Origin of the sequence: Cognatiyoonia sp., from assembly GCF_965661665.1 — a bacterium.
Lineage (GTDB): Bacteria > Pseudomonadota > Alphaproteobacteria > Rhodobacterales > Rhodobacteraceae > Cognatiyoonia.
In genome coordinates this window covers 297-56683 of the sequence record NZ_CBFIEO010000007.1, presented here as the reverse complement: position 1 = coordinate 56683, position 56387 = coordinate 297, and the positions used below count along the sequence as shown (strand labels likewise).

At 56.7% G+C, this 56387-nt stretch carries 59 protein-coding genes, 1 tRNA gene and 2 pseudogenes (1 of these 62 only partly in view); 22 read left to right on the top strand and 40 right to left on the bottom strand.

Annotated elements, in window-relative coordinates; all coding sequences use genetic code 11:
* From ACTF5F_RS06175 to ACTF5F_RS06155, 5 genes are all read left to right on the top strand, one after another.
* On the top strand, positions 1-708 hold the 3' portion of the coding sequence (locus tag ACTF5F_RS06175) for an aldo/keto reductase (RefSeq protein WP_438956000.1). 183 nt of this gene lie to the left of the window's left edge; 708 of the gene's 891 nt are visible here — the last part of the coding sequence; its start codon lies off the left edge, out of view; its stop codon occupies positions 706-708.
* Positions 708-1211, top strand: coding sequence for a flavin reductase family protein (locus tag ACTF5F_RS06170; protein ID WP_438955999.1), 504 nt, complete (start codon positions 708-710; stop codon positions 1209-1211). The genes ACTF5F_RS06175 and ACTF5F_RS06170 overlap by 1 nt, the downstream gene beginning before the upstream one ends.
* A 144-nt stretch (positions 1212-1355) precedes the next feature.
* Entirely contained in the window at positions 1356-1976 is a 621-nt protein-coding gene (locus ACTF5F_RS06165) for a TRAP transporter small permease (RefSeq protein WP_438955998.1), read from the top strand.
* Complete coding sequence (locus tag ACTF5F_RS06160; RefSeq protein ID WP_438955997.1) at positions 1976-3511, top strand: TRAP transporter large permease; 1536 nt, start codon at positions 1976-1978, stop codon at positions 3509-3511. Before ACTF5F_RS06165 ends, ACTF5F_RS06160 begins: the two co-directional genes overlap by 1 nt.
* A 22-nt stretch (positions 3512-3533) precedes the next feature.
* A complete protein-coding gene (locus ACTF5F_RS06155) occupies positions 3534-4598 on the top strand; it encodes a TRAP transporter substrate-binding protein (protein WP_438955996.1) in 1065 nt (354 codons plus the stop codon).
* A 334-nt stretch (positions 4599-4932) separates the two neighbouring features.
* Here ACTF5F_RS06155 and ACTF5F_RS06150 read toward each other — a convergent pair whose 3' ends face one another.
* Positions 4933-5367 carry a tetratricopeptide repeat protein gene (locus ACTF5F_RS06150; RefSeq protein ID WP_438956092.1) on the bottom strand — a complete coding sequence of 145 codons (435 nt, stop codon included), beginning with the start codon at positions 5365-5367 and terminating at the stop codon, positions 4933-4935.
* A 93-nt stretch (positions 5368-5460) separates the two neighbouring features.
* Between ACTF5F_RS06150 and ACTF5F_RS06145 the strand changes: the two genes are divergently transcribed.
* Positions 5461-6714 carry a cytochrome-c peroxidase gene (locus tag ACTF5F_RS06145; RefSeq protein ID WP_438955995.1) on the top strand — a complete coding sequence of 418 codons (1254 nt, stop codon included), beginning with the start codon at positions 5461-5463 and terminating at the stop codon, positions 6712-6714.
* On the opposite strand, the gene ACTF5F_RS06140 is transcribed toward ACTF5F_RS06145, so the two are convergent.
* Both ACTF5F_RS06140 and ACTF5F_RS06135 read right to left on the bottom strand, forming a co-directional pair.
* Entirely contained in the window at positions 6711-7910 is a 1200-nt protein-coding gene (locus tag ACTF5F_RS06140; protein WP_438955994.1) for a glycerate kinase type-2 family protein, read from the bottom strand. The genes ACTF5F_RS06145 and ACTF5F_RS06140 overlap by 4 nt on opposite strands.
* Before the next feature lie 65 nt (positions 7911-7975).
* The gene (locus ACTF5F_RS06135) at positions 7976-9487 is read right to left on the bottom strand and encodes a trimethylamine methyltransferase family protein (protein WP_438955993.1); all 1512 of its coding nucleotides are present in this window, start codon (positions 9485-9487) and stop codon (positions 7976-7978) included.
* A gap of 166 nt (positions 9488-9653) precedes the next feature.
* On the opposite strand from ACTF5F_RS06135, the gene ACTF5F_RS06130 reads away from it, so the two are divergent.
* From ACTF5F_RS06130 to ACTF5F_RS06115, 4 genes are all read left to right on the top strand, one after another.
* Complete coding sequence (locus ACTF5F_RS06130; protein ID WP_438955992.1) at positions 9654-12071, top strand: GcvT family protein; 2418 nt, start codon at positions 9654-9656, stop codon at positions 12069-12071.
* Positions 12072-12365: 294 nt separating this feature from the next.
* Entirely contained in the window at positions 12366-13343 is a 978-nt protein-coding gene (locus ACTF5F_RS06125) for a DctP family TRAP transporter solute-binding subunit (RefSeq protein WP_438956091.1), read from the top strand.
* Positions 13344-13415: 72 nt separating this feature from the next.
* On the top strand, positions 13416-14087 hold the full coding sequence (locus tag ACTF5F_RS06120) for a TRAP transporter small permease (protein WP_438955991.1): 672 nt from the start codon (positions 13416-13418) through the stop codon (positions 14085-14087).
* A complete protein-coding gene (locus ACTF5F_RS06115) occupies positions 14087-15466 on the top strand; it encodes a TRAP transporter large permease (protein WP_438955990.1) in 1380 nt (459 codons plus the stop codon). The genes ACTF5F_RS06120 and ACTF5F_RS06115 overlap by 1 nt, the downstream gene beginning before the upstream one ends.
* Positions 15467-15522: 56 nt before the next feature.
* Here ACTF5F_RS06115 and katG read toward each other — a convergent pair whose 3' ends face one another.
* Entirely contained in the window at positions 15523-17703 is a 2181-nt protein-coding gene (gene katG, locus ACTF5F_RS06110) for a catalase/peroxidase HPI (RefSeq protein ID WP_438955989.1), read from the bottom strand.
* A gap of 102 nt (positions 17704-17805) precedes the next feature.
* On the opposite strand from katG, the gene ACTF5F_RS06105 reads away from it, so the two are divergent.
* Entirely contained in the window at positions 17806-18702 is an 897-nt protein-coding gene (locus ACTF5F_RS06105; protein WP_438955988.1) for a LysR substrate-binding domain-containing protein, read from the top strand.
* A 272-nt stretch (positions 18703-18974) separates the two neighbouring features.
* Here ACTF5F_RS06105 and ACTF5F_RS06100 read toward each other — a convergent pair.
* The 4 genes from ACTF5F_RS06100 to ACTF5F_RS06085 form a co-directional block, all read right to left on the bottom strand.
* Positions 18975-19051, bottom strand: a tRNA-Arg gene (locus ACTF5F_RS06100).
* A 58-nt stretch (positions 19052-19109) separates the two neighbouring features.
* Positions 19110-20504, bottom strand: a complete 1395-nt coding sequence (locus ACTF5F_RS06095) for a sensor histidine kinase (protein WP_438955987.1) — start codon at positions 20502-20504, stop codon at positions 19110-19112.
* A gap of 23 nt (positions 20505-20527) precedes the next feature.
* Positions 20528-21946 carry a dihydrolipoyl dehydrogenase family protein gene (locus ACTF5F_RS06090; protein WP_438955986.1) on the bottom strand — a complete coding sequence of 473 codons (1419 nt, stop codon included), beginning with the start codon at positions 21944-21946 and terminating at the stop codon, positions 20528-20530.
* 3 nt (positions 21947-21949) lie between these two features.
* Positions 21950-22681, bottom strand: a complete 732-nt coding sequence (locus ACTF5F_RS06085; protein ID WP_438955985.1) for a TVP38/TMEM64 family protein — start codon at positions 22679-22681, stop codon at positions 21950-21952.
* A 286-nt stretch (positions 22682-22967) separates the two neighbouring features.
* Between ACTF5F_RS06085 and rpmH the strand changes: the two genes are divergently transcribed.
* From rpmH to yidD, 3 genes are read left to right on the top strand one after another with little or no spacing between them, the layout of a single operon-like run.
* Positions 22968-23102 (top strand): 50S ribosomal protein L34, encoded by a 135-nt coding sequence (gene rpmH, locus ACTF5F_RS06080; RefSeq protein ID WP_007204042.1) that lies wholly within the window; start codon positions 22968-22970, stop codon positions 23100-23102.
* Between the two features lie 23 nt (positions 23103-23125).
* Positions 23126-23509, top strand: coding sequence for a ribonuclease P protein component (rnpA, locus tag ACTF5F_RS06075; RefSeq protein WP_438955984.1), 384 nt, complete (start codon positions 23126-23128; stop codon positions 23507-23509).
* The gene (gene yidD / locus ACTF5F_RS06070; RefSeq protein WP_438955983.1) at positions 23506-23727 is read left to right on the top strand and encodes a membrane protein insertion efficiency factor YidD; all 222 of its coding nucleotides are present in this window, start codon (positions 23506-23508) and stop codon (positions 23725-23727) included. The genes rnpA and yidD overlap by 4 nt, the downstream gene beginning before the upstream one ends.
* Before the next feature lies 1 nt (position 23728).
* Here the strand turns inward: yidD and ACTF5F_RS06065 are convergent, their stop codons facing one another.
* The 5 genes and pseudogenes from ACTF5F_RS06065 to ACTF5F_RS06045 form a co-directional block, all read right to left on the bottom strand.
* Positions 23729-24298: a hypothetical protein gene (locus ACTF5F_RS06065; protein ID WP_438955982.1), complete on the bottom strand. Its 570-nt coding sequence runs from the start codon at positions 24296-24298 to the stop codon at positions 23729-23731.
* Positions 24264-24854: an MFS transporter gene (locus tag ACTF5F_RS06060; protein WP_438956090.1), complete on the bottom strand. Its 591-nt coding sequence runs from the start codon at positions 24852-24854 to the stop codon at positions 24264-24266. The genes ACTF5F_RS06065 and ACTF5F_RS06060 overlap by 35 nt, the downstream gene beginning before the upstream one ends.
* A 94-nt stretch (positions 24855-24948) precedes the next feature.
* Positions 24949-25482, bottom strand: coding sequence for a DUF3833 family protein (locus ACTF5F_RS06055; protein WP_438956089.1), 534 nt, complete (start codon positions 25480-25482; stop codon positions 24949-24951).
* 228 nt (positions 25483-25710) lie between these two features.
* Positions 25711-25800, bottom strand: a pseudogene (locus ACTF5F_RS06050) (hypothetical protein); the annotation flags it as partial.
* Positions 25790-26104 (bottom strand): hypothetical protein, encoded by a 315-nt coding sequence (locus tag ACTF5F_RS06045; protein WP_438955981.1) that lies wholly within the window; start codon positions 26102-26104, stop codon positions 25790-25792. The gene ACTF5F_RS06045 and the pseudogene ACTF5F_RS06050, both read right to left, overlap by 11 nt.
* A gap of 45 nt (positions 26105-26149) precedes the next feature.
* On the opposite strand from ACTF5F_RS06045, the gene ttcA reads away from it, so the two are divergent.
* The 7 genes from ttcA to ACTF5F_RS06010 all read left to right on the top strand — a co-directional run bounded on the left by ttcA (position 26150) and on the right by ACTF5F_RS06010 (position 32224).
* Entirely contained in the window at positions 26150-26995 is an 846-nt protein-coding gene (ttcA, locus tag ACTF5F_RS06040; protein WP_438955980.1) for a tRNA 2-thiocytidine(32) synthetase TtcA, read from the top strand.
* Between the two features lie 62 nt (positions 26996-27057).
* Positions 27058-28851, top strand: a complete 1794-nt coding sequence (yidC, locus tag ACTF5F_RS06035) for a membrane protein insertase YidC (RefSeq protein WP_438955979.1) — start codon at positions 27058-27060, stop codon at positions 28849-28851.
* Positions 28851-29606 (top strand): MOSC domain-containing protein, encoded by a 756-nt coding sequence (locus tag ACTF5F_RS06030; protein ID WP_438955978.1) that lies wholly within the window; start codon positions 28851-28853, stop codon positions 29604-29606. The genes yidC and ACTF5F_RS06030 overlap by 1 nt, the downstream gene beginning before the upstream one ends.
* Positions 29606-30256, top strand: a complete 651-nt coding sequence (gene yihA / locus ACTF5F_RS06025; protein WP_438955977.1) for a ribosome biogenesis GTP-binding protein YihA/YsxC — start codon at positions 29606-29608, stop codon at positions 30254-30256. Before ACTF5F_RS06030 ends, yihA begins: the two co-directional genes overlap by 1 nt.
* Positions 30253-31110: an acetylglutamate kinase gene (gene argB, locus ACTF5F_RS06020; RefSeq protein WP_438955976.1), complete on the top strand. Its 858-nt coding sequence runs from the start codon at positions 30253-30255 to the stop codon at positions 31108-31110. The genes yihA and argB overlap by 4 nt, the downstream gene beginning before the upstream one ends.
* A gap of 35 nt (positions 31111-31145) precedes the next feature.
* Entirely contained in the window at positions 31146-31736 is a 591-nt protein-coding gene (locus tag ACTF5F_RS06015) for a ferredoxin (RefSeq protein WP_438955975.1), read from the top strand.
* A complete protein-coding gene (locus ACTF5F_RS06010) occupies positions 31733-32224 on the top strand; it encodes a SixA phosphatase family protein (protein ID WP_438955974.1) in 492 nt (163 codons plus the stop codon). Before ACTF5F_RS06015 ends, ACTF5F_RS06010 begins: the two co-directional genes overlap by 4 nt.
* 265 nt (positions 32225-32489) lie before the next feature.
* On the opposite strand, the gene ACTF5F_RS06005 is transcribed toward ACTF5F_RS06010, so the two are convergent.
* The 23 genes from ACTF5F_RS06005 to ACTF5F_RS05895 all read right to left on the bottom strand — a co-directional run bounded on the left by ACTF5F_RS06005 (position 32490) and on the right by ACTF5F_RS05895 (position 51815).
* On the bottom strand, positions 32490-33707 hold the full coding sequence (locus tag ACTF5F_RS06005) for a cytochrome P450 (protein WP_438955973.1): 1218 nt from the start codon (positions 33705-33707) through the stop codon (positions 32490-32492).
* A 113-nt stretch (positions 33708-33820) separates the two neighbouring features.
* Complete coding sequence (locus tag ACTF5F_RS06000) at positions 33821-34585, bottom strand: amino acid ABC transporter ATP-binding protein (RefSeq protein ID WP_438955972.1); 765 nt, start codon at positions 34583-34585, stop codon at positions 33821-33823.
* A 5-nt stretch (positions 34586-34590) separates the two neighbouring features.
* The gene (locus tag ACTF5F_RS05995) at positions 34591-35877 is read right to left on the bottom strand and encodes an amino acid ABC transporter permease (protein WP_438955971.1); all 1287 of its coding nucleotides are present in this window, start codon (positions 35875-35877) and stop codon (positions 34591-34593) included.
* 1 nt (position 35878) lies between these two features.
* On the bottom strand, positions 35879-37099 hold the full coding sequence (locus ACTF5F_RS05990) for an amino acid ABC transporter permease (RefSeq protein ID WP_438955970.1): 1221 nt from the start codon (positions 37097-37099) through the stop codon (positions 35879-35881).
* A 119-nt stretch (positions 37100-37218) separates the two neighbouring features.
* A complete protein-coding gene (locus tag ACTF5F_RS05985) occupies positions 37219-38238 on the bottom strand; it encodes an amino acid ABC transporter substrate-binding protein (protein ID WP_438955969.1) in 1020 nt (339 codons plus the stop codon).
* 218 nt (positions 38239-38456) lie between these two features.
* Positions 38457-39170 (bottom strand): ATP12 family chaperone protein, encoded by a 714-nt coding sequence (locus ACTF5F_RS05980; RefSeq protein WP_438955968.1) that lies wholly within the window; start codon positions 39168-39170, stop codon positions 38457-38459.
* Positions 39171-39174: 4 nt separating this feature from the next.
* On the bottom strand, positions 39175-40227 hold the full coding sequence (locus tag ACTF5F_RS05975; RefSeq protein ID WP_438955967.1) for an RluA family pseudouridine synthase: 1053 nt from the start codon (positions 40225-40227) through the stop codon (positions 39175-39177).
* Positions 40224-40601, bottom strand: a complete 378-nt coding sequence (gene crcB, locus ACTF5F_RS05970) for a fluoride efflux transporter CrcB (RefSeq protein WP_438955966.1) — start codon at positions 40599-40601, stop codon at positions 40224-40226. Before crcB ends, ACTF5F_RS05975 begins: the two co-directional genes overlap by 4 nt.
* A 31-nt stretch (positions 40602-40632) precedes the next feature.
* Complete coding sequence (locus ACTF5F_RS05965) at positions 40633-41949, bottom strand: replication-associated recombination protein A (RefSeq protein WP_438955965.1); 1317 nt, start codon at positions 41947-41949, stop codon at positions 40633-40635.
* A gap of 46 nt (positions 41950-41995) precedes the next feature.
* Positions 41996-42211 (bottom strand): hypothetical protein, encoded by a 216-nt coding sequence (locus ACTF5F_RS05960; protein ID WP_438955964.1) that lies wholly within the window; start codon positions 42209-42211, stop codon positions 41996-41998.
* A gap of 81 nt (positions 42212-42292) precedes the next feature.
* The gene (locus ACTF5F_RS05955) at positions 42293-42511 is read right to left on the bottom strand and encodes an acyl-homoserine-lactone synthase (RefSeq protein ID WP_438955963.1); all 219 of its coding nucleotides are present in this window, start codon (positions 42509-42511) and stop codon (positions 42293-42295) included.
* A 124-nt stretch (positions 42512-42635) separates the two neighbouring features.
* The gene (locus tag ACTF5F_RS05950) at positions 42636-43106 is read right to left on the bottom strand and encodes an autoinducer binding domain-containing protein (protein ID WP_438956088.1); all 471 of its coding nucleotides are present in this window, start codon (positions 43104-43106) and stop codon (positions 42636-42638) included.
* Between the two features lie 391 nt (positions 43107-43497).
* Positions 43498-43923, bottom strand: coding sequence for a 50S ribosomal protein L17 (gene rplQ / locus ACTF5F_RS05945; protein WP_438955962.1), 426 nt, complete (start codon positions 43921-43923; stop codon positions 43498-43500).
* Between the two features lie 135 nt (positions 43924-44058).
* The gene (locus tag ACTF5F_RS05940) at positions 44059-45075 is read right to left on the bottom strand and encodes a DNA-directed RNA polymerase subunit alpha (RefSeq protein ID WP_438955961.1); all 1017 of its coding nucleotides are present in this window, start codon (positions 45073-45075) and stop codon (positions 44059-44061) included.
* 109 nt (positions 45076-45184) lie between these two features.
* Positions 45185-45577 carry a 30S ribosomal protein S11 gene (gene rpsK / locus ACTF5F_RS05935; RefSeq protein ID WP_438955960.1) on the bottom strand — a complete coding sequence of 131 codons (393 nt, stop codon included), beginning with the start codon at positions 45575-45577 and terminating at the stop codon, positions 45185-45187.
* A 12-nt stretch (positions 45578-45589) separates the two neighbouring features.
* Positions 45590-45958 carry a 30S ribosomal protein S13 gene (rpsM, locus tag ACTF5F_RS05930; protein WP_438955959.1) on the bottom strand — a complete coding sequence of 123 codons (369 nt, stop codon included), beginning with the start codon at positions 45956-45958 and terminating at the stop codon, positions 45590-45592.
* Positions 45959-46171: 213 nt separating this feature from the next.
* Positions 46172-46318, bottom strand: coding sequence for a hypothetical protein (locus ACTF5F_RS05925; protein WP_438955958.1), 147 nt, complete (start codon positions 46316-46318; stop codon positions 46172-46174).
* A 47-nt stretch (positions 46319-46365) separates the two neighbouring features.
* Positions 46366-46950, bottom strand: coding sequence for an adenylate kinase (locus ACTF5F_RS05920; RefSeq protein WP_438955957.1), 585 nt, complete (start codon positions 46948-46950; stop codon positions 46366-46368).
* Entirely contained in the window at positions 46947-48308 is a 1362-nt protein-coding gene (gene secY / locus ACTF5F_RS05915) for a preprotein translocase subunit SecY (RefSeq protein WP_438955956.1), read from the bottom strand. Before secY ends, ACTF5F_RS05920 begins: the two co-directional genes overlap by 4 nt.
* Before the next feature lie 101 nt (positions 48309-48409).
* Positions 48410-48883, bottom strand: a complete 474-nt coding sequence (gene rplO / locus ACTF5F_RS05910) for a 50S ribosomal protein L15 (protein ID WP_438955955.1) — start codon at positions 48881-48883, stop codon at positions 48410-48412.
* A 131-nt stretch (positions 48884-49014) separates the two neighbouring features.
* On the bottom strand, positions 49015-50229 hold the full coding sequence (locus ACTF5F_RS05905) for a threonine ammonia-lyase (RefSeq protein WP_438955954.1): 1215 nt from the start codon (positions 50227-50229) through the stop codon (positions 49015-49017).
* Between the two features lie 156 nt (positions 50230-50385).
* Entirely contained in the window at positions 50386-51093 is a 708-nt protein-coding gene (locus ACTF5F_RS05900) for an NAD(P)H-binding protein (RefSeq protein WP_438955953.1), read from the bottom strand.
* Positions 51090-51815, bottom strand: a complete 726-nt coding sequence (locus tag ACTF5F_RS05895) for a DUF4386 domain-containing protein (protein WP_438955952.1) — start codon at positions 51813-51815, stop codon at positions 51090-51092. Before ACTF5F_RS05895 ends, ACTF5F_RS05900 begins: the two co-directional genes overlap by 4 nt.
* A 174-nt stretch (positions 51816-51989) precedes the next feature.
* Here ACTF5F_RS05895 and ACTF5F_RS05890 point away from each other — a divergent pair, with 174 nt between their 5' ends.
* Positions 51990-52886 (top strand): LysR family transcriptional regulator, encoded by an 897-nt coding sequence (locus tag ACTF5F_RS05890; RefSeq protein ID WP_438955951.1) that lies wholly within the window; start codon positions 51990-51992, stop codon positions 52884-52886.
* A gap of 17 nt (positions 52887-52903) precedes the next feature.
* Here ACTF5F_RS05890 and ACTF5F_RS05885 read toward each other — a convergent pair whose 3' ends face one another.
* From ACTF5F_RS05885 to ACTF5F_RS05870, 4 genes and pseudogenes are all read right to left on the bottom strand, one after another.
* Positions 52904-54403, bottom strand: a complete 1500-nt coding sequence (locus ACTF5F_RS05885) for a mannitol dehydrogenase family protein (protein WP_438955950.1) — start codon at positions 54401-54403, stop codon at positions 52904-52906.
* The gene (locus ACTF5F_RS05880) at positions 54403-55176 is read right to left on the bottom strand and encodes an L-iditol 2-dehydrogenase (RefSeq protein WP_438955949.1); all 774 of its coding nucleotides are present in this window, start codon (positions 55174-55176) and stop codon (positions 54403-54405) included. The genes ACTF5F_RS05885 and ACTF5F_RS05880 overlap by 1 nt, the downstream gene beginning before the upstream one ends.
* Entirely contained in the window at positions 55176-56177 is a 1002-nt protein-coding gene (locus ACTF5F_RS05875) for an ABC transporter ATP-binding protein (protein WP_438955948.1), read from the bottom strand. Before ACTF5F_RS05875 ends, ACTF5F_RS05880 begins: the two co-directional genes overlap by 1 nt.
* 9 nt (positions 56178-56186) lie before the next feature.
* A pseudogene (locus ACTF5F_RS05870) lies at positions 56187-56387 on the bottom strand (carbohydrate ABC transporter permease); the annotation flags it as partial.

Genomic DNA, 56387 nt, shown 5'->3' with positions numbered 1-56387 from the left:
GTGATGGGCAACGCGCTGAAGGTCGCGCCGCATCTGAAAGATCAAATCGAGGTCGTAACAAAATGCGACATCCTGATCCCCGCGGGCCGCTATGCGGGCGTCAGCGGCAAATTCTACGACACCAGCCGCGCCCATATCGTGGCTTCGGTCGATCATTCCTTGCGCTTGCTGAACATTGACCGGATCGACACGCTTTTGATCCACCGCCCCGATCCTTTCATGGATCACCATGAAACAGGGGACGCTCTGGATGAGGTCGTGGCATCTGGCAAAGTCCGCACAGTCGGCGTGTCCAACTTCAAACTGCGCGATTGGACACTGTTGCAATCGGCGATGAAAAACCAACTGGTCACAAACCAGATCGAATTGTCGCTCTCCGCGCACCAAGGCTTCACCAACGGCGATGTCGCTTACCTGCAGGAACGTGGCGTTCCAATAATGGCATGGTCCCCGCTTGGTGGCGGATCGCTGATGACAGGCAAGGGCCCTGTGCAGGATGCGATGGCCAAAGTCGCGTCCAAAAATGGCGTCGACAATGGGGCCGTGGCCGTGGCATGGCTGCTCGCCCACCCCGCCAACATCATGAGCGTCATGGGCACCAACAACCTCGACCGGATTGGCAAGCTTTCCGACGCGCTCAAGGTCAAGATGGACCGCGAGACGTGGTTCGCGCTCTACACCGCGGCTCTTGGCCAAGAGGTGCCATAATGGACGCAGTAACTATCGCCAGCTTTGATCCAAGCACGGATGCGTCAAGCTTCCGCGGCGCGCTTGGGACATTTGTGACCGGCGTCACACTGGTGACGACCGACAGCCCCGAAGGCCCCGTTGGGATCATCGCCAACAGCTTTGCCAGCGTCTCGCTTGACCCACCGCTTGTCCTCTGGTCGCCAGCCAAAGCCTCCAAACGGTTCGAACATTTTGCAGGTTCGCGCCGCTTTGCAATCCATGTCCTTGCCGCTGATCAACGCGATGTCTGCGCGGCGTTTGCCCGCTCCAAAACAGCGTTTGATGCTGTCACTTGGACCAAATCTCATTGTGGTATGCCCCTCATCGACGGCGCGCTCGCCACATTCGAATGCAACCTCAACACCACCCATGACGCAGGCGACCATGTCATCGTCGTGGGTGAAGTCACAAGATGTACCCACACCGATGGCACACCGCTCGTCTTTCACAGCGGCAAATACGGGGAGTTCAACGAAACCTGACCACCTTTTGCCGGAAATATCCCGGGGGAGGCGCACAAGCGTCGGGGCAGCGCCCCAAATCAAAGAATGGAAAACAGCGCAAGCTGCACCGCATAACAAGAAGGGCAAAAGCCCCGAACACATGAACAAGGGAGGAGCTGACAGATGTCAGTCTTGTTCGGGGCCCTTTGGCCCTTGGAGAGATTAAACAACGTCCTCTTGGGCATCGGCAAAATCATTGCCGTAATTGCCCTTGCGATCATGGTCGGCCTGATCTTGGGGCAAGTCTTCTTCCGTTATGTCCTCAATGACGCCCCCAACTGGACCGAAGAAGGCGCGCGGTTCGGCATGCTCTGGATGACTGGCCTGATGGCCCCGCTCGCCATGCGGATGGGCGGATTTGTGGCCATTGATATGCTCGAACGCGCTTTGCCGCGGCTCTTGGCGGGTCTGCTTACGCTCCTGCTTTTGGGGATCACTCTTTGGGTGCTACTGATCGCCTGGGACAAAGGCTGGAACAATCACGTCAACACCCTCTCCGGCAAAGGCTGTTCCTCCGCTCTGCGCTGGCCTTTTGGGTGGGAGCCACAATCGGTGCTGGGGATCGACAACACCAAATGCGACGAAAAGTTTCAAAAGCGCTTCCAATATGCCTCGCTCTTTGTCGGCGTGAACCTGATGATCCTAGTGTCGATAGAGCTGATCCTCCGCCAACTCATCTTTCTCGGTGGACGGGGTGATGAGCTCACTCAGTTTGGCGATGAAGACGCGGTGAGGGCTGACTAATGCTGATTTGGTTCCTGCCCGTATTCCTTGTCCTCATCATGATCGGCCTGCCGATCGTTTTTGCTTTGCTCGCAGCCCCCGGTGCGCTGTTGATCCTGAACGGGCAAGAACGCGACCTCTCCGTCCTCTACCGCAACCTTTACAACGGCATGGACAGCTTCCCGCTGATGGCCCTGCCCTTCTTTATGCTTGCGGGTGAGATCATGAATCGCGGCGGCATCACCACCCGCCTTGTTGAGTTTTCGCAAGCCTTTATGGGACACCTGCGCGGGGGCTTGGCGCACGTGAATATCTTGAGTTCGATCCTTTTTGCAGGTCTCTCCGGCTCTGCCGTGGCTGACACATCTGCGCTCGGCTCCACCTTGATTCCCGCGATGGAAAAGAACGGCTATAGCCGCAAGTTTGCCGCTGCCGTCACTGCCGCCTCCTCCGTCATCGGGCCGATCATCCCGCCGTCAGGGATCATGATTATATATGCCTATGTCATGGGCGAAAGCGTTGCGGCGCTTTTCCTTGCAGGTATCGTGCCCGGCGTTCTGGTGGGGGTTGGCCTGATGGTCATGGTCCGCCTTTTGGCGGACCGCTACGACCTGCCGAAAGCCGAGCGGATCGTCTCCAAAAACCAAACCATCACGCCGTTGGAAAGCGTGGTGAGCTGGGTGCTTTTGCGGATCAACATCGCGGGGCTGCTTTATGCCTTCTCCGGACTTGTCACGACGTTCCTGCCGACGGCCCCATCAAACTGGATGATCTTCATCATCACACTGCCCATTGCTCATGTCATCGTGAAAGCAATCAAGGCTCGTGTATCCAACGACTTCCGCCTGATCTGCAAAAAAGCCGTCGCGCCACTACAAACGCCGATCATCATCTTGGGTGGCATCCTGATCGGGGTCTTCACTCCTACCGAAGCCTCCGCCATTGCGGTTGCCTATGCGTTGATTATCAGCTTCTTCGTGCTGCGCTCCATGAACATGCGCGACCTGATCGAGGTGCTCACCAAATCCGCCCTCGCCACATCCGCTGTGCTGCTCCTTGTGGGCGCGGCGGTTGCGTTCAAAACTGTGGTGTCTCTGTCCTATGCGCCACAAATCCTGACGGAGATGATCCTCGGCCTCTCTGAAAACCCGCTGATCCTTCTGTTTCTCATCAACATCCTGCTCTTCGTTGTAGGCATGTTCCTCGATGCGGGGCCAGCCATCATTATCCTTGGCCCCATCCTCGGCCCAATTTTTGAGGAACTCGGCGTCCACCCTGTTCACTTCGCCATCATCATGAGCGTCAACCTGACCGTGGGGTTGGCAACGCCCCCGATGGGGCTTGTGCTCTTCGTCGCCTCGACAGTCAGTCGAGAGAAGGTCGAAACTATCGCCAAAGCGATCCTGCCATTTCTTGCTGTGGAGGTCTTCGTGATCTTCCTCATCACCTATGTCCCGGCCATTTCCATGACCGTGCCATATCTGACCGGCTTTTTGGGCTGCGGCCCAGATGTCGGTTTCTCCGAATGTATCAGCCCAACGCCGATACCTAATTAAGCATTTTCCAAGGGAGGTTTATATGCTGAAAACTCTAACCAAAGTGGCGGCAACCGCTGTTCTCTTAGCGACACCGTTCGCTGCATGGGCCGGTGGTCACCAAGAATTCACAATCCGCGCCACAGCCAACTCAAATGAAAATGACGAGGACTATGACGGTCTGGTCGTGTTTAAGAACTACGTCGAATCCGCCTCCAACGGTCGGATCGGTGTTGAACTCTTTATCGGTACGCAGCTTTGCTCAAACGGTGCGGAATGTTTAGAAGGTGTGGCTGAAGGCTCAATCGACGTCTACATTTCCACATCCGGCGGCGCGGCTGGCATCTTCCCATATGTTCAGGTTCTTGACCTGCCATATCTGATGTCTGACGACCGTGTGGCAGAAGCTGTCCTGCAGGGCGACTTCACACGCAAAATGCGCGACATGGCGCTCGAAACATCTGACGGTGCGATCCGCCTGATGACCATCGGCAACACCGGCGGCTGGCGCAACTTTGCCAACACGCAGCGTCGTTTGGCATCTCCTGCGGACTTTGAAGGTCTGAAGATCCGGACTGTTGTGGCTGACCTGCCGCAAATCCTCGTTCAGGAACTGGGCGCATCTGCGACACCAATTCCGTGGCCAGAGCTTTTCACATCGTTCCAGACGGGCGTTGTTGACGGCTCCAAAAACGGCATCACCGACATCATGGGCATGAAGTTCCCAGATGCGGGCCTGCAGTACCTGACACTCGACGGTCACGCCTACATGGGTGCGCTGTGGTGGATGTCGAACGAGAACTTCATGGCAATGCCAGAAGATCTGCGTAGGGTTGTCGTCGATGGCTTCAGCCAGCTGCAGCAGGCAACATTTGCCTCACCAAAGCGGAAATCGATCCAAGCCTATGCGGACTTCGTCGCAGGCGGCGGTGATCTTTATGTGCCAACACCTGAAGAAAAAGCTGTCTTTGCAGAAGCAGCAGCCCCAGTTCAGGAATGGTTCCGCGGCAACGTGGACGGCGGTGACGAAATTCTCGACGCGCTGATCGCAGCAGTTGGTGACGCCGAAACAGCCCTAGCAGAAGACTATGCAAAAGACCTGAACTAATCAGCGTCTGCATCTGAGATTGGGCCGCTCACTGGAGCGGCCCTTTTTCTTTGCACCACGGGTACTTACATTCGACTAAAGCAATTAAAGCCGAAAGATGATCCATGTCTTATCCCAGCGCTCATTACTGCCTTCGGCTCACGCCGGATTTGAGAGCATCGCAAGGCCAAATGCTGCCGCAAGCGATGCGTGGCCCAGTCGTTTGTGCGGTTTCATATCTGACCCCTCCCTGATGCAGCCCGACGCCACACCCTCAGGTCTAGCCCCATTGGCCCAATCGTCAGAATCACATGTGCATCACGTTTCGGTGCCAGATTGACACAAACGCCGCCCCCTATCGGAAAGGATACATCCAGACCCGATAATCATCGATCATCTTTTCGGCCTGCGCCCGTTCCTCTGCCGTCAGCTTTGGTGTCAACTCCTCAAGACTATCAGGCGCGTCAACGTCACCACCTATTGCTGACAAGGCGTACCAAAGATACGCTCTGATCAAGTCCGGCTCCGGCATTCCGCGGCCAACCTCGTAATACCAACCGATCCCAGATTGAGCGCCTGCATGACCTTTCAACGACGCCCTGAGATACCAGTCAAACGCACGGATGTCGTCCTTCTCGACTCCGAGGCCGAGCGCGTACATGACGCCGATCAATTCTTCAGCGTCCGCGTTGCCAGAGCGGGCGTACACCTCGAAAAGCTCTTTCGCCGAGGCAAACTCTCCAGCCTCCATCAGGTCTTTGGCCTCTTCCATCGTAGCTTGCACGGGCATGGCCCAAACGACCAACACAGCAAAGGCACAAAGCCACCCTTGAGACGCTTTCAATCGGCGGTGCATACGCTTGGTTTCCTTTTGATTGCAGGCATGGCTCAGGCCCAGATCACGGCGGAAGATTACATCCCTACCGACCCAGCTCAAGCCCAATTGGGTCAACTTTTGTTCTATGATAAAATCCTCTCCGGCAATCAGAACATCAGCTGCGGCACCTGCCACCACCACGACCACGCAGGCGGCGATGGTCTGAGCCTTGGCATTGGTGAAGGCGGCGTCGGCGTGGGGCCAGACCGGACACCCGGCACGGGGGCGGATCGCATTCGAAAGCGCATCCCGCGCAACGCCCCTGCCCTTTGGAACCTCGGCCACCGTGACATCCGCGTGCTGTTCCATGACGGACGGCTGACAGGGTCCGACCTTTACGGCAACGGCTTTGACAGCCCTGCAGAGGAGTGGCTGCCCAAAGGCCTCGACAACCTGCTTGCCGCGCAATCGCTATTCCCAATGACCGCGCAGTTTGAAATGGCCGGAAACCCGGGGGAGAATGAGGTAACAGGTGCCGTCCACGACCGCATCGACAAAGGCTGGCCGATCATCGCAAAACGGGTGCGGATCATTCCCGAATACGGCCAGATGTTCGTGGACGCCTTCGAACACATCGACACCCCCGAAGACGTAACTATCGTTGAGATTGGCAATACGCTCAGCGCTTTCATCGCCTCCGAATGGCAAAGCTATGACAGCCCTTATGATGCATGGCTGGCGGGCACGCCCCTGCCAGAAGATGCCGAACGCGGGCGGCAGCTTTTCTTTGCGACCGCCCGATGCGCGGGCTGTCATGCGGGCGATTTGTTCACTGATCAATCCTTCCACGCTTTGGGACTGCCCGCCTTTGGCCCTGGCCGCACACGACGCTGGGATCAGGTATCACGCGATGTGGGCCGCATGGCGGAGACCGATCAGTTGGAGGATGCCTACAAATTCCGCACGCCATCGCTTCGCAACGTCGCCCTTACCGGCCCCTATGGTCACAACGGCGCGTTCTCAACACTGGAAGAAATGATCCGCCACCACATGAACCCTGTCCGCTCTTACGCCGATTGGACGCCCGCGCAAGCGGAGCTGCCTGAGGTGCCGTGGCTCGCCAAAGTGGATTTCGCCATCGCGCAAGACAGCCGCGAAATGGCACGGCAAGCCGCCGCGGTGGAGATTGAGCCCTTCCGATTGAGCGATACAGAAGTTGCTGATCTGATCGCGTTCCTCAACGCGCTCACAGGTGCCACGGCAGAGGATCGCCCCTTGGGCCGCCCTGACACTGTGCCCAGCGGCCTGCCTGTCGATTAACGCCGGATCATCACGCCAAGATCGGCAACATTGGTGCCCGTGGCATCAGTGATGAGCAGATCACCGGCCATCTCAAGCGCTTTGTAGCTGTCGTTGTTGGTCAGCAGCGCGTCAATGTCGCCACCCGCAGCCGCGATTCGATCCAAGGTGCCCGCATCCACGATCCCACCTGCCGCATCGGTCGGCCCGTCGCGGCCATCGCTGCCCCCTTGCAGACAGGTCCAATCCGTCCATCCGCGCGCCTTGGCTTCCAGCGCGATGCGCAGGGCCAGTTCCTGATTGCGTCCGCCGCGCCCGTCGCCATTTAGAACTACTGTTGTTTCCCCACCCCAAACGGTGGTCCCATGACCGCAAGCAACGCAAATCGCACGGGCGGCATCGGCAACATCGCCCTCAATCGCGGTGGGAATCGTTGTAATCCCTGCATCCGCCGCTGCCATCGCCGCAACGCTCTGGCCGTTGGAGCCTACCAAGTGGTTAGCGTGCTCCGGCAGCTCTGCAACGACACTGTCCTGCGCCAGATGTGCCTGAACCGGCTCCGGCAACTGGTCCCAAAAACCGTTCTGCTGCAACAACGCCCGCACCTGCGCGGTATCACCCAATGGCGGCGCGGTCGGACCACTGGCGATAGCGGAAATATCATCACCAATCACATCCGACAGGATTAGGGCCGTGACGCGGTGTGGTGCCGCATGGCGCAGCATCCCGCCGCCTTTGATCTGAGACAACTGCTGCCGGACGAGGTTCATCTCCGTGATGTCCATCCCACTTGAGAGCAACAGCTCATTCACAGCCGCCTTTTCCGCCAGCGAGATCCCCTCCACCGGCGCGGGCAACAAAGCCGACCCACCGCCGGAGATAAGTGCCAAAACCGACCCTGTGGAATTGGACAAAGCGGCTATCACCGCTTGCCCCGCGGCGAGGCCGTTTTCATCCGGCACTGGATGCCCGGAAGCCAACACCGTAGCCCCGTCCAACGGCTTCGCGTTCTCATAATTGGTCACGACCAAGGCCGGCACCCCAGGAAATGCGTCAAGCGCTGCCTCTGTCATTTTCAATGCGGCTTTGCCTACGGCGATGATCTGGCTCGGAACCTCTGACAGCACGCCGATCTGCGCGGCCGTCTGCTGATAGGGGTCCGCCGCGGCCACACCACGCTCAAAAATCTCGCGCACAATTTGCCGCTGATCTGCCATGTCTCTCCCCCATCCTTGCGCGGAGGAGTGCCAAAATTCAGCCCATCCTGCAAGCGCCCCGCGTTCTAGAGGATATTGAACGCCGCCCGAATGCGCGCATCTTGGTCTTTCGACAGGTACTCAGGCTGGTGATCGCGCAAAATCTGCTTGGCCTTGGCATTGGCCCGCGCCCAGGCATCTTGCGCCCCACCATCTTCCCAGGTCTTGGGCATATCGCGGTCGGCAAGCTCAGGATAGACATAGTCCCTCTCCATCGCCGCCAAGGTGTGCGCGCCGCCCAAGAAATGCCCGTCGCCAAGCACCGCTTCGCAGATCGCGTCAAAGCCCAGGTTTTCCTCTGTCACCTCGCAACCGCGCAGAATGCGGTAGGTGTTGGCATGCATTTCGTCATCCAACACAAACGCCTCAAAACTCGCGCCCAAGAGCGACGCCGTCATGCCGGAGCTTTCGTAGATCAGGTTCCCGCCCGCCAACGCCGCCGCCAGCGTCGTCATCGCCTTCTCAACACCCAATTGCGCATCAATCGCCTTGGCGTCCGCCATTGATGCCGCGACCCCTGACGGCAATCCAAGCCAATTGGATATTTGCGAGGATGCGGCGTTGAGCAAGGCCGTCTCACCTCCGCCACCGGCAAAAGCACCGGTCCTGAGGTCGATGACAAAAGGCCAGTTGGAAAACACCATCGGATGCCCTGGCTTGATTGTGTTCACCATCAAGAGGCTTGCCAACGTCTCCGCCAGTGATTGCGCCAGAAATCCTGCGAGCGTCGCTGGCGCCGTCGCCCCTGCTTGCGCCGCTGTGATGCAAGAAACAGGGATGTTGTTAGCAATGCATTCGAACGTGACATCGACCGCATCCTCCCCAAATCGCATGGGCGAGATGACAGGGCTAATATGCGCTTTGACGAAGGGACGGTTTGAAAACGCGCCCTCACCACCTGCCACAATATCGAAAAGGTCGACAATCGGCGCAACATTCTCCGCCACTGTAAACGCTGTCGCTACGGGCCGCGTTGTGTTGCGCATCAGGGCATAAGCCGTGTTCACATCCAGATCAAAAATATCCGGCACGTCCGTTGCGATACAGCAGCGAGTGAACCAACTCACGTTATCAAGCGTGTCTTGCAACCGCGTGAAGTCATGCAAGTCCTTCAGGGTCGACGGACGGTACAGCCCAGTCTCCAAATCCAAAGTCTGAACCGCGGCACCCCCTGTCCCGAAATGCACCGCATCACCACCAACCTCAAAAGACCGTTCGGGATCGCGGCCGTGAAAGGTGAAGGTTTTGGGAGCGGCAGCAATCGCATCTTCCACCATCGCACGCGGGAAGAGAACACGTTCCCCACGTTCAACCGCGCCGTTCGCCACGAACAGATCGCACAATCGCGCGGGCACTTCCCCCATGCCCAGTTCCGCCAAGAGACGGAGGGCGGTCTCATAGATGTTTTGGATCTCCGCGTCCGTCAGCGGCTGATACCGCCCACCAAGCGCCCCGGGCGGTGCGGGGTTGGTTGCGGGTTTGGCCGCGCGGCGCGCTTTTCGTGCCTCACGGCCACCGCGGGATCGTCTCGTCGTCATGATCTTAGCAATGCACCTCTCGCCACACCGCGCAAGAGCGGCATGCTACTTTCAAAAATCCCGAATACTCCGTTTCAAAAACCCAAAGGTCAACCAGACGTGTTGACCGGCAAAGGGGAACTGGAAAACTCTTTCTAGACTAGACGAAGACCAAGGACCAAACCGCATGAAGAGTCGCACCAAAGTCGCAATCATCGGCGGGGGCATCGCCGGATGCTCTACCCTCTACCACCTGACCCAAGAGGGATGGACAGATGTGGTGCTCATCGAAAGGGATGAGCTCACCAGCGGGACCACATGGCACTCCGCCGCACAGGTGACGAATTTTGGCATGAACCAAACGATGGTCGGCCTCAAATCACATTCGATCCGCCTCTATCAAGAACTGGCTAACGATCCCGAATATCCCATCAATTACCACCACGGCGACGGCGGTATCCGCCTTGCCAATACCGAAGCGCAGATGGACGGTTATCGCCATTTCTCCTCCATGGCGCGGGGGATGGATGTAACGTTTGAGGTGATTGACGCTGCCGAATGTGCGCGCCGCCACCCATTAATTTCCACCAACAATCTGATCGGCGGACTCTGGGATCCAATGGACGGCGACATTGATCCGGCCCAACTATGCCAAGCGCTCGCCCGCCGCGCGCGCAAAGCCGGGGCGGAGGTTTATCGCCATACGGAAGTGACCGGCCTCACCCAGCATGCGGACGATACATGGACCGTTGAGACGACCAAAGGCTCGATCGATTGCGATATTATAGTCAATGCATGCGGCTACCGCGTGAATGAAGTGGGCGCGATGATGGGCGTGCATCACCCTGTCATGTCGATGGAGCATCAGTATTTCGTCACAGAAGAAATCCCCGCGATCCGTGATGCAGGCCACCGGATGCCCCTGCTCCGCTGCCCGATCAGCGACTATTACTGCCGCCAAGAAAAGAATGGCCTGCTGCTCGGGTTTTATGAGCAAGACTGCAAAACATGGGGCATGGATGGCATCGATCCCAGCTTCACAAACGCGCTTTGTCCAGACGACCTCGACCGTGTCACAGACGTGTTAGAAGGTGCCTTTGAGCGGATGCCTGCGCTGATGGAAGCGGGCATTCACACAGTGGTCAATGGCCCAATCACCTACACTATCGATGGCGCCCCACTCATCGGGCCAATCCCAGGCAAGCGCAACGCCTTTTGCATCATTGGTTTACGGGCCGGATTGGGTGAAGGCGGCGGACATGGCTGGCTCTTGGCGCAACAGATCGTACATGGGGAAGCGTGCTATGACACGTGGTGTCTCGACCCCCGCCGGTTCACCGGTCACGGCAACGTTGAATTGACCGCGCTGAAAGCCATCGAAGATTATCAAAACGAATTTCGGTTCCACTTCCCGCATGAGCACCGCCCTGCCGGTCGCCCGATTAAGACAACGCCCCTCACCCCCATTTTGGCGGCGGAGGGTGCGGTCTTTGACGTTGTTAACGGCTGGGAACGCTTGGCCTATATAAAGCCCACAGATGGCTTTGAAGAGAACCACAGCTTCCGCTTCAACAACACGTTCGACATCGTGCGAAACGATGTCCTCCACATACAATCCGCCGTTGGCCTGACAGAGGTGAACGGCTTCAACCGCTTCGAACTAACTGGCCAAGATGTGCATAGCTTCCTCGACCGCATGGTCTGCGGCGCTGTGCCAAAGACTAAGGGCCGCGTTGGGCTGGGCTACCTGCTCAACCATCAAGGAAAGATCAAATCGGAAGCGACGATTGCCAATCTACCGGATGGACGGGTCTGGTACGGGTCGGCCGCCGCCTCCGAAGGGCACGACATGGATTGGCTGCGTGCGCACCTCCAACCGGGGCAGGATGTGCGAATTGATAGCCGCACCAATACTGACACAATCCTTTTGCTGGCTGGGCCACGGGCGCGCGAGGTGCTCTCCGCCGTCAGTCGCGCGGATTGGTCGAAGGAGGCGTTCCCGTGGCTGTCCGTGCGGGAGTGTTTCGTTGGCATTGCTCCCACCGTCGTCATGGCGGTCAGCTTTTCCGGCGAGTTGGCATACGAAATCCATGTCCCCAACGCGCAGCTCTATGCGGCCTACCTCGCTTTGCGCGCGGCAGGGGAAGCCTTTGATCTGAGGCTTTTCGGATCAAGGGCCGTCGAATCCATGCGGTTGGAGAAAGGTTATCTGCATTGGAAAGCCGATCTGCTGACCGAATTCGACCCTTATGAGACGGGCTTGGACCGTCTTGTGAAGATGGACAAAGGCGATTTCATTGGGCGCGAGGCCTTGCGCGCCAGAGACGCCAATGTCCCAACAAAAACCCTGCGCACCCTCATGCTCGACAACGATCAGGCCGCAGCGCATGCCGGCGCCAGTGTCGAGCTCGACGGGGAGGTTGTGGGAACCGTCACCTCAGGTGACTTTGGACACCGCGTGGACGCCAATATTGCACTGGCCTTTGTTGACGCCGATGTACCCCTTTCCGCAGCAGTTATCGTCGATGTGATTGGGATAAAGGTTTCAGCACGTTTCGCCTCAGTGCCGCTTTATGATCCTGAGGGCAGTCGATTACGCGCGTGACCCGCACGTCGTTCAGGATGTCGGACAATCACGCGCAAATATCGCAACCCGCCTTTGACGCCGATCGTTGGGCGCAAATTCTGGCAAGAATTCCGTGGCCGCAACCCCAGTCACCGCCGTGATCCGCGCAGGGTCTTCCAAAACATCAGCCATTGCGGCCGCGACGTTTTGGGCCCGTTCTTCGGAAATCTGCTGGTTGATCGCAGCGCCCCCAGCTTTATTTATACCTGTATTGGCGTGGAGGAGCGCCCAACTAGGAGAAAAATCATGAACAAATATCTGAAGGCTGCCTGCATGGCGGCAGTCATTGCTGTCCCGTCCGTCGCATCTGCTGCGTGTGACGATGGCGAGATCGTCGTCAAGTTCAGCCACGTGACAAACACAGACAAGCACCCGAAAGGCATCGCGGCAACCCTGCTTGCAGAACGCGTCAACGAAGAGATGAACGGCACAATGTGTATGGAGGTCTTCCCGAACTCCACACTCTATAACGACAACAAAGTGCTCGAAGCAATGTTGCAGGGCGACGTTCAGCTTGCAGCACCATCGCTGTCCAAATTCGAAAAGTTCACCAAGCAATTCCGCATCTTCGACCTGCCGTTTATGTTCAACAACATCAACGCGGTTGAGGCATTCCAAGCATCCGACGCAGGGCAGGCTATGCTCGACAGCATGCAGCGCCGCGGCCTTCAGGGTCTGGCGTACTGGCACAACGGTATGAAGCAGATGTCGGCCAACGTCCCACTCGTCAGCCCATCCGACGCAAATGGTCTCAAGTTCCGCGTACAATCCTCTGACGTGCTTGTCGCGCAGATGGAGGCCATCGGTGGCTCGCCACAGAAGATGGCCTTCTCCGAGGTGTACGGCGCTCTGCAGCAGGGTGTTGTGGACGGTCAGGAAAACACCTGGTCCAACATCTATGGTAAAAAGTTTTTCGAAGTGCAGGACGGCGTCACTCAGACCGACCACGGCATCATCGATTATCTTCTGGTCACCAATATTGACTGGCTCGAAAGTCTGCCAGATGACGTGCGTGAGCAGTTCCTGACGATCGTTGCTGAAGTGACAGAAACACGGAACGCCGAATCCACAGCCGTGAACGAAGAAGCCAAAGAAGCGATCATCGCAGCAGGTGGCGTTGTGCGTCAGCTCACTGCAGAAGAGCGTATGGAATGGGTCGAAGTGATGAAGCCTGTTTGGGCCAAATTCGCTGACGACGTAGGCCAAGAAAACATTGATGCCGCGCAGGCAATCAATGCAATGGTGAACTAGCCACCATTTGGTCAAGACAGGCGGGCGCTGCGATCAGGCGGCGCCCGCAACCTAATACCACCGGGGACAGTCATGGTTGCTCAAACGGGCCCGATCAGCCGCATCGACCAGCTGGAAGAGACGCTTATTGCCATCATCTTGGTAGTGATGACAGGCTTCACATTCGCCAACGTCGTCGCGCGATACGTATTCAACGCAAACATCTTTTACGCGTTAGAACTTACGGTCTTTCTCTTCGCTTGGCTCGTCCTTCTGGGCGCCAGCTACGCGGTGAAGAAAACGCTACACCTCGGCGTCGACGCTGTGGTCAATGCAGCCCCGCCGCCTGCCCAGCGCGTTATGGCGCTGATCGTGGTGGCGGTCTGCCTCACCTACTCTCTGCTGCTGCTCAAAGGGTCGTGGGACTACTGGGCCCCGTACGCCAACCTTTACCCCACCACTGGACGCTGGTTCCCAACGGGCCTTGAAGAGGTCCGCGGCCAAGGCTGGTACGAAACACAAGACATCCCGATCCCTTTATTCATGCGCTGGTTGGAGACCGTATTTAACGAAGGGTTTGAATACGAAAAACTGCCGAAAGTGGTGCCCTATATCGTGATGCCGCTTTCCGCGCTGCTCTTGGTGATCCGCTTTGTTCAAGTTGGCCTGCGCGTTTGGCGCGGCGAACAGCAGATGCTAATCGTCAGCCACGAAGCAGAAGACGACGTCGCTGAGGCGGCCAAGAAATTGGAGGACGCCGCCTAATGGAAGTCATACTTCTCTTTGCGATGGTGATTGGCCTGATGTTGATCGGCGTTCCAATCGCGATTAGCCTTGGCTTTTCGTCCATCGTCTTCCTCTTGGCATTCTCTGACACTTCCTTGGCATCGGTCGCTCAGACCCTTTTTGAAGCGTTTGAAGGGCATTCCACCTTGCTCGCCATCCCGTTCTTCATTCTGGCGTCGAGCTTTATGTCTACGGGCGGCGTCGCCCAACGCATCATCCGCTTCTCTATTGCGCTGGTTGGACACTTGCGCGGTGGTCTGGCGATTGCAGGTGTTCTTGCCTGCATGATTTTCGCGGCCCTCTCCGGGTCCTCCCCCGCGACGGTGGTGGCGATCGGTACGATCGTCATCGCCGCCATGCGGCAGGTTGGTTACACGAAAGAGTTTGCAGCCGGTGTCATTGCCAACGCAGGCACCTTGGGCATCCTGATCCCACCGTCCATCGTGATGGTGGTTTATGCCGCCGCGGTTGAAGTCTCAGTCGGCCGAATGTTCCTTGCCGGCGTTATCCCAGGTCTGATGGCTGGCTTCATGCTGATGATAGGCATCTATGTCATGGCCCGCTTCAAAGACATGCCAAAGGGTGAATTCGCAGGCTGGGGAGAGATCTTTGCCAGCTTCCGCGCTGCTATCTGGGGCTTGCTGCTGATTGTGATCATCATGGTAGGCATCTACGGCATCCCCGGCGTCACAGGCGCAATCTTCACACCTACAGAAGCGGCGGCTGTCGCCTCCGTCTATGCCTATATCGCGGCCTGCTTTATCTACCGTGATGTAGGTCCACTGGCGGGCGGTCAAAGCTTGTTTCGCAAGCCCCACACGCTCATCACCGCCGTCTGGCATCCTGACACGATGGGCACGCTGCGCGATGCAGGCAAGCTGATCATCACTTTGATGTTCGTGATCGCCAATGCGCTTCTGCTCAAGCACGTCATCACGGACGAGCAGATCCCGCAGAAGATCACAGAAGCCATGCTGTCCTTCGGCTTTGGCCCCGTGGCCTTCCTGATCATGGTCAATGTGATCCTGCTGATCGGTGGTCAGTTTATGGAGCCGTCGGGCCTCCTTGTCATCGTGGCACCTTTGGTGTTCCCAATAGCGATTGAGCTTGGCATCGACCCCATTCACCTCGGGATTATCATGGTCGTGAATATGGAGATTGGGATGATTACACCGCCTGTCGGTCTCAACCTTTTCGTGACTGCAGGCGTGGCCAATATGTCGATGATGGGCGTGGTCCGCGCGGCGCTGCCGTTCTTGGGTATCATGTTCATCTTCCTGATCATGGTCACTTACATTCCGGCCATATCAACGACCCTGCCCAACGCGGTCATGGGGCCGGAAATCATAACGCAATAGAAAAGGCCGGGCGGTGGATCACACCGCCCGGCCCTTCCCACGTTTAGGACCTGCGCTTAAGCGACCAGATCAAACCGATCCGCGTTCATCACTTTCGTCCAAGCCGCGACAAAGTCATTCACAAACTTCTCCTGGTTGTCGTCTTGCGCATAAACCTCTGCATAGGCCCGCAGGATGGAGTTTGATCCAAACACCAGATCAGCGCTCGTCGCAGTCCACTTGATGGCGCCAGTGGCACGATCGCGCAGCTCATAGCTGCAATCATCAATCGGATGCCAGCTGTTGGCCATGTCAACAAGGTTCACAAAGAAGTCTGTGGTCAGCGCCCCTTCACGATCGGTAAAAACACCGTCTTTGCCACCGCCGTAGTTCGCACCCACGACCCGCAGACCGCCGATCAAGACAGTCAATTCTGCCGCTGTCAGACCCATCAGCTGTGCCCGATCCAGCATCATCTCTTCTGCGGATACGGCATACTGATCTTTTTGCCAGTTACGGAACCCGTCAGCGACTGGCTCCAAGACGCCAAAGCTATCGGCATCTGTCTGCGCCTCTGTCGCGTCACCGCGACCTGCTGTAAACGGCACCTCCACGGAATGACCACCGGCTTTGATCGCCTGCTCAAGCCCAACATTGCCACCTAGCACAATCACATCTGCAACAGACGCACCTGCTTCAGCCGCAATCGGCTCAAGGACGCCTAACACCTTCGCCAGACGCTTCGGCTCATTGCCAGCCCAGTCCTTTTGCGGCGCCAAACGAATGCGCGCGCCATTGGCACCGCCCCGCTTGTCAGAACCGCGGAAGGTCCGCGCACTGTCCCAAGCGGTCGCAATCAGATCTGCCGATGTCAGGCCGCTGTCCGCGATCTTGGCTTTGACCGCAGCCACGTCATAGCTGGTGCTGCCCGCAGGGATCGGATCCTGCCAGATCAGGTCTTCCGCTGGCACGTCAGGACCGTAGTAGTTCGCCCGTGGGCCCATATCGCGGTGAGTCAGCTTGAACCACGCCCGTGCGAAGGTGTCGGCGAAGTAGGCAGGATCAGCTTTAAAACGCTGGCAGATCTCGTTGTAGATCGGATCAACCTTCATCGCCATGTCCGCATCCGTCATGAGCGGCATCGCGCGACCGGAGGGGTCAGATGGGTCCAAAGGCTTCTCATCCTCTGGCATGTCAACGGCCGTCCACTGGTTTGCCCCAGCAGGCGATTTTGTCAGCTCCCACTCATAGCCAAAGAGGTAATCAAAATACCCCATGTCGAACTTTGTGGGCTCTTTCGTCCACGCGCCTTCGATCCCGCTGGTGAAGGCATTTGACGCTTTGCCAAGATGTCCTGGGTTGGCCCAGCCAAAGCCCTGCGCCTCAACCGCGGCGCCTTCCGGCTCAACACCGATTTCATCGGCATGACCGCCGCCACCGTGCGCCTTTCCCACAGTGTGACCACCACAGGTCAGCGCCGCTGTCTCTTCATCATCCATCGCCATCCGCGCGAATGTCTCACGAACATGCAGCGCAGTCCGCGCTGGGTCAGGATTGCCGTTCACCCCTTCCGGGTTCACGTAGATCAGACCCATATGAACCGCAGACAGTGGGTTTTCGAGGGTGGAGGCATCGCTCAGATCACCATAACGATTTTCAGATGGCGCGAGCCATTCGTTTTCTGATCCCCAATACACATCCGTCTCAGGGCCCCAAATATCCTCGCGACCAAAGCCAAAGCCGAAGGTCTTCAGACCCATCGACTCATAAGCCATGTTGCCCGCCAAAATGATAAGGTCCGCCCATGACAGCGCGTTGCCGTACTTCTTCTTCACAGGCCACAAAAGACGACGCGCTTTATCAAGGCTGGCGTTGTCCGGCCAAGAGTTCAGCGGCGCGAAACGAATGTTGCCCGATCCAGCGCCACCACGACCGTCCTGCATTCGGTAAGACCCAGCAGAATGCCACGCCAAACGGATCATCAAACCGCCATAGTGCCCCCAGTCCGCAGGCCACCAGTCTTGGCTGTCTGTCATCAGGGCTCTGACGTCTGCTTTGACACCCTCGTAATCCAGCTGCTTCACCGCTTCGCGATGATCATAGTCGGCGTCCATAGGATTTGTCCGCGCACCATGCTGATGCAAAATGTCTAGGTTCAGCGCATTCGGCCACCATTTGGTGACGGGCTTGTCCATCGCGGTATTGCCACCGTGATTTACGGGGCAGCCGCCCATACCGCGCATGTTGTCGCCGTCCATATCATGTCTCCTGAAATTGGGGTGTGTACTCGGGTGCAAAACTACGTGAGCCGCACGATAAATTCCAATTGGAAAAAGTTAATGACTTGATAGTTTGAGGTTATGATTAACCTGACCCTCAAACACTTCCGCTATTTCGACGCACTAGCCCGTTTTGGTCACTTTGGCCGCGCGGCAGAAGATTGCGCCATCTCTCAACCCGCCCTCTCCGTTCAGATTAAAGAGCTTGAGACGATGCTCGGGGCGCCCCTCGTCGAACGCACCTCCCGCAAGATCAAACTGACAACCTTGGGGGAGGAATTTTTGACCCGCGCGCGCAAAATCCTGAGCGATGTGGAAGAAATGGCGGCTCTCGCCCGCTCCTCCGAAGGGTCGTTGAAAGGGGCGCTGCGCCTTGGCGTGATCCCCACCATCGCACCCTACCTGCTCCCTTCGATCATCCAGAAACTCGGCGCGACATACCCCGACCTTGACCTGCAACCGCGTGAATCTGTGACAAAATCACTGGTCCAAGACCTGCTTGAGTCCCGCCTCGACTTCATCATCGCCGCGCTCCCGATCTCGGAACCGTCGCTGCAAGAGTTCGCCCTTTTTGATGAAGAGTTCGTCCTTGTCCGCCCCAAACGCGACGCCAATCTGCCTGTCCCAAGCCCAGACAAGCTGCAAAAGATGAAACTTCTGCTTCTCGAAGAAGGTCACTGTTTCCGCGATCAAGCCCTTGAGTTCTGCGATCTGCGTCCATCTGCTTCGAATTTCATCATGGAAGGATCATCACTCTCCACTCTCGTCCAAATGGTCAGGGCCGGATTAGGCCTTACCCTGCTGCCAGAGATGGCAATCCCCCTCGAGCTTCAGCAAGCGGGTCTGTCAATAGCGCAATTTTCCGCTAACCGTCCTCACCGACGCATCGGCATGATCTGGCGCAAAACCAGCCCCTTAGGTCCACAACTTTTGGAATTGGGTGCAATTCTCCGTCGACTCAAACCCCTCAAAGTCTGAACGTCTACACCTGCAGCCGCAACACTTTGCGCCGTCAAAAAAGCCCTAAAGTCGACGATCAATTCTGCAGAACAAAAAACTCGAAGACCACCCAATCAGCCCGCACACGATCTCGAGTCACTTACGCCAAACCTTCACCAAATTGAACGTGAACCGCCGCGTAGCCTTGGCGGAGGCGCTCTCCTCCGAAACCCAAGGCGGCGCACCCTCACGCGCGGCTTTACGACCTAGTCTCACGACCGGTTCGCGCATTCGATTGAATAAAGGGAAAATGGCGGACTGGGGAGGATTCGAACCCCCGACCCCTTGATTCGTAGTCAAGTACTCTATCCAGCTGAGCTACCAATCCGCGTGAGGAGCGATTTAGACCCTGCTTAGGGGTGATGCAAGAGGTAAGACAAAGTTTCTTACCCAATCACTGTTTGCGCGCGCACCTCTTTCGGCAAACGGATGGAAAACACGGTACCGGTCTCATCTGTCCGCTCCAATTCCAAGGTGCCACCATGCCCACGCACCAAATCGGCAGAGATCACCATGCCAAGCCCTGTGCCCCCCTTGCGCACCCCACCTTGAAACGGCTGGAACAGATGATCCTGCGCTTTCTGCGGCAACCCTGGCCCCGTGTCGGAGACGGTGATGAACCATGCGCGATCATCCTCCCACGCTTTCACCGCTATCTCCCCCAGTTGATGTGTCGCCACAATCGCTTGGCGGGCGTTGCGCACAAGGTTGTTGATGACACGGAAAAGCTGCTCAATGTCGCCGCGCAGGGTCAGCTCTGCCGGCACCTCGTTATTGAAAGCGATCTCTTCGGCGCCAACCGCCAGCTGCTCACTGTCCAGCACATCTGACACCACAGGGCGCAAGGTTATCAGGTTCAGCGTTGGTGCAGGCTCCTCCGCCCGCCCAAAGGCCAAGGTCGTCTCGCAAAGGTTCACCGCCCGCGTGATCGAATTCACAAGCTTTGGCGCCATCCGTTTCACCAGCGGATCGTCAGAGGATTCAATGCGGTCGGTGAAAAGCTGGGCAGAGGTCAAGATGTTGCGCAGATCGTGACTCACCTTCGCCACCGCACCGCCAAGCTGGGCCAACCGCTCTTTTTGCTTCAACGCGCCGGTCAACTGCGTCTGCATGGATTGCAACGCCTCTTCCGCGTCCCTCAACTCCCGCACGCCTGCTGACGGTTCAATAATCCGACGAGCATCTTCTGGGGCGGAGGCATAGCGTTGCATATGATCCACCACGCCTTTGATAGGACGCACCAAGAAGAACTGCACTGCCACGAACAGCATCACAGCTGTGATGACTGAGATGACGGCAGAGAGCAACAGAATGTTCTGGCCATAGTCAATCATCGCATCGCGCAGCGGCTTCTGCATCATCGTCACTTCGATGAGCAGCCCGCCATCCCGCACCGGATTGCCGATGACACGGACCACGTGATCCTCTGGGTCCAGCAGCGTCATGATCGCATCGCGGATTAGCGTCATCGCAGGCGGATCGCGCAGGTCATAGCTGTAGTAGATCGGCAGCGGGATCGGGGAGGACAACGCCAAACGGCGGATTTCATCGCGCCTTAGCACGACGTTGAACACCTCAGCATTCTCCAAAAGCTCCGCTTCGAGTGCGGGACTGATCATGTCGTCGGCTTCAAGGGCCAGAGATGCAATCTGCGCCCGTTCCAATCGATCCAGCAGATAGTCTGCCCGAAACCGCGCAACGGAGGGGACAAAGATGAACACCTCGGCCAACATCACGAAGATGATCGTCAAAATCAGGAAACGACCTGAAAGTGAATTCATGCTCGCACTCCCCCGGCGATCTATTACGGAAGCCAGCGTTGGACAAATCCAACGACAAATTTCACACGGTCGCTTTCAAACAGCTTCGGGCTAAAATAGGCGCCCGCCGCGCGTTTGTTAACCTCACTAATGGTCGGATAGGGCAAAACCGTGTTGGCAATGGCTGACATCTTCATCTTGTTGGCAATCGCCATCGCCCACATGCCAATCAATTCACCCGCCAGATGCCCGATGATGGAAGCCCCCACAGGCTTGCCTTTGACAACCATCACTTTAATCATGCCGGTGGTTTTGCGTTCCGCAATCGCGCGGTCGTTGCCGTCGTAATTGAACCGCACAACGTCGAGCGCACCGCCATATTTCTTACGGGCATCCGTTTCCGACAGGCCTACGTGGGCCATCTCAGGCTCAATATACGTCGCCCACGGAATGTGATCAGTACGCTGCTTTCTTGGCAACCCAAACAGCATCGACCGGATCAGCAAGCCCGCATGATAACCCGCGACATGGGTGAAGTGCAGACCACCCGCCGCATCTCCCGCGGCACAGACCTTCTTGTTGGTGACAGACCGCAGGTTATCGCCTACTTTCAGACCTTTGCGGTCATAGACCACACCACCTGCATCCAGATCCAGCTTTTCGATATTCACCTGTCGCCCCACGGCCATCAACAGGTGGGTGCCGGTGACATCTCCATTGGGCGTGTGAACCGTTATACCGGCCTTGCCAGAGGATACCCGCTCTGCCGGTGTCTCTTCCAGGATTTCGATCCCTTCAGCCCGCAAGCTGTCCAGCGCAATCGCCGCCAATTCAGGATCATCGCGGCCCAGCGCTTTCATCCCTTCAATCACGGTGACTTTCGAACCCAACCGGGCATGGGCCTGAGCCATCTCAAGCCCGATTGGGCCCCCGCCTATAACGATCAAATGCTTCGGCTGATCGCGCAGATCAAAGATGTTTTCGTTCGTGTAATAGTTCACATCCTCCAACCCGGGGATGGGCGGGACAAACGGGCGGGAGCCTGTTGCGACCACAAAGCGACGCGCCTCGATGATCGTGTCGCCCGCCTGCACTTCGGTCTTGGAGATGAAGCGCCCGTACTCTTGGATCACATTGACACCCAAACCCTCGAACCGCTCAGGCGAATCGTGCGGCTCAATCGTCGCAATCACATCCGCGACGTGATCTTTGGCCGCGGCATAATCGACCTTCGCCTTTGCATCCGCAACGCCCAGTTCACCACCATGGCTCATTGCGTAGGCTTTCTTGGCGGACGCGATCAGTGCCTTGGATGGAACACAGCCATAGTTCAGGCAGTCGCCTCCCATCTTATGACCTTCCAAAAGGACAACCTTCGCCCCCATCTGTACCGCACCCGCCGCAATCGACAGACCGCCAGAGCCGCCACCAATGATGCAAATATCCGTCTTAATCCGGTTCATAGCTTAAATGCCTTTCTTACCACGCAGGGCTTTGATCAAAATAGGGAGGGTCGCCAAAGCACAGCAGCCAAGGATCGGCAGGAAAATCGCGGGTTCGAAAATGATGCCCAGGTTTGGCGTCTCGCCGCGCTCAAACACTTCGCCCAGTCCCGCACCGACAGAGGTGTAGACAATCGTTCCAGGCATAATGCCAAAGAAGGTTGAGATGACGAAGCGGCGCAGCGGCACCTCCAAAAACGATGGAATAAGGTTCGCCAAGAAAAATGGGATTGCCGGCACAAGGCGGATCAGAAACAGCATCGACCATTGGTATTCATCAATGCCATCCTTGATCTTCTTGACGACCCCTTCGGAGCCTTCCAATCGCGCGCCCAGTTTCTCGCTAAAGCCCCAGCGCGCCGCTAGAAAGATCGCCGTCGCGCCGATGGTCGCTGCCGTCACGTTGAAGAGCGTCCCTGGGAAAGTCGCAAAAAGGAACCCGCCCGTCAGCGTCGCAATCGTCGCCCCTGGGAGAGAGAAGGCCACAATCACGACGTAGGCCAGAGTGAAGACCGCAACGGTCAGGATGAAATTGTTATCACGGAAGGACAGGAGCGCCTCACGATTGTCGCGCAGCGCGTCAAATGTAAAATAATCGCGCAAATAAATCGCACCTAAAATGGTCACCAAGCCAATGATGATCAGGGGCAGTCGGCGGATCCACGGGTTTTGTTTCTGTTCAGTCACCGTTGTCATCTCTTCCGTGCTTGGGAGGCTATCGGGTAGAGCCTAGATGAACCGGAACCGCATTGCTGCATACCCCGCTCACGCTCCGTTGAAGAATGCGTGGGTTCCATTTCAGTTTCATAAGGCGATTGATCACAAACTGTAACATTTCACCGTTGCGGAAACCGGCGTTTGTTGCAATTTTCCGCCTCTGACCGCGTTGACAGGCTCCTATTGCCCCACTAAAGGACAGGTCTGATACGTTGATCGGCTTCGAATCTTTGATAGGTTTGGCCACTAATCCGGAGAGCACGCGATGAAGCGCACGTTCCAACCTTCCAACCGGGTTCGCAAGAACCGCCACGGTTTTCGCGCCCGCATGGCGACAAAAGCTGGCCGCAAGATCCTGAACGCGCGCCGCGCCAAAGGTCGTGCAAAGCTGAGCGCATAAGCACCCAACTGGACCAGAATACAATGAAACCGCCGGCTGCACCCGACAATGGCGCGCCGGCGGTTTCTGTTTTTGTGGAAGTTTTGACAAAACGCAGCGATTTTGTCGCTTGTTCCAAAGCCAAACGACACGGCACCCCCGGCATCCACCTGCAAGCCCGCAAACGCGCGGAGGGGGAGGCAGAGAGCATCCGCGTTGGCTTCACCTGCTCCAAAAAAGTCGGCAACGCTGTCGCCCGCAATCGCGCCAAACGGCGTCTGCGCGAAGTTGCCCGCCTCGTGCTGCCAACGCATGGGCAAGACGGCTGGGATTATGTGCTCGTGGGCCGGAAAGACGCGACAGCGACACTTCCGTTCGAGCAACTCAAATCCGACCTCGCCCGCGCCTTGGGCAAGATTCACGCATGACCCCCCTCGCCTACATCCTATCGCGCCCCGTGGTCGCCTACCGCCTGCTCTTCAGCCCGTGGGTCGGCCACGGCTGCCGCTATCAACCCACCTGTTCAGCCTATTCTCTGGAAGCTTTCGAAAAACACGGCGGGATCAAAGGCACCTACCTCACCCTCCGCCGCATCGCCCGCTGCCACCCATGGGGCGGATCCGGCATCGACAACGTGCCGGATTGATCTAAGCCGACAACCTCCGCGCCACGACAAATGCGCCCACGCCAATCAAACTGATCGCTGTTGCGACCATCATAAGCAGCGCGTATCCCTCCAACGGATTCAATGCGAAAATGGCGGCTGCGGTCAAAGACGCAGCGATGGTTGTCACGTCAACAAGCGACGTCGACAACCCAACCCACCCGGGAATGGCTTCCTGCAAATAGCTGATGTTGATGCTCAAGATCGCGGCAATGGCGATGGCGGCCAAAACTTGCAGGGCCAACAGCTCGACAAACGATCCTGTAAAAACCACGCCTACAAAATACGCCGCAAACACAGCCGAGGAGATGCCGAGGATGCGTTCTTTGCGCCAGCGCAGCGCCAGACACCCCCAACCGATTATCACCGGCACCTCTATCGCCGCTGCGACACCTGACAGGATGCCCACCTGCGTCAATGTCCCGCTCATGTCGCTGACGATCAACAAAGGTAGTACACTAATATTGAGCTGTAACGCCGTTGCCGACAGCGTCACACCTAGAATGCCAAACCATTTGTCACGCGGCACCCTTAGGCCGTTCGGCGGGTGCATTGTCGCCCTTCGGCACCCCAACCTTTGACCGTGGGTCGGTCCACAAAAGCACAATAGCGATGGAGCACCCGACATGCGCCACTGCCGAAATCCCGAATACGGCATAGGCCGACTGCGACGCCGCCAACCACCCCGCCAGCGGCGGCACACCGATCCATGCCAGCGTGAAGCCTGTCCGCAGGAACGACATCATCAACTGCGACCGATCCGGCTCCTCCCGATCATAAAACGCCCGCGACATCGAAAAGCTCTGGGAGAAGAGCGCGTTGCCAAAGGGGATCAGCAGACAGAAGGCAGTGGCATAGCCCACAGGGGTCCGAAGCCCCCAGACCAGCACAAAGCCCAGCGCACCACCGATCGCACAGATAAGCGCAAGGATGCGCCGATCATTGACGTTATCCGACAGCCACCCCAGCAACACCGAAATCAGCAATCCGCCAATCACATTCAGCGCGATGATCAGGCCAAAGGCCGCATTGCTGAGGCCCAGCGTCTCCACACCGACAATGGCGCGGTATGGGGTCATCGCAGCAAAGGACGCCCCCGAGAAAAAGATCGTGGTGGCAAAAAGGGCGATAATGCGGGGGGGCCTTCATATTAAAACAGAAGTCCACTTCACTTGCAGGCGCAACCCTCAAACGGCAGAAGCGCTACTTTTCAAAGGTGATAATGACATCCCCGATATCGAGGCCATAGCGTTTCACATACGCACGGTTCAGCAAACGATCCTCGGACAAGAGCCACATCCAGTCATCAAAAGTCACGCGTATCGTTTCAACCGTGCCATCGGCAGAAGGCACTGGCAGATCAATCTCGTATTTCCAGTTGAACCGGTTGTCCTGCTCTACACCCGTCGCGATGCCGATCACACCGGAGGCGGTGCCATCCCAGCTGTCCGGCCCTGTTTTGACCAACGTCCAAATCCTTTGCTCCGTCGCGCCATCCTCATAGATAAAATCCTCAACCAGCCGCAGCCGCTCCCCATCCCAGTCGCCATCAATCGAGACCACAAAGCTGCGCCGGACGGTGCCCAAGATGTCTTGAAACTGACCATAGGCTGTCAATTCCCCGTCGAAAAACTCTTCTAGGTTCAGCTTCTCATCGCTCAGGGATGATTCGTCAAAAGACGGCTTGCCAGTACAAGCGGCAAGGGTCAGGGCAGCAAGGGCAAGTAATAGACGCATCTTGATTTTCCGTTTTAACTGATACGCGCCAAAGCCGCACCTAGACCATTTGCGCCCACCCGACGATGGGATCGCCGCCAAATGTTCCAACCGTGGGTCGGTTACATCGCCGAAGTTCGCGGCGCCCTCACCGTTTCGCTGATACGTCCACCGCCCACCAACGCGCAGCGCCAAATAAATCGCCAAGCGCCGCCAGGCGGAGACTTTCGCCGCCTTCATCCCCGCATACATCAGATCATCGGCAAACTTGCGATCGCAATCCCGCGGCCCGGGCCCCTCCAACAACTGCCACGCGATGAATAGGTAGTCATGTGTCACCGCCGCCTCCAACCACAGACTGGCACGGCTGACAAACAATCAAAAAATCGGCGGTACGCTGGTCAGATCGGTAATGAAGCCCGCAGGCACAGTAATGTCCTCCGCTTCCCCCCCCTTCGCCTGCCCAAGACACAGTGAACGGCGCACCGACGAGATAGACATCCTCGTCATCCTCCCGATTGATCAGCGCCTCCCGTGTGCGCAGCAACTCTAAGTCGCTCCTTTGGGTGGCGCCCATGACCCGCACCTCATAGTTTGGATAGTGATCGTCGTGGGCGTGGGGCAGGCAAGCAAAACACTTCATCACTTTCCTCTTGGCGTTCGGGGCGTCAAGCGCTAGGCCGATCTCATGCTCGACGATAATACCGACATTCATCCGCTTTTTCACGGGGCTCCAACTACGACGGAGTTTAAAAAGCTGCGTAAACGCATCGTGCGCTATACCCGCGAAGCGATCGAGCACTACGGCATGATTGAACGCGATGCGCGCTGGCTCGTCTGCCTATCGGGTGGCAAAGACAGCTATACCCTGCTCGCCGTACTACATGAGCTCAAATGGCGCGGGCTTCTGCCAGTCGACATTCTGGCCTGCAACCTGGACCAAGGACAGCCGGGGTTCCCAGCAACCGTCCTGCCAGAGTTTCTGGAAAAGATGCAGGTACCGCACCGCATCGAATACCAAGACACCTATTCCATCGTCGTTGATAAAGTGCCCCAAGGCCGCACCTATTGCGCCATGTGCTCCCGCCTGCGGCGCGGCAACCTCTACCGCATCGCGCGGGAGGAAGGCTGCTCCGCCGTCGTCCTAGGCCACCACCGCGACGATATTTTAGAGACGTTCTTTATGAATCTCTTTCACGGCGGGCGTCTGGCCACCATGCCGCCAAAGCTCGTCAATGAAGAAGGCGACCTCTTCGTCTACCGCCCCCTCGCCCATGTGGCGGAAGAAGACTGTGAAAAATTCGCACGTGCAATGAACTATCCCATCATCCCTTGCGATCTCTGCGGCTCGCAAGACGGGCTTCAGCGCCAACAGGTCAAACAAATCCTCGACGGTTGGGAAAAGAACAACCCCGGCCGCCGCCAAGTGATGTTCCGCAGCCTCATGAACGCCCGCCCCAGCCACCTCCTCGACCCGAAACTCTTTGATTTCGTGGGGCTAGAGTTGAACGGCAAAACCCCTGAAAGCCCTTGACCTTTTGGCCCCAGACAGGTTGAACCGACCCCACGAATTCTACAAATCGGGTGGTTCCTTCGATGGACGAGCAGAATAGAAACCTAATCCTCGCTACTGCGTTGAGTTTCTTGGTGATTTTGGTCTGGTTCGCCCTGTTCCCACCGGAGGAGGTTCAGCAACAGCCGGTCGATCAGGCCACAGCGACCGAAGCCGCTGACGCTGGTTTGCCGTCCTCCGGCACCGAAGAAGCCACCACCGAGACCGCTGTCACCGAAGAAATCGTGGAGGCTGGCCGCGTCGATATCCTGACCGATAAGCTTGCCGGCTCCATCAACCTGCTTGGCGGCCGGATCGACGATCTGTCGCTAACCACCTATCGCGAGACGCTGGATGAAGAAGCCCCCACCGTCACGCTCTTAGAGCCGGAGGGCGAAGCAAACGCCTATTTTGCGGCCTTTGGTTGGATCGGCGACGTCGGCGTTGAGGCAACTCCAACGCCGAACACGATCTGGACGCTGGAAGACGGTGAAACCCTCACACCCTCCACCCCGATCACACTGGCGTCGGACAATGGCGCGGGCCAAATCTTCCGTCGCACTATCGCGGTTGATGATGAGTTTATGTTCACCATCACGCAAAGCATTGAGAACAATGGCGGTGAGATCAGCGCCCTGCCCTACGGCCTTTTGCGTCGTCATGGTGAACCCACTGATCTGAAAAACTTCTTTATCCTGCACGAAGGTCTTGTGCGGATGACTGATGGTGAATTGTCAGAGATCCACTATGACGACATCGTGGATTATGAGGCCAACGAAGGCCGTGAGGAAGTCACCCAACAAGGTTGGATCGGCTGGACTGACCACTATTGGATGACCACGCTGATCCCAGATCAATCCACCGCCTTCCGTTCTGTCGTGCGCCACATCGCTGACCGCGACATTTATCAGGCCGAAGCGGTGCAACCTGCGATCAAGGTGGCCGCAGGAGAAACCGCCTCCGTCACCACGCAGCTTTTTGCCGGTGCAAAGGAATGGGAAGCCATCCGCGATTATGAAAACGCGGGCGTCTCCGGCTTCCTCGACAGCATCGACTGGGGTTGGTTTTTCTTTCTGACAAAGCCGATGTATTGGCTCCTGCATCAGCTGAACTCCCTCATCGGCAACATGGGCTGGGCGATCATAGCGCTCACCGTTGTGATCAAGCTTTTGGTGCTGCCGCTGGCCTATAAATCCTACGTCTCCATGGCGAAGATGAAAGAACTTCAGCCAGAGATGGAGGCGCTGAAAGAGCGCGCAGGCGACGACCGCCAAGCGATGCAGCAAGGGATGATGAAGCTCTACAAAGACAACAAGGTCAATCCGGCCTCTGGCTGTCTGCCGATCCTCATTCAGATCCCGATCTTCTTCTCGCTCTATAAGGTGATCTTCGTCACCATCGCCTTGCGCCACGCGCCGTGGTTCGGCTGGTTGAAAGACCTCTCCGCACCGGATCCCTCCTCCATCTTCAACCTCTTCGGGTTGCTGCCGTGGGCGGCACCAGAACCAACATCGCTGATGGCGCTTCTCTTCATCGGCATCTTGCCGCTGCTCTTGGGTATCTCTATGTGGCTTCAGCAAAAGCTGAACCTGCAACCAACGGACCCAACCCAGCGGATGATCTTTGCATGGATGCCGTGGGTTTTCATGTTCATGCTGGGCGGCTTCGCCTCCGGCCTCGTCGTCTACTGGATCGCTAACAACGTGATCACCTTCATCCAGCAGTACGCGATCATGACCAGCCAAGGGGCACGGCCTGACGTCTTCGGCAACATCCGCGAAAGCTTCAAACGCGCCTCCAAGCCAGAGCCGTCAGACACCAAATCCAAGGGCAAGTGATGATCAAGGTCGCCTCCCTTTGGCGCCACCCGATCAAAAGCCACGGTCGCGAGCGCATCGACAGCGTCGTGCTTGAAGCTGGCAAAACCATGCCGTGGGATCGGCACTGGGCCGTGTGTCACAAAGACAGCAAATTCGATGCGGATGCGCCCGAATGGGTGATGTGTCGGAATTTCATGATCGGCGCTCTGACGCCCGGTCTTGCCGGCATCTGGGCCAAACTGGACGAAGGTGCCAAGACACTCACCCTCCACCACGCGCACTTGGGCGAATTGTCATTCTGGCCGGATGAGCCGTCTCACCTTCAAAGGTTCCTAGACTGGATCGCCCCGATCTGCCCCGCAGATCAACGCCAGCCTGTCAGCTTCGCACAGGTGGGCTACCGGGGCATGACCGACACGGACTACCCCACCGTTTCAATAATGACCCACGCCAGCCACCACGCGGTTGAAGGCATGTTCGGCCATCCACTTGAGCAAGACCGCTGGCGTGGCAACATCTGGATCGACGGGCCCACTGCGTGGGACGAACTGGATTGGTGCGGCGAACGCATCAGGATTGGGGAGGCTGTGTTGGAGGTCGTCGAGCCCATCCAACGTTGCAAGCACACGATGGCCAACCCCACCACCGGCCAACGCGACGCCGACACGCTCGCCGCGCTCAACGATGGCTTTGGACATCAAGACTTCGGTGTCTATGCCAAGGTTATCGAAGGTGGCCAGATCAATACCAATGACATGGCTGAGGTGCTTTGATGGACCTACCTTTCCCCCTCGTCGAAGAGCCCGACGCCGACGCCTTGGAAAAAGGCCGCTTGCTTTTTGCAGGCGAGACCGAGTTTCTCAAAGGCGTCGTCGCGATGAACGGCCTGCCCTACCCTGACAGGATGGAGGTTTGCTTTGCCGGACGCTCCAACGTCGGCAAATCCTCCCTCATCAACGCGCTCACGGGGCGCAAGGGGCTGGCTCGCGCGTCCAACACCCCCGGCCGCACGCAAGAAATCAACTTCTTCACCGCAGGAGACATCTATGTCGTTGACCTGCCCGGTTACGGCTTTGCCAACGCCCCTGTCGCAGTCGTTGAGAAATGGCAGCGACTGCTCAAACAATACCTCTCCGGCCGGCAAACCCTGCGCCGCGTCTTCGTGCTGATCGACGCCCGTCACGGGGCCAAAGCGGTGGATGAAGAGATCATGACGCTCCTCGACAAATCCGCCGTGACCTTCCAAGTCGTGATGACCAAAATCGACAAGGTTAAAAAGGGCGCATTGGACGAAGCCCTTGCCAAAACGCGCAAGGCTCTGTCAAAACACCCCGCAGCCTACCCTGAGCTGATCATGACCAGTTCTGAGAAGGGCGAAGGAATACCCACCCTGCGCGCCATCATCGCAGGGATCGACGCATGAGGACGCAAGACATGAACCGGGACTGGGCCGCCACCGCCAAAACCCTCAGCCAAGCACTACCATATATGCAGCGCTACGCTGGCGCGACGGTTGTGATCAAACTGGGCGGTCACGCCATGGGCAGTGATGAGGCGATGGCCGAGTTTGCCCGCGACGTCGTGCTGATGCAGCAAGTGGGCGTGAACCCCGTCATCGTCCACGGCGGCGGTCCGATGATCAACGCGCTGCTCGACAAGCTCGATATCAAATCAGAGTTCGTGAACGGTAAACGGGTCACGGACCAAGCCACAATGGACGTGGTGGAAATGGTCCTTTCCGGTCAGGTCAACAACCGGCTGGTGCAAGCGATCAACAGCGAAGGTGGCAAAGCGGTGGGCCTGTCCGGCAAGGACGCCAACCTCATCACTTGTGAGATTGCCGACCCCGCCCTCGGCCTTGTCGGCACCCCAAGCGCGGTCGACACCACAATCCTGCAAGACCTCTTCAATGCAGGCGCGATCCCTGTCATCGCGCCTTTGGGCGTCGGGCCTTACGGCAAAACCATGAACATCAATGGCGACACCGCCGCTGGTGCCATTGCAGGTGCACTGAAGGCCGACCGTCTGCTGCTGCTCACCGACGTCGAAGGCGTCAAAGACAAAGACGGTGCAGTACTGACAGAGATCAACGCCCTCAAAATCTCCGACCTCATCGCAGATGGCACGATCGCTGGCGGCATGATCCCCAAGACGGAAACGGCCACCAAAGCGATCAAAGAAGGCGTCCGCGCCGTTGTCATCCTCGACGGACGCGCGCCCAACGCCTGCCTCCTCGAACTTTTCACCGATCACGGTGCAGGCTCATTAATCCGCTAACCACGGATATCAACGCCGCCCTCACCCCCTTTGGGTTGAGTGTCAGCGGTGCCGCCCCCCTCGCCCCCGACGACGGCCCGTTTGAGGGTCAATCCGCGCTGCTCATCAGCCCGATGGAGCCTGAGTTTTGGCACATCTTTTCCGCCAGCGCCGAATACAGCGATGGTGCTGCCAACCCGATGGACCGCTGGTCCAAACGCATCTTGGGGGCGGTTGCGGCGGATACAAAGACCACCGCGATCTTCCCGTCAAATGGCCCGCCATTTTCACCTTTCTACACATGGGCGCTGCGGTCGGGCGCGGTTTGGGCCTCCCCCATTTCTTTTCTGGTGCATAAGGACGCGGGGCTGTTCACGTCGTTCCGTGGTGCATTGCTGACCGATCAAAAAGTCGGGCCAGAGACGGCCACAAAACCTTGCCTCACCTGCGACGCACCCTGCCTCACCGCCTGCCCCGTGGATGCCTTTGCCACCGGCTATGACGTGGCCGCATGCAAAACCCACCTCGCCTCAGACGCCGGCACCGATTGCATGAGCGCTGGTTGCCGCGCCCGCCGTGCCTGCCCCGTGGGGGCTGGCAAAAGGCTCCCCGCTCAGGCACAGTTCCATATGGACGCTTTTCTATGACCAAACGCCTTATCCTCATCCGCCACGCCAAATCCGGTTGGGACGATCCCATGATGGACGATCATCAGCGTGTCCTGACGGAGCGGGGTCGCAAAGCCTCCGCCACCATTGGCAACTGGCTGCGCAAGATGGACTACCCGCCCAACCGAATGCTCGTCTCTGACGCTGCCCGCACCCGCGAAACGGCTGAGCTCCTTTTCGGCACTTTGGGCTGCAACGCCTCCGTGGATTTCAAACCCGCGCTCTATCACGCGAGCCCTGACACGATCCTCGATCTGATCCTGCGAGAAAGTGACGACACCATCGGCGTCATTGGCCACAACCCCGGCATCGCGATGCTGGCCCACGGCCTCGTCCAAAACCGCCCTGCCCACCGCCGGTTCAGCGACTACCCCACTTGCGCCACCACCGTCATCGACTTCGATGGCGACGTGCGGATCGGTCAGGGCACCTGCGTAGATTTCATTGTGCCGAAGGATTTGGGGTGACATCGAAAGAACCGACCGGATGAAACCGAAGGATCACAGGTGAGCTGCATTGGAGAGCTCAACCTTCTTCGTGCTCCAACCCTCCGTTAACCTATTCTCCACACTTCACACAGTGCGCACCATTAATACGCAAACCTGTGCACGGCATGTGTACGCTGTGTGTACGCGCAGTGTACGCGGTGTGATTCCCAAAATCACAAGTTTCTAAGGCCGTTAACCAGAATCAGGGCAAATTCCACGTGAACCCACCGAGCGTTGCGCAAATTTACGCTAAATGCAGCCGCAAACCCTGCAACGTCCGATGCCCGGGGCGACGGTGATAGGTCTGCTCTGCCGCCGCCAATCGCAAGTTTGGATAAACTGCGTAGACTGCGCGCAACGCCTCCTGCAACTCCACCCGCGCCAACTGCATCCCAAGGCAAAAATGCGCGCCTGTTGAAAACGATAGATGCGGATTTGGAAACCGGTTAAGGTTCAATTCCGCAGGATTTTCAAACACCTTTGGGTCGTAGTTCGCAGCGATGGGCAAGGCCATGACCTTCTCCCCCCGCTTGACGAGGTAGCCGTCAATCTCTACATCCCGCGCGGCAATCCGTGGCTTCGTGCCAGCCACCGATGAGACATGCCGCAACAGCTCCTCCCCAGCCCGCTCGATCCGTGCGTCGAAATCCTCAAAGAGCCACGCCTTCTGCTCTGGGTTCTGCTCCAACGCCAAAACCGCGCCGGAGATGAGGTTCGTCGTCGTCTCAAAACCGGCAAAGAGCAGCAGGAACACCATCGCCAAAAGCTCCTCTTCCGACAGGCGGTCATTGCCCTCCTCTAAGGCGATCAAATCAGCTATCAAGCCGGGATGAGGGTCATGGCGCATCTGCCTGATAAGAAGGCTTAAATAGCGCCGCAGCCGTGTCATCGACCACATAATTCGTACCAAAGACGAAAAGCCCTCAAGTTCCCCCAAGGCGCCGCCAAATTGCGCGAAAGTATCCCGCTCTTTCTCCGGTATCCCCAACAGCTGCGCGATCACTTCCAACGGCATCCGACGACACAGGCCCGGCACAATGTCGACCTCCCCCGAGCTCAGCAATGTCACGCGCTTCATTGACTCCGCCGCGATCTCCGCCCGCATCTCCCGAATGCCCCGCCGCGCAAAGGCTTGGTCGACAAACTTGCGCAGCCGCCGATGCTCCGGATCATCTTTGCCCAACATGTTGTTTGCAATTGATCGGAACGTCCTGGGCATCCACCACGCCACACTCACGTTGCCCTTTTTCTTTAAACCTGCGCCCGCGCCAGTCAGGAAGAACGTGTCCTTCCCCTTAGCCACTTGCGCCGTCGCAAAATGGGTCGTCGTGACCAGAATCCGGCCCAACACAGGCAGCCTGATCGGCACAAAAGACCCCTCGGCCCGCATCTGTGCCAACATGTGCTGGGGGGCTTTCAAAAACGCTGGATCGCCAAGGTCATATGTGGTTTCGCCAGACATCGCCGTACATCCCAAAGGAATGCTCCCATACTAGATCGAAATGGGTCGCACCAAAAGAAAAAGCGCCAGAAAGATAACCCCCCGGCACTTAATCATTTGGTTTATTTGGCGTTTTAGTGACCCAAGATCTGGCTCAAGAACAGCTGTGTCCGCTCAGATTGCGGGTTGTTGAAAAACTCTTCCGGCTCGTTCTGTTCTACAATCTGACCTTGGTCCATAAAGATAACGCGGTTTGCCACCTGACGGGCAAAGCCCATCTCGTGCGTGACGCAAAGCATGGTCATGCCCTCTTCAGCGAGCTCGATCATGGTGTCGAGCACCTCTTTGATCATCTCAGGGTCAAGCGCCGATGTCGGCTCGTCAAAGAGCATGATCCGCGGCTTCATGCACAAGGACCGCGCAATCGCCACACGCTGCTGCTGACCACCAGACAATTGGCCTGGGTACTTGTTGGCCTGATCCGGAATCTTCACCTTCTCAAGGAAGTGCATCGCCGTTTCTTCCGCCTCTTTCTTTGGCGTCTTACGCACCCAGATGGGCGCCAACGTGCAGTTCTCAAGGATCGTCAGATGCGGGAACAGGTTGAAGTGCTGGAAGCACATGCCAACCTCTGACCGGATCTTGTCGATATTCTTTAGGTCCGACGACAGCTCCGTCCCGTCCACGATGATCTGCCCCGCTTGGTGTTCTTCCAAACGGTTGATGCAGCGGATCAGTGTGGATTTACCAGACCCCGACGGTCCACAGATAACAATCCGCTCACCCCGGTTGACGGTCAGGTCGATGTCCCGCAGCACGTGAAAGGCCCCGTACCACTTGTTCATCTGGTTGATCTGGATGGCGACCTCGTCGCTCACTTGCATTTGTGTTTGTGCCATGAGGATTACCTATGATCTGTTTGCAGTTGGCGTTCGAGCCACTGCGAGTATTGAGAGATGCCGTAGCAGATGACGAAGAAGAGCAGCGCGGCGAACGCGAAGACTTCCCAATAGATGCCTGTCCAGTTGGTGGAGCTGAGGATTGGACCCCGGATCGCGCCAACAAGATCGAACATCGAAATCACCGAGACGAGCGTTGTGTCTTTGAAAAGGCCCACGGCCACGTTCACGATCCCCGGGATGGAGATTTTGAGCGCTTGCGGCAGGATGATCAGACGCATGGATTGCGAATAGTTCAGTCCCATGGAGTCGCCTGCTTCATACTGGCCTTTCGGCAGGGCGGCGAGACCCCCTCGGATCACCTCAGCGATATAGGCGGAGGAGAACATCGTGATCATGATGATCACCCGCAGGATCAAGTCCATCGTCGTGCCGGGTGGTAAGAAGTAGGCCAGAACAACGTTTGCCACGAACAACAGGGTGATCAGTGGCACGCCACGGACAAACTCGATGAAGATGACACAGATACCTTTGATGATCGGCATGGAGGACTGACGCCCCAAGGCCAGTACGATCCCAAGCGGGATCGATAGCGATACACAGATCACGCCGAGGATCATGTTGAGCATGAAGCCCCCCATGTCACGGCTTGCCACCTCTGGCAGGGCAATGATGCCTGACAAGGCGTCCGTGATGAAACCACCAATGTACCATGTGATCGCTGCCGCAACGACACCCCCAACAAGCCCCATGAAGAAGCCAGAGGCCCGCTCCAAACGGCTGAAGGCGTTATAGCCTGCAACCAGACCCATAGCGGCCATGATCGGGATCAGGATAGTCCCACCCCAAATCAGCCAATATGCCAACAGCGGATAGACTGCGGAGATGATCAGGAAGCGACGTGGGATAAACTGCACAAAGAGCGCGGGTGCGAAGCTTGGGAACAGCAGGATAAACGCCAGCGTTGGACGCCAGTATCCATCAGCCGGATAGCTGATCCCGTAAAGCAGTTGCGGCCAGCGATCGACCAGAACAGCAAAGCACGCACCTGTCTTTCCGGCCAACATCTCCCGACATTGGGAAAGGTTCTCTGCGTCCCAGATCCCGTTTGCGAACCAGGGCCAAACGCCAAGGACAATCTGGATGATGAAATAGACCGAAAGCAGCGTCAGTATGGTGTTCACCCAGCCAGAAAACAGGTTCTCGCGCATCCATTTGAATGCGCCGGTTTCCCGTGCGGGTGGCGGCGATTCAGGGATCGTCTCGTGACGTACGAATGAATAGTCCGACATCTTAACGCTCCTGTAACTTCATGCGATTGTTATAGACGTTCATGACTGCGGAGATTGACAAAGACACAATCAGATAGAACAGCATCAACAATAGGATGGCTTCAATCGCGCGGCCCGTTTGGTTGAGTGTGATACCACCCAACGTGCCTGTGATGTCCATGTAGCCCACAGCAATCGCCAAAGATGAGTTCTTAGTGATGTTGAGATACTGGGAGATCAGCGGCGGGATAATAACACGCAGCGCCTGCGGCAGGATCACAAGGTTCATGATCCGACCCGGGCGCAGGCCCAAGGCACCAGCAGCTTCGGTCTGTCCTTTACTGACCGCTTGGATGCCCGCGCGGACGTTCTCCGCGATGAAGGCACCCGTGTAGATCGCCAGCGCGAACCAAAGTGCGATGAGCGACAAGCGCAGGTGGATGCCGCCTTTGAAGTTGAAGCCCGAAAGCTCTGGGTATTCCAACCCGACCGGACGGCCGAGGATGAAGTAGGCCAAGAGGCCCGGAATGATCAGGATGCCAAGGGATGGCAAAGCGGTGGGCAACATGCGGCCCGTCGCATAGAGCACCTTCTTGGCGTAGCTGCGATACCAGAACACACCAACGATGGAGGCTAAGATCACTATCCAGAAGAGCAGTGATCCTGCCCCGTTTGTAAAGGACGGAATATAGATACCCCGGTTGGTAAAGGCGACGGCGTCAAACCACATGCTCGACGTCGCATCCTCACCCCTAAACGCGCGCGGCTGCGGTAGCGCATTCGACATCGCGAGGAAGATGATCAGGATCCAGATCAGAACTGGCACGTTGCGGAAGGCCTCAACGTAAATACTCATCAGCTTGGACACGATCCAGTTGTTGGACAGGCGCAGGACGCCGGCCAAGACCCCTAAAATCGTCGCAGACACACAGGCCAAAACGGCTACGATCAATGTGTTGATTGCCCCAACGATGGACGCGCGGGCGTGTGTCGATTGTGAGGTATATTCGATGGGCCGCTGGTTGATGTCATAGCCGGATGGTTCACCCAAAAAGGCCCATGAGATGTTGAGACCAGCGCGCGCGAGGTTGTCGAGCAGGTTTGAGATCAGATACCCTAGCCCCAATATCAACAAGATCAGCGCAATGAATTGGAATGTGTAGGATCGGTAGCGCGTGTCGTTGAGCAGCATTGCAAGGCGGAAGCTGTCCGGGCGCATATCCGGATCAGTTGTCGAAGACATAATGTTGCCCCCTGTTGGCAACGGCCCAATTGTTTTGCGTTGCCATAACGCTGGGCCAAATTCTTATTGGATACAAAGAAAGAGGGCGCGGGATTGCCGCGCCCTCTTCTATGATACTCTTACCGGAAAGGTGGAGAGTAGATCAGACCACCGTCAGTCCACTGCGCGTTCAAGCCGCGCGCCAGACCGATGTTAGTGCTCTCGCCAATGTTGTTAGCGAAGACTTCGCCGTAGTTACCACCAGCGGACAGTGCGTTCTTCGCCCAGTCAGCAGACAGACCGAGCATCTCGCCCAATGTCCCTTCGGTGCCTAACAGACGGTTGATCTCTGGGTTGTTGCCTGGTGCAGCAGCCAACTCATCGATGTTGTCAGATGTCACGCCCAGCTCTTCAGCTGTGATCATTGCGTTCAGAGTCCAGCGAACGATGTCGCCCCATTCATGGTCGCCGTGGCGTACAAGTGGGCCGAGTGGCTCTTTGGAGATGATCTCTGGCAAAACAACGTAGTCACCTGGGTTCGCGAAGTTTGCACGCTGAGCAGCCAGAGCGGATGCGTCAGTTGTGTAAACGTCACATGAACCAGCTGTGAACAGCTGAACAGCTTCGGAACCGGTTTCGATTGGCACAGGCTCGTAAGAAATGTTGTTTACGCGGAAGAAGTCCGCCAAGTTAAGCTCTGTTGTTGTGCCAGTCTGGATGCAGACTGTCGCGCCGTCGAGTTCTTTAGCAGAGCTAACACCCAGTGCTTTTGGAACCATGAAGCCCTGACCGTCGTAGTAGTTCACACCAGTGAATTCGAACTTCAGGTCAACGTCGCGGGAGAATGTCCATGTTGTGTTACGTGCCAACATGTCGATCTCGCCTGCTGCAAGTGCAGTAAAGCGTGTCTTACCAGTTGTTGGTACGAACTCAACAGCCATTGGGTCGCCAAGAACAGCCGCCGCAACAGCGCGACATACAGCAACGTCAAAGCCCTGCCATACACCGGTCGCGTCAGGTTCAGCGAACCCCGGAACACCAGTGGAGACACCGCAGTTCAGTTTGCCACGTGCTTGCACATCTTCCAATGTACCAGCGCTAGCGCCGGCTGCTGCCAGACCTGCTACGGTCAGCGCACCGAAAAGTACGGTTTTTTTCATATTTACCTCTTCCTGAGTTATCAGCTCGAGTGATCTGAGCCGATCAATTTTTTCGATCCGTCAGACGGACCGTCGCGAAAAGAGAGGTTGACCTCTCAATTGGCGTAGATTGCGTGGAATCACCCTCGTCCGTCAAGGGGCCGTTACCGTTAACTCACCTGCTAAACGTATAAATTCGGGCTATTTTCGATCAATTCTGGAGCGGATTGTCGAATTCGTCACCGATCACGGGACAAAAAGAAAAACTCTGCCGCGCGTGTCAGGTCTTGGCGCTTGGCATCTGCGATGCGGCTTGCCTCGTCATCTTCGCCCCATTGCTCGATTTGCCAGCTCTCATCTATGCGGGAGAGTGTCCACGCATCGTCAGGGGTCAAATGATCGTCGATCACGGCAAGTGCCAAGACCAATGACCCTGTAATGATCACAAGATCATGAAAGCCTGCCATTTCAAACGCATCGAGCTTGTGAACTTCATGCGCCAGCTTTTGGGTCGATGCTTGCGGCTGCGCAATGTGCATGACGCCCTGTGCAACGTTCAATGTCGCTTCGTAACGTGCTGCGACCCAATCCAAAATCGGGTCCATAGCCTCAGACTGTCTGGCAACCAGTTCTCTAGGATCAGTGGCGCGATAACACAGAAGATCTGACTCGCCATATTCGGCCAGCATCTGCGCAACGGCTTTACGCTGCAGCGACACCTTGTCGATGGCTGAGTTGGCGCTGCGCGTAAATGGCATTGTGAGCGGGTCGATCACATCCTCCTGCGCTTGCCATTCCCTCTGAATGACCTCCGCGAGCTCGGTCGTGGGCACGATCAGCTGGGTTTTGGAGGGCGTGCGCACAGGTCGACCATCCAATAGGATGGCATAGCCCTCGTCAGCCTCATCGACCGTGACAGTGTCCCAGAACCGTTTTGCTTTCCAATCGCTCATCGTTTCAGTCCGGCATGTTGAACGGATCAACCGGCGCATGGGTGACATCCCAGCCGAGGAAATCCCATGTGTGCTGCATGTGGTCCGGCAAGGGCGCTGTAAAGTGCATCTCCGCGCCCGTTGCTGGGTGCTCAACGATGAGCGTGCGCGCATGAAGGTGCATCTTGCGGCCAATCTCGCTGCCCATGCCCGCGCCCCAGCCATCGCCTAAGTTCTCTTGATGCGACCCGCCGTACTTTCCGTCGCCGATAATGGGATGTCCAATCTCAGCCATATGCACGCGCAACTGATGCGTCCGGCCCGTGATCGGGACCAAGGCTACCCATGCACCACGGTTCGCCAGTGTGGTCAGAACCGCATAGTCAGACGTCGCCCGCTTCGCACCTTCGACAGAAGCGACGTCGTTCGGGTGCACGCAGCGCATCTTTTCATTTTCACCACCGCGTCCGTGGCTGGGTGCTTTGACAAGGCCGTATTTGATTGTCCCCGCCCGTGGGTTCGGCACACCTGCGACCGCGGCCCAGTAAATTTTGTGTGTTTCGCGGTGTTTGAGGTTTTCGGTCAGCTTCTTGGCCATCATCCGAGTGCGTGCAAGCAACAGCACACCGGATGTGTCCTTATCTAAACGGTGCACCAGACGCGGCTTTTCATCGAAGTCGTATTTCAGCGCTTGCGCCATACCGTCGATGTGGCGGGTGGTCTTGCTGCCGCCTTGCGTCGCAATGCCGGGCGGTTTGTTGAGCGCTATAATGTGATCATCTTTGTAGAGCACGCAGGACTGGATCAGCTTGGCATCCGCTTTGCTGACACCTGATTTCTGCAAAAGGCGCGCAGCGGCGGCCTCTTCCTCAGTCGGCAAGGGTGGAATGCGGACGGTCTGCCCAACCTCCAACCGCGTATTGGATTTGGCTCGGCCACCATCAACGCGCAATTCGCCCTTTCGGCACATCTTCTCGATACGGCCTTGGGTCAGGTGTGGAAACAAACGGCGCACGTAGCGATCCAAACGCTGGTCGCCGTCATCTTCCCCAATTGTACGAAGCTCAACACCACTCATAAAAAAACGCCCCGCGCCAGTGCCACGCCCGCAATAAGGCCAAGTATAGAAAGCACAACGGACAAGCCCACATAGGTCAGCGCCGCACCGGTTTGTCCCTTTTCAAACAAAGTGAAAGCTTCGAGGGAAAAGGCTGAAAAGGTTGTGAAACCACCCAAGATGCCGGTCATGACAAACAGGTTCAGATGATCCCAACCTCTTTGATAAGACAGGACCACAAATAGCCCCATCAGGAAAGAGCCGATGACGTTAATCGACAGGATGCCCACAGGGAATGCGCCAGTTGTTGCGCGCACGATGGCAAGGCCAATCGCAAAGCGCAAGCTTGCGCCAATTGCGCCGCCCACTGCGACAGAGATGAGGGATCCAATCATGCGCTTGCTCTGGCCCTAAAGGGTCCGCTTGTCAATTGGACTGCGCCTTTCGTTTCGCCCTGAGCTTAGCAAAATAGTCGACCCGCTTTTTCAGTTCCCGCTCAAACCCGCGATCGACAGGGGCGTAGAACTCCTCGCGCTGCGTTTTGTCGGGGAAGTAGCTTTGACCCGAAAAACCGTCTTCCGAATCGTGGTCATAGACATAGCCTGCGCCATACCTCTTATCTTTCATCATGGAGGTCGGCGCGTTGAGAATATGTTTGGGCGGCGGCAACGACCCTGTTTTCTTCGCCGCACGTCTGGCGGCTTTGTACGCCACGTAGTTAGCATTCGATTTCGGGGCGAGGGCCAAGTGGATTAACGCTTGCGACAAGGCAAGCTCCCCTTCTGGTGAGCCAAGTCGTTCGTACGTCTCCCAGGCCTGAAGGCAGATTGCCTGCGCTTGCGGGTCTGCAAGGCCGATGTCTTCGACCGCCATGCGTGTCATCCGTCGGGCAAGGTATCGGGGATCCTCTCCCCCTTCCAACATCCGCGCAAACCAGTAAAGCGCCGCATCAGGGTCAGACCCGCGCACAGATTTGTGGAGTGCGCTGATGAGGTTGTAATGCTCATCGCCAGATTTGTCGTAGACCGCCGCGCGCTTCATCAGCCGCGATGACAGGGTGTCAATCGTCAGGACCACATCGTCCTTCCAAGCCGTGACCTGTTCGATGAGGTTCAGAAGCACCCGCCCATCACCATCAGCCATTTCAAGCAAAGCATGGCGGGCCTGCGTTTCCAAAGGCAGCTTGACGGCCAAATCGTCTTCCGCGCGTTGTGCAAGCTGTTCCAGGTCATCCAGCGACAACCTCTCAAGCACCAAAACTTGTGCACGGCTCAAAACCGCGGCATTGAGTTCAAAACTTGGGTTTTCTGTCGTGGCCCCAACGAGGAGGATCGTCCCATCCTCCATATGCGGCAGGAACCCGTCCTGCTGCGCCTTGTTGAAGCGATGGATTTCGTCGACAAACAGCAACGTCCCCTGCCCGTTCTGATGACGTATCTTCGCGGCATCGAAGACTTTCCTGAGATCAGGGACGCCGGTGAAAATGGCAGAGATTTGGACAAAGTGAAGATTGGTTTCATCGGCAAGGAGACGAGCAATTGTCGTCTTACCCACACCGGGCGGGCCCCAAAAGATCAATGACGACAGCGAGCCTGCGGCAAGCATCGCGCCCAATGGCGCATCAGGGCCGATCACCTGCTGCTGCCCGATAACCTCTGACAGGCTGCGCGGACGCAAGCGATCCGCCAATGGCCGCGGGCCAGCGGGCGTGTCGGTTGGTGATTGTGAAAATAGGTCAGTCATGCCGCTAGATTATGCGGCATGAGACACCTTGGAAAGCTGACTTTGATTACGGATTGATCGTCAGCCAGTGCGCTTGATAATCGCGTCCGCGCGTGTTCCAAACCCAACCAGCGGCGGTCATTTCAAACTTGCTGGCCTCGGCCCAACTCTTCCATGAGATTGGCAACAACGCCACGAGTTGGCAGATGTTTTCAGTCTGCTTGGTTTTGATCAATTGCCAGAGGATGTTTTTGCGCACTTGGTCACGCTTTGGCTGAACCAAGCCGCGCTGCACGTAGACGCGAATCCGTTCCCAAATGTCACTCGCGACCGGTGCGGGTTCGAACAGAAGATCAGTTGGTACCTAATCCAGAAGGCCCTGCTGCGCATCTTTCATCAAATAGCTATAGATCCCGCTTTGCGCGGTTGTCGGAGTCAACCGCACGCTGGCTAGAACATCGCCCCGATCATCATGCACGGCGAGCCAGCGTGATTGCGGCGTGTCGTGTTGATCGAATTCTTGATTCCTGGTTGCCGTGACGTCCCAATCGTCAGACAGCTGCGCAGGTTTGCGCGCCTTCATAATTTTTCCGAACAATTCACCGTGGCTGTGAATGTTCCTAAAGGATAAGGCCACACCTTGTATACATAACTCCGATATGCGTCAGAACTTGACCCAATCGATATGTCGCAAACTTTAAGATACGTCAGAGCAGACGATAATCCCGTGCACGTTGAATAGCTTCGGCTGTTGTCCTGGCCATAAGACTTGTCAAAGCAGAGGACAATCGCACCTTCAAAGCACTTTCCGAAATGTTCAACCGCGCGGCAGCAGCATTACGATCCCCTTCAGCGATGCACCTAGAGGCCTCGATTTGAGCATCCGTCAAAGCCTGAGGAGGCTGTGTAATATCGTGGAGATGTTTTATCAGCTTTGAATAAGCAGACATCTCATCAGCGGTGAATTCTCGGTCACTGCGACACCCACTCGCAATTGTCCTCGATTTCATTAGTCCGCACGACACGATAATTCCGTAGTTCATACCGAATTCCCGAGCCTGACCCAAAATGTCAAACGGATCAGGGATATTCATTGCGCTCCATCTTTGTACGCCGGTCTCGCTAAACCCCCAAGTGATCATCGGATCTCGAAGCGCGTATGCTTCCTTGTTATAAATTTCGGTCTATTTTGGAGGATAAGCCTGATGACTTAAGAGTGCTGTCGCAAATCGAATATGCAGCAAATACCCAAATCCCCCTGGTACAAAAGCAGCCAATCGACCGATATATTGCTCTATGCCGGACTTCTAAGACAAGTTAGGAAAAATTTGGTCAACCCTTAATCGAGAAGCTAAGCGCCGACAACGAAACGAAACTTCCAGAGCACAGTTCACGCCACAGATTGGGCGTAATCTTTTCCCAATTCATCTCCTTTCGCTGCGTCCCCTAACCCCAGAGAGACAGACCAAATCCTGGTTAAGTTACGGTGAATCCAACCCAAGCACATAATGAAAAAAAGGGCCTCACCTGCGGAAAAGCCCTTAAATTTAAGCCTTTTGTGGAAACAGACTATTCATCTACTTCCAAAACTTCCTCGGCCGCGACACGGGCTTTGTCCACTGCGCCTTTGGCGTCAACATCGCGCTCGACAAACTCGATGATCGCCATTGGGGCCATATCGCCGTAGCGGAAGCCTGCTTTAATGACGCGAACGTAGCCACCTTGGCGCTTCGCATAGCGTGGGCCCAAAACGTCGAACAATTTTGCAACATGCGAGTCTTGTTTCAAACGTGCCGCTGCCTGACGGCGTGCGTGCAAATCGCCGCGTTTACCTAAGGTTACGAGCTTTTCAACGACTCGCTTCAATTCCTTCGCCTTTGGCAAAGTTGTCTTAATCTGCTCATGCTCGATGAGCGAGCCAGCCATATTCGCGAACAGAGCCTTGCGGTGTTCATGTGTGCGATTGAGGCGGCGGTATCCACGTGCGTGACGCATTTTCGAGTCTCCTAAAGTCTTATGCTTTGTCTGGCGGTCAGATGCGTGTCTGCCGCTCTCCTTGGGGCGGGATTGCCCAGATGTTCCCGGCCGGTGCCGGCATTTGGAGGCGGGCCCAAAAGCCCGTCCAATTCCTTAGAACTGATCTTCGAACTTCTTCGCCAGATCTTCGATGTTATCCGGTGGCCAGTCCTCGACATCCATGCCGAGGTGCAGACCCATGCCCGACAGCACCTCTTTGATCTCGTTCAAAGACTTGCGGCCAAAGTTCGGCGTGCGCAGCATTTCTGCTTCTGTCTTTTGGATCAGATCGCCGATGTAGACGATGTTGTCGTTCTTCAGGCAGTTTGCAGAACGGACAGACAGCTCCAGCTCGTCCACTTTCTTGAGGAGAAGTGGGTTGAACTCGAGACCATCGTCTTCCTGACCTTGCTGTGCAGATTCAGGCTCGTCAAAGTTCACGAAGATAGACAGCTGGTCCTGAAGGATACGCGCAGCGTAAGCCACGGCATCGTCAGGTGTGATAGACCCATCTGTTTCGACTTTCATGGTCAGCTTGTCATAGTCCAGAACCTGGCCTTCACGAGTCGGCTGAACGTCGTAAGAGACTTTCTTGACCGGTGAATAGATTGCATCGATCGCCATCATGCCGATTGGCGCATCTTCTGGCTTGTTCTTGTCTGCGGACACATAGCCTTTGCCAGTGTTCACAGTCAGTTCAATGTACAGATCAGCGCCATCGTCGAGGTGGCAAATCACGTGGTCCTTGTTCAGGATTTCAATGCCTGCTGTTTCCGAGATGTCGCCAGCGGTGACAACGCCCGGACCTTTGGCCTGAACGCTCAAACGCTTTGGACCTTCAACTTCCATGCGGATCGCAACGCCTTTGAGGTTCAATACGATGTCAGTGACGTCTTCACGCACACCAGACACGCTTGAAAACTCGTGCAACACGTTGTCGATTTGCACTGCGGTGATCGCAGCACCTTGAAGAGAGGACATCAGAACGCGGCGCAGCGCGTTACCAAGTGTCAGACCAAAGCCACGCTCAAGCGGTTCGGCAATAACAGTTGCCTGACGCGCGGGATCGTTGCCCGGTTTCACTTCCAATTGAGTTGGTTTGATCAACTCTGCCCAGTTCTTGTGGATCATGTAGCCCTCCATTCCTGTCTGCCTTTCATGACCAAAAGGCCGACTCCCGAGGTTTCAAAATGACAGATTGGGGCCGCGCGAAACGTGCAGCCCCAAAAATTGGGTAAGATCAGACGCGGCGGCGCTTTGGTGGGCGGCATCCGTTGTGCGCTATTGGTGTTACGTCACGGATGGATGTGATGTTGAAACCAACAGCAGCCAAAGCGCGCAGTGCGCTTTCACGGCCGGAACCTGGACCCTGCACTTCAACCTCAAGCGTTTTGACGCCGTGTTCTTGTGCTTTCTTACCCGCATCCTCAGCAGCCATCTGCGCCGCATAAGGTGTGGACTTACGAGAGCCCTTGAAGCCCATTGTGCCAGCAGACGACCAAGAAATGGCGTTGCCCTGCACGTCGGAGATCAGGATCTTTGTATTGTTGAATGAAGAGTTCACATGCGCCACGCCAGCGGCGATGTTTTTGGAGACCTTACGCTTGCCTCCGCGACGGGTATCACGTGCCATCGATGAGCCTCCTTATTTCTTCTTGCCAGCAATGGCCTTTGCAGGGCCTTTGCGTGTGCGTGCGTTTGTAGATGTACGCTGGCCACGAACCGGCAGGTTGCGGCGGTGGCGCAGGCCACGATAGCAGCCGAGGTCCATCAGGCGCTTTACGTTCATCTGAACTTCACGGCGCAGGTCACCTTCTACGGTGATGTTCGCGTCGATGAATTCGCGGATAGAAACAACTTCAGCGTCGGACAGGTCGTTGATACGACGTGTCTCATCAATTTTGGTTGCTTCGCAGATTTGCTTGGCGGTCGAAGGACCTATACCAGCAATATATGTCAGGGCGATTGGAACCCGCTTTGAAGTCGGGATGTTTACGCCGGCAATACGTGCCACGTGTGCTTTTCCTTTTCGTTGCGGGTCCGTAATGCCAGACCCTTTTTTCACAACGTAAGCCCGGACCATTTGTGGCGCCGGGCTGCGTCATATCTAGGTAGTCAACCGCGCTTGGGAGCGACCCATTAGCCGTTTTTTGATTCCCATTAGGGATGGCGTTATCTAGGAGCGTTCGGGAAGTGCGTCAAGGCCCAATTTTAATGAGGTCTTGAGCTATTTGCCCTTGCCCATTTTGGACGTCAGCATCCTGTAAACCTTGTATGTCTCACGCGGCAAAAACGCGACCACAACGAGGAACCAAAGCCACAGGATTGCAACGCTGTCGAATGTGCGCGGGAACATGAACACACCAACGGCCACGATCCATCCGATACCAACTGACAGTGCTGCCCCTAAACGTGCGCCCGTTAGATGCTATCCATAACCTGTGCGATTGACTGTGCTACGTCTTCGATACTCGCCAGTCCGTCGACAGACTTCAAGTGTCCTTTAGCATAATAGTACCCAATCAGGGGACTTGTCTGTTTGTAATAAGCCATCAGGCGGATTTTGAGGCTTTCCTCATTGTCGTCCGCACGAACAGACTGACCGGCAGCCGCAGCCTCTTTGGCGCGACCTACGATGCGGTCGACCAACACATCGTCATTGACTTCCAGTTCGATAACCATGTCGAGCGATTGGCCGAGCTCGTCAAGCAATTCACCCAGTGCATCCGCTTGGGCCAGCGTCCGTGGGAAGCCATCAAAAATGTAACCACCTTTTGCGTCACCTGCTTCAAGCTTTTCACGGATCAGGCCAATGACGATTTCATCGGTCACGAGGTTGCCCGCGTCCATGACGGCCGCAACCTTCTTGCCCATCTCAGTGCCGGAGGTTCGCGCTTCGCGCAGCATGTCCCCTGTGGAAAGCTGCATCATGTCCCGGTTTTCTACAAGAAATCCAGCTTGGGTTCCCTTACCCGCACCCGGCGGGCCAAGCAAAATTATATTCATCGACGCGCAGGCCCCCTCTTCTTTGCGCCGCCACGACGGCCTCGCAACTGCGACTTCTCAATCAAGCCTTCATACTGGTGTGCCAGCAGGTGTGATTGAACTTGTTGAATGGTGTCCATCCCCACAGAGACGATGATCAAGATGGACGTGCCACCAAAATAAAACGGGATCGACAGCTGTGCGCGCAGGATTTCGGGCAGCAGCGCCACAAGCGCGAGATAGCCGGAGCCCAACACCAAGATACGTGTGACAACGTAGTCGAGGTATTCGGCGGTGCGCTTGCCCGGACGGATGCCCGGCACGAAGCCGTTCTGGTTTTTCAGGTTCTCAGCGACATCCTCAACTTTGAACGCAACTTCCTTTGTATAGAAGTAGGTGAAGAAGATGATCATGGATGAGAAGAAGATCAGGTAAAGCGGCTGCCCCGGGCCGAAGTAGGCCAAGATCGTCGCCATCAGCGGGCTGGTTGAACCGCCAGAGAACGTGCTGATTGTCGTCGGCAGAAGCAACAAAGCGGATGCAAAGATCGCTGGGATAACGCCCGCTGGGTTCACTTTGATCGGCAAGTGGCTGGAAGAGCCATCGTAGACTTTCATACCGCGCTGTTGGCGCGGGTACTGGATGTGTACCTTGCGAAGCGAACGTTCCATAAAGACGACGAAGGTTAGCACGACGATGACCATTAAAAGCACACCGACGATGACCGCGGGGCTGATGGCGCCGGAGCGACCTTGGGATAAAAACTGTGCCATCGCCGCAGGGATTTCCGCGATGATGCCCACGAAGATGATGAGGGAGATACCGTTGCCGATGCCGCGTGCGGTGATCTGCTCACCCAACCACATCAGGAACATAGTGCCCCCGACGATGGTGATAATGCAGGCCACACGGAAGAAGAGACCCGGATCAGCCGCCAAACCGCCAGCTTCAAGGCTGACAGCCAAGCCATACGCCTGTGCGGTGGCCAGAAGAACCGTGCCGTAGCGTGTGTATTGTGTCAGTTTACGGCGGCCTTGCTCGCCCTCTTTCTTCAACTGCTTCAGTGGTTCCCACATGGAGCCCAAAAGCTGCACAATGATCGAGGCAGAGATATATGGCATGATGCCCAGCGCAAAAATGCCCATCCGCGCCAGCGCCCCGCCTGTGAACATCGAAAGGATGCCGCCGATGCCCGCTTGGGCCTGCTCCATAAACGTTTGCAATTGCTGCGTATCGATACCTGGAACAGGGATGTATGTGCCGAGGCGATAGACGGTCAAAAGACCGATGGTGAAGAGGATACGTTGACGGAGTTCGGTCGCTTTGCCGATTGCCCCCCAGCTCATGTTCTGCGCCATCTGCTCTGCTGCTGAAGCCATATGTCTCTCTTCTCAAAAGAAACGCCGCCTCGGTTTCCCGATCAGCGGCGTTTGGGAAAACTTGTGCTTATGTAAGCGACCGAAAGGTCGCTCACAAGGACTTACTCAGCCGCTGGAGCAGTTGTGACTGTCAGTGAACCGCCAGCTTTTTCAACGGCTGCAACTGCTCCTTTGGATGCGCCAGTCACTGTGATCTTTACTTTCGCCGTGAAATCACCCTTGGCAAGAACGCGGATGCCGTCCTTCTTGCGACGCACCAGACCGCTTTCGATCAGGGCGTCTTCGGTGATGTCTGACTTGGCGTCGATCTTCTTCTCGTCGATGAACTTCTGGATCAGACCAAGGTTCACAACGGCGAAGGATTTGCGGTTTGGCTTGTTAAAGCCGCGCTTTGGAAGGCGCTGGTAGAGAGGCATCTGGCCGCCCTCGTAACCTTTGATGGCTACACCGGAGCGTGACTTTTGACCTTTGATACCGCGACCTGCGGTTTTACCAACACCAGAACCTGGACCCCGGCCAACTCGTTTCTTGGAACGGGCCGCGCCTGGGTTATCGCGCAATTCATTTAGTTTCATTTCGCTGTCTCCTTGCCGGAAGACCTGACCCAGCGAAGATCAGGCACACGGCGTTAAAATGAATCGGCAAAAGAGCCGATCAGCGGCATATAGACGGGGGTCGTGGTTGGGTCAAGCGGCGGTTGGCACCGCTAGATACCGTTGTCGGTCCGAAGCCTGAAGCCCGCCGCCCGAAGGGTGTCGACCAGCTCTTTCACATGCCCGATATCGCGCGCCTCGATCACCACATCGAGTTCTGCTTGTTTGAGCGACACGGATTGCATCATTCGTTGGTGTATTACTTCGACAACGTTGGCCCCAGACTCACCAATAATTAGGGAGATGTCGGCCAGCTGACCGGGCGTGTCGTCGATCTCGAATGTCAGGCGGGTGATGCGCCCGTCGCGCACCAATCCGCGCAGGATCAATGTGGACAGCAGCCGGCTGTCGATATTGCCACCGCAAATGACCAATCCGACTTTCTTCCCTTTGAACCGATCTGTGTTCTTCTTAATAACGGCCAGCCCTGCCCCCGGGGCGCCCTCGGCCACTAGTTTTTCAGACGACAGAAGCTCGAAGACGCCATCCTCAATCTCTGCCTCTGTTGCGGTTTCGATCCGATCCACATATTCACGGATGATGGCCATGTTGGTGGTGGACGGTTCCTTGACCGCGATCCCTTCGGCGAGCGTTGCCCCTGCGAAGTTCGTGTTCACGCCATCAAACTGCGCTTTGACTGCATCAAAAACCTCCGCCTGAGCACCAATGATCTCAACCGTTGGCTTCACTGATTTCGCAGCCACCGCCATACCGGCGATCAACCCCCCGCCACCAATGGGGATGACAATCACGTCCAAATCCGGTTGCTGCTCCAACATCTCGAGCGCAACCGTGCCCTGCCCTGAGGCAACAACAGGATCGTCAAAGGGATGGATAAAGGTGAGCCCCTCTTTCGCAGCCAGATCATGGGTGAATTGCACGCCCTCATCAAAGCCAGTGCCGTGCAAGACAACTTTAGCGCCGAAATCCTCCGTCCGTTTCACCTTATTAAAGGGCGTGCCCTGCGGCATCACGATGGTGGAGGCGATACCCAGCCGTGTCGCGTGGTACGCCACGCCTTGCGCATGGTTGCCCGCGCTGCACGCAACGACCCCCGACGCGCGTTGTTCTGGCGTTAGAGTCAAAAGCTTCGCCAATGCCCCGCGCGCCTTGAAGGCGTTGGTGTGTTGCAGGTTTTCGAGTTTGAGGTAGAGGTCAAAGCCAAGTTGCAATGACAGCCGTGCCGCGTGGACGGTTGGCGTCGCGATCGTGGCGTCCTTGATCGCTGCGGCGGTCGATTGCACCAGTTGCGCGGTTAGTTGGGTCATGACCAAACTCTCATTCTGTTTGAGACGTCTTATAGTCTGTTTCGACGCTAAAACAGAGGCTTGGTCAAAAAAGCTGTCCGGTGGACAGCCACGAACAGCTTCTGCACAAGTCAAAGCCCCCCGCGCGTTAAAACTCCGCGGTAGGCTTTTTGGGGCCTAGGTCGTTAGCAAATCGTTTGCACCACCCAGCGCCAGCTGCGCTGACGGGGTTGCGCGACCGACGATTGCGGGGGCCTGCTGGATCAAACGGTCATCTGACAGCGCGTGGACCATAAAGAGCGCGTAGTCGATGCGCTTCGTCAAATCGGAGGCGAGGATCGGATCCCCGACATGCTCTGCCCAGACGGGCAAACCATCGCTTGGCCCTTCTTCCAGATTGGATCCGCGCACGACTGTCCAAAGACGGTCAGAGGCGAAAATCCGGCGGGTCGCCTCTATCTGATCGTTCAAATCAACTAGACGCAGCAACGGCCCCAACCATTTGAACAGCCATTCAATAAACAGGAGTTTGAATCCGTAGACGTCTTTGCCGTCTTTGGTGATGTGCCAGCCACAAGAAAAGACGAGGCGCGCATCGGGTTCTGCAAAATCCATGACTGCTTGCGCTGTGCCTGAGGCGTAGTTGTTGACGCCCCATGGTACCAGAACGGTCAAGACGCCATCACAGCCCTTTACTGCTTCCTGCACAACGTCGCGGTTGTCAGTCCGACCTGGAAAGATGGTGATGCGGTCTGCAAGGTGATCCAGTTTTCCAACGCTTTCCGGGCGACAGACGCCACAAACCTCAAAACATTGGTCGAGGGCGTGTTGGGCCATGTATTGGCCCAACTTGCCGGAGATACCGATGATACAAATGCGTCTCATGCCACTGCTCCTTTTGCGAGGGATGGTGCCTTTGGTGCGCGGATCAGCAACCAAAGTGCAAAGCCGATTTCAGACAGGGTGACGATGGCCAACAGACCTGCGCGGAATGCACCAAGCCAAGCCACATCAGGGAAGGCGAAGGCGTAAACGGAGTCGAGCACATAGCCCATCGCACCGATCATCAGACCGTAACCAAGTAGAACGGGGAAGCGACCGGACTTGGTCACGAGGTAGCCCAACAACAAAAGGTGGACGGTGAAGAATAGCTGCCAAATCCACACCCCTGCCCTGTGCATTTCCAGAAACAGGCCAGCAAGATCGGCACGCTGATCGGATGTGAAGCTGAGCATCACTTGATCCGATTGCACGAGTAAGCTGGCCCCTGCGTGGAAGAACAGCATCGCGGACATAACACTCACCATACTGAGGCGGGCCATTGCCGCTGCGAAGGAGAGTGTCATGGAGACACCGCGAAACATGAAATGGAGCATCGCCAAAGCAAAAAGCTCAAACACCATGACGACCACGTCAGCGGCAAGCCCTAGTTGATAAAGACCGTTGCGGCCCACGATATTCGCCACGGTTGCTACGGCATCCCCTTGGACGACGATTTGTGAGGGGACATAGGCGATTGAAAAACCACCTGCGACGGCAATGCCCAAATAGAATAAACCGGTCCAGCGGGCATAAGAACTGGAAAGCGGGTCAGCAAAACTCTGCATCTTTTGTCCTTTCATGAGGGCGCAGATCACCGTTGGCGGGCAAAGCTGTCCGCCGGGGTTCGTACCCATTTGATTTTGGGTTTGCGCCGGATCGTTCCAACGATGAGAATGGTATAGCAACCGCATATCCCCAACAAAATTGACCTATATTCTAATTCTGGTATGCAAATTGGTATGGATTGGACTGCGATCTCTTTCGATTGGAACCGCGCACGAGCATTCCTTGTCACAGCGGAGGAAGGATCACTGTCTGCAGCTGCGCGGGCGTTGGGATTGGCCCAGCCGACGCTGTCGCGACAGGTAGAAGCGCTCCAGAAAGAGCTGGGTGTCGTGCTCTTTGAACGGTTTGGTCGCGGTCTCGAATTGACCCCTGCGGGGGCGAGTTTGGTTGAGCATGCGAAGTTCATGGGCCAAGGCGCGATGGCGCTTTCGATCGCGGCGCAGGGCCAAAGTGATGAGATTTCGGGGCCCGTGACCATTTCCACCTCGGATGCCTACGCTGGGCTCTGGCTGCCCAAGATTCTGCAAAAGCTGCGGCAGCAAGAGCCCGGCCTTCTGATCCGCGTTGTGGCAGAAAACAGTGCCTCTGACCTGATGCGGCGCGAAGCGGATATAGCGATCCGGAATTTTCGGCCGAAAGAGCCAGAGCTTGTCGCCAAAAAGATCAAAGAAACGACCGCCAGTTTCTTTGCCAGCACGGATTACATCGCCCGCCACGGGGTGCTCAAAACCCCAGAGGAATGGGACAATGCCAACCTGATCTTGCCAGGTGAGACGAACGCGTTCTTGGCCGCGCTGAAGGCCAGCGGTTTGCCAGTCACTGAAAAATCGGTTGCCTATGAATGCAGCAGCTACCTTGCGATGTGGGAAATGGTGCGAAACGGGCTTGGCGTCGGCATCCTTGACAGTCGCTTGGGTGACAATGAACCGGGGATCGAGCGCGCATCGACGATGGCGTTCGACATGCTGTTTCCAATATGGCTGGTGGCGCACCGTGATATCTTGTCAAACGCGCGGCTTCGGCTGGTGTTTGATTTTTTGGCGACGGAGTTGAAGCAACCGATCGCCTAGATCTGCGTCATCGCCGATCAGCTGCCCCGCGCTACGAAAGCTCGCAAGGTCGCGCGCGTTCCGGACGCGGCCAAGGCTTCCATCGCGGTGACAAATTGGGACGCGAAAGTCTCGCTATCACTAAGCCCCGCATAAATGTTTCTCTGCTGCAGCCAGACCAATGGGTCCGTCTGGGCAATGAGGGCAGCCTTGTTGAGATCAGCCCAGATTGGATCGTTTGGATCAATGATCGTGCCATCGTCACGCTGCCCCGTGCACATCTGGCACCAGAGCGCCTCCACCAGCGCCAATCCCTCTGTCGAGGTACCGCTTTGCAGGGCGTCTTGCAAAATGGGCAGCACAAACCCAGGGTGCCGCGATGATCCGTCAAACGCCACACGGCGCGTCGTGTCTTTGATTTTGGGATTGGCAAAGCGGTATTCGATCAGCTTGAGGTAGTCGGCCGACCCCATCGTCGGCACCGGATCGATATGCGGAAGGATTTCGTCCCTTTGCACCTGCCTGAAATACGCCAAGACATCGTCGTCTGCCATGCAGTCCGCGATAGTTGCCAAGCCTAGCAGTTCGCCCGCATTCGCCAGCACCTGATGGCCTGCATTGAGGATGCGGATTTTCATGGACTCGTAAGGGTGGACATCATCCGTGAGCGTGGCGCCCACCTCTTCCCAAAGCGGACGGCCGTTGCAGAAAGCGTCTTCGATCACCCATTGGCGAAAATTTTCATGGGTAACGGGTGCAGCGTCTGAAATGCCAAGGCTCTTGACCAATGCCAATTCTTCTTCACCGGTTGCAGGCACAATGCAATCGACCATTGCGTTTGGGAACGCGCATTCCGCGTCAATCCAAGCGGCCAGATCGGGTTCCGTGAGTGATGCCATCCCGATGACTGTTTGGCGCAGAACATCGCCGTTGTTTTGCAGGTTATCGCAACATTGGCCTGTGAATGGTTTGTGGCCAGCGTCACGGCGCTGTTTCAACGCAGCCACCATCGCAGCAAAGACGGTTCGCGGCGCTTTGGGGTGTTTAGCATCGTGTTGAATATCGGGGTGGTTTTGATCGAAGGCGCCATTGGGGTCGAGGAAATAGCCCCCTTCAGTCACCGTCAATGACACGATCCGGATGGCTGGGTCTGACATTGCGGCGATGAGCGCGGCGTTATCCTCTTCAACAGGCAGAAAATCAATCATCGACCCGATCACTTCTGCCGATGTGCCCGACGGATCGAGCTCAACAAGCGTCGTCAGGCAATCTTGCGCCAGAAGCCTGTCCCGCATGGCGCGGTCCCCCGCCCGCACACCCGCGCCAATGATGGCCCAATCATGGGCAAGGCCCTGCTCCATCAATCGGTGCAGGTACCACGCTTGATGGGCACGATGGAAATTACCAAGACCGACATGCACGATGCCAGCCGTGAGCTTGGACCGATCATAGCTTGGTCCTGTCACGCCCTGTGGTAGCACATCAAGGGTTGCATCGCAGAGCTTGATGAGCGCTGTATTTGTATCAGCATCTTTCATCAGCTCATCCATTGTCCGCCATCAACGTTGTAGCATTGCGCGACGATGTATTCGGCCTCATCCGAGGCGAGGAAGACCGCCATGCCGGTGAGATCTTCGGCCACCCCCATGCGACCAAAGGGGACGCTTTCCCCCACTTCTTTTTTCTTCTGACCAGGGGCTTTGTTTTCGTATTTGGCGAAAAACGCATCAACCCCGTCCCAGTGATCGCCGTCGACCACACCCGGTGCGATGGCATTCACGTTGATGCCATGTTCGATCAGGTTCAGCCCAGCAGATTGCGTGAGACTGATAATGGCTGCCTTGGAGGCGCAGTAAACCGCGACAAGCGGCTCACCGCGCCGACCAGCCTGGGAGGCCATGTTGATGATTTTGCCACCATTGCCTTGCGTGATCATCTGTTTGGCGACCGCTTGCAGCGTGAAGAGCGTGCCAGCGACGTTGATGTTGAAAACGCGGTCGAAGTCAGAACATTCGATCTCAACGATGGGCGCGGCGCTGAAGATGGCCGCGTTGTTAATGAGAATATCAATCTGGCCAAAGGCCGTGGCACAGGCGTCAACCGCCGCCTCAATGCTGGCTTGATTGGCCACGTCCATCTCGATCGCGATGGCATCGCTCCCCAAACGGGCAGCCGTTTCTTGCGCTTGAGGAAGGTTGATATCAGCTACGGCCACACACGCCCCTTCGGCCACGTAACGCTCCGCAATTGCGGCGCCGATGCCGCGCGCGGCACCCGTAATCAACGCTGATTTCCCCTCTAAACGTCCCATCAGATCCGCAAGCCACCTTGGTCGAACTTGTGGATGACATCGCTGCGGGGTGTCATGTGAACCGTGTCGCCATGCCTGAAGCTCACATCGCCGGGAGCGCGGACCGTGATGATGTCGGCGAGGCCCGTGTTGTGGACATGAAAGAACGTATCTGAGCCGAGATGTTCAGCAACACCCACGGTGCCCGACCAAGTGCCAGTGGTCGGCGACACTTCGATATGTTCTGGCCGCACACCAATTGTGTGGGCGTTGTGCTTTGCAGCTTCCGCACCTTCGATCATGTTCATTGTCGGCGACCCAATGAAGCCCGCCACGAACTTGTTTTGTGGCTCGTGATACAGCTCCAAGGGGGAGCCGACCTGCTCGATATTCCCCGCCCGCAGCACGACAATCTTATTGGCCATTGTCATGGCTTCGACTTGGTCATGCGTCACGTAAATCATCGTTGTCTTTAGCCGCTCATGCAGCTCAGAGATTTCCAGTCGCATCCCAACACGTAATGCCGCATCGAGGTTGGAGAGCGGTTCATCAAACAAGAACGCCGTGGGCTCGCGGACGATGGCGCGGCCAATGGCGACACGCTGACGCTGGCCACCCGACAATTGCCCCGGCTTTTTGTCGAGGTAATCGTTCAGGTTCAAAATACTGGCCGCTTGATTGACCAGCCTGTCGATCTCCGCCTGTGGCAACTTTGACATGCGCAAGGGAAAGGCGATGTTCTTGCGAACTGTCATGTGCGGGTAAAGCGCATAGGTTTGGAACACCATCGCCAGACCGCGCTTGGATGGCGACACCTGTGTTGCGTCTTCCCCGTCGATGATAACACGTCCGCCGGTCGTTTCTTCCAGTCCCGCGATCAAGCGCAGCAGTGTGGATTTACCGCACCCAGACGGGCCAACGAACACGGTGAACTCCCCATCTTCAATCGTCAGGTCGAGCGGCGGGATGACTTCGACATCCCCGAACGACTTGGTCACATTTTCAAGAACAATACGCCCCATTACGTCTTCCTATTTCACAGCGCCAAAGGTGAGACCTTGGACCAATTGTTTTTGACAGAACCAGCCGAGCACGATGATCGGGCCAACGGCAGCAGCGGACACTGCTGAGAGGCGGCCAAAGAACAGGCCCTCCGGCGCTCGGTTGCCTTCGATGAGTTTGGAGAGCGTTGCCGCGTCAGTCGTAGTGAGCCGCACCGTCCAATAGGCTTC

Bases quoted from the DNA above. Each gene is read 5' to 3' on its own strand.
- ACTF5F_RS06165 (WP_438955998.1), top strand. From the start codon at position 1,356: ATGTCAGTCTTGTTCGGGGCCCTTTGGCCCTTGGAGAGATTAAACAAC.
- ACTF5F_RS06145 (WP_438955995.1), top strand. From the start codon at position 5,461: ATGGCTCAGGCCCAGATCACGGCGGAAGATTACATCCCTACCGACCCA.
- ACTF5F_RS06090 (WP_438955986.1), bottom strand. From the start codon at position 21,946: ATGAACCGGATTAAGACGGATATTTGCATCATTGGTGGCGGCTCTGGC.
- ACTF5F_RS06010 (WP_438955974.1), top strand. From the start codon at position 31,733: ATGACCAAACGCCTTATCCTCATCCGCCACGCCAAATCCGGTTGGGAC.
- rpsK (WP_438955960.1), bottom strand. From the start codon at position 45,577: ATGGCACGTGATACCCGTCGCGGAGGCAAGCGTAAGGTCTCCAAAAAC.
- ACTF5F_RS05880 (WP_438955949.1), bottom strand. From the start codon at position 55,176: ATGGGACGTTTAGAGGGGAAATCAGCGTTGATTACGGGTGCCGCGCGC.
- ACTF5F_RS06065 (WP_438955982.1), bottom strand. From the start codon at position 24,298: ATGCACCCGCCGAACGGCCTAAGGGTGCCGCGTGACAAATGGTTTGGC.
- argB (WP_438955976.1), top strand. From the start codon at position 30,253: ATGAGGACGCAAGACATGAACCGGGACTGGGCCGCCACCGCCAAAACC.
- ACTF5F_RS06125 (WP_438956091.1), top strand. From the start codon at position 12,366: ATGGCGGCAGTCATTGCTGTCCCGTCCGTCGCATCTGCTGCGTGTGAC.
- rplO (WP_438955955.1), bottom strand. From the start codon at position 48,883: ATGAAACTAAATGAATTGCGCGATAACCCAGGCGCGGCCCGTTCCAAG.
- ACTF5F_RS06150 (WP_438956092.1), bottom strand. From the start codon at position 5,367: ATGCCCGTGCAAGCTACGATGGAAGAGGCCAAAGACCTGATGGAGGCT.
- ACTF5F_RS05900 (WP_438955953.1), bottom strand. From the start codon at position 51,093: ATGAGACGCATTTGTATCATCGGTATCTCCGGCAAGTTGGGCCAATAC.
- ACTF5F_RS05875 (WP_438955948.1), bottom strand. From the start codon at position 56,177: ATGGGGCGTATTGTTCTTGAAAATGTGACCAAGTCGTTCGGGGATGTC.
- ACTF5F_RS06055 (WP_438956089.1), bottom strand. From the start codon at position 25,482: ATGCGTCTATTACTTGCCCTTGCTGCCCTGACCCTTGCCGCTTGTACT.
- ACTF5F_RS06095 (WP_438955987.1), bottom strand. From the start codon at position 20,504: ATGAATTCACTTTCAGGTCGTTTCCTGATTTTGACGATCATCTTCGTG.
- ACTF5F_RS06130 (WP_438955992.1), top strand. From the start codon at position 9,654: ATGAAGAGTCGCACCAAAGTCGCAATCATCGGCGGGGGCATCGCCGGA.
- ACTF5F_RS06170 (WP_438955999.1), top strand. From the start codon at position 708: ATGGACGCAGTAACTATCGCCAGCTTTGATCCAAGCACGGATGCGTCA.
- rplQ (WP_438955962.1), bottom strand. From the start codon at position 43,923: ATGCGTCACGCACGTGGATACCGCCGCCTCAATCGCACACATGAACAC.
- ACTF5F_RS06105 (WP_438955988.1), top strand. From the start codon at position 17,806: ATGATTAACCTGACCCTCAAACACTTCCGCTATTTCGACGCACTAGCC.
- ACTF5F_RS06000 (WP_438955972.1), bottom strand. From the start codon at position 34,585: ATGGCACAAACACAAATGCAAGTGAGCGACGAGGTCGCCATCCAGATC.
- ACTF5F_RS05885 (WP_438955950.1), bottom strand. From the start codon at position 54,403: ATGAAAGATGCTGATACAAATACAGCGCTCATCAAGCTCTGCGATGCA.
- ACTF5F_RS05985 (WP_438955969.1), bottom strand. From the start codon at position 38,238: ATGAAAAAAACCGTACTTTTCGGTGCGCTGACCGTAGCAGGTCTGGCA.
- ACTF5F_RS05905 (WP_438955954.1), bottom strand. From the start codon at position 50,229: ATGACCCAACTAACCGCGCAACTGGTGCAATCGACCGCCGCAGCGATC.
- ACTF5F_RS06115 (WP_438955990.1), top strand. From the start codon at position 14,087: ATGGAAGTCATACTTCTCTTTGCGATGGTGATTGGCCTGATGTTGATC.
- ACTF5F_RS05975 (WP_438955967.1), bottom strand. From the start codon at position 40,227: ATGAGTGGTGTTGAGCTTCGTACAATTGGGGAAGATGACGGCGACCAG.
- ACTF5F_RS05890 (WP_438955951.1), top strand. From the start codon at position 51,990: ATGGATTGGACTGCGATCTCTTTCGATTGGAACCGCGCACGAGCATTC.
- crcB (WP_438955966.1), bottom strand. From the start codon at position 40,601: ATGATTGGATCCCTCATCTCTGTCGCAGTGGGCGGCGCAATTGGCGCA.
- ACTF5F_RS06005 (WP_438955973.1), bottom strand. From the start codon at position 33,707: ATGTCTGGCGAAACCACATATGACCTTGGCGATCCAGCGTTTTTGAAA.
- rpmH (WP_007204042.1), top strand. From the start codon at position 22,968: ATGAAGCGCACGTTCCAACCTTCCAACCGGGTTCGCAAGAACCGCCAC.
- yihA (WP_438955977.1), top strand. From the start codon at position 29,606: ATGGACCTACCTTTCCCCCTCGTCGAAGAGCCCGACGCCGACGCCTTG.
- ACTF5F_RS05955 (WP_438955963.1), bottom strand. From the start codon at position 42,511: ATGAAGGCGCGCAAACCTGCGCAGCTGTCTGACGATTGGGACGTCACG.
- ACTF5F_RS06045 (WP_438955981.1), bottom strand. From the start codon at position 26,104: ATGAAGTGTTTTGCTTGCCTGCCCCACGCCCACGACGATCACTATCCA.
- secY (WP_438955956.1), bottom strand. From the start codon at position 48,308: ATGGCTTCAGCAGCAGAGCAGATGGCGCAGAACATGAGCTGGGGGGCA.
- ACTF5F_RS06140 (WP_438955994.1), bottom strand. From the start codon at position 7,910: ATGGCAGATCAGCGGCAAATTGTGCGCGAGATTTTTGAGCGTGGTGTG.
- ACTF5F_RS05920 (WP_438955957.1), bottom strand. From the start codon at position 46,950: ATGAATATAATTTTGCTTGGCCCGCCGGGTGCGGGTAAGGGAACCCAA.
- ACTF5F_RS05995 (WP_438955971.1), bottom strand. From the start codon at position 35,877: ATGTCGGACTATTCATTCGTACGTCACGAGACGATCCCTGAATCGCCG.
- yidC (WP_438955979.1), top strand. From the start codon at position 27,058: ATGGACGAGCAGAATAGAAACCTAATCCTCGCTACTGCGTTGAGTTTC.
- katG (WP_438955989.1), bottom strand. From the start codon at position 17,703: ATGGACGGCGACAACATGCGCGGTATGGGCGGCTGCCCCGTAAATCAC.
- ACTF5F_RS06135 (WP_438955993.1), bottom strand. From the start codon at position 9,487: ATGACGACGAGACGATCCCGCGGTGGCCGTGAGGCACGAAAAGCGCGC.
- yidD (WP_438955983.1), top strand. From the start codon at position 23,506: ATGACCCCCCTCGCCTACATCCTATCGCGCCCCGTGGTCGCCTACCGC.
- ACTF5F_RS05940 (WP_438955961.1), bottom strand. From the start codon at position 45,075: ATGATCCACAAGAACTGGGCAGAGTTGATCAAACCAACTCAATTGGAA.
- ACTF5F_RS06160 (WP_438955997.1), top strand. From the start codon at position 1,976: ATGCTGATTTGGTTCCTGCCCGTATTCCTTGTCCTCATCATGATCGGC.
- ACTF5F_RS06120 (WP_438955991.1), top strand. From the start codon at position 13,416: ATGGTTGCTCAAACGGGCCCGATCAGCCGCATCGACCAGCTGGAAGAG.
- ACTF5F_RS06030 (WP_438955978.1), top strand. From the start codon at position 28,851: ATGATCAAGGTCGCCTCCCTTTGGCGCCACCCGATCAAAAGCCACGGT.
- ACTF5F_RS06085 (WP_438955985.1), bottom strand. From the start codon at position 22,681: ATGACAACGGTGACTGAACAGAAACAAAACCCGTGGATCCGCCGACTG.
- ACTF5F_RS05990 (WP_438955970.1), bottom strand. From the start codon at position 37,099: ATGTCTTCGACAACTGATCCGGATATGCGCCCGGACAGCTTCCGCCTT.
- ttcA (WP_438955980.1), top strand. From the start codon at position 26,150: ATGCTCGACGATAATACCGACATTCATCCGCTTTTTCACGGGGCTCCA.
- ACTF5F_RS05895 (WP_438955952.1), bottom strand. From the start codon at position 51,815: ATGCAGAGTTTTGCTGACCCGCTTTCCAGTTCTTATGCCCGCTGGACC.
- ACTF5F_RS06155 (WP_438955996.1), top strand. From the start codon at position 3,534: ATGCTGAAAACTCTAACCAAAGTGGCGGCAACCGCTGTTCTCTTAGCG.
- ACTF5F_RS05965 (WP_438955965.1), bottom strand. From the start codon at position 41,949: ATGACTGACCTATTTTCACAATCACCAACCGACACGCCCGCTGGCCCG.
- ACTF5F_RS05980 (WP_438955968.1), bottom strand. From the start codon at position 39,170: ATGAGCGATTGGAAAGCAAAACGGTTCTGGGACACTGTCACGGTCGAT.
- rnpA (WP_438955984.1), top strand. From the start codon at position 23,126: ATGAAACCGCCGGCTGCACCCGACAATGGCGCGCCGGCGGTTTCTGTT.